Origin of the sequence: Acinetobacter geminorum, from assembly GCF_013009345.1 — a bacterium.
GTDB lineage: Bacteria > Pseudomonadota > Gammaproteobacteria > Pseudomonadales > Moraxellaceae > Acinetobacter > Acinetobacter geminorum.
In genome coordinates this window covers 115,343-173,013 of record NZ_JABELE010000001.1, presented here as the reverse complement: position 1 = coordinate 173,013, position 57,671 = coordinate 115,343, and the positions used below count along the sequence as shown (strand labels likewise).

The following is a 57,671-nucleotide window of genomic DNA, read 5'->3' as shown; positions in this document are numbered from 1 at the left end:
GCACAAGGTCATCAGTCTCTAGTTGTTTCAGATGGTGGAAGACTTGTGTCCCAGCTCGAAGCTGAAGGTTCTACTCACTTAACGCTACCTATTCATAAAAAATCATTGTCGAGCTTGTGGCAAATCCGTCCTTTACGCAAGCTGATTGAACAGCATCAACCCGATATTGTTCATGTGCGCTCACGTGTCCCAGCTTGGCTTACTCACTTTGCCTTAAGAAAAATACCTGCAAACAAACGCCCTCACCTCATTAGCACTGTACATGGTTTCTATTCAGTTAATCGTTATAGTGCGATTATGACTCAAGCTGAAAAAGTGATTGCCGTTTCTGACAGCGTGGTTAAATACATCACTGACCATTATAAAAACTGCCCACCGCAAGATATTGTGCGAATTTATCGAGGCATTGACCCAACTGCTTTTCCACATAATTACCAGCCATCAGCACAGTGGTTTAATCAAGTTTTTAATGACTTTCCTGAGCTTGAAAATAAGTTTTTACTTTGCTTACCTGGTCGTATTACACGCTTAAAAGGTCATGAAAGTTTAATTGAACTGATTCAACAACTTCAGTCGCAATATCCTCAGTTACATGCGGTTGTTGTTGGTGGTGCTGATGCCAAAAAGCAAGCCTACTTAAGTGAATTGCAAAAGACTATTCAAAGCAAAGGGCTCACAGATAAAATTACCTTCGTAGGCCATCGCTCAGATATTCGGGAATGGCTTGCTTTTAGCGATATAGTTCTCTCTTTATCCAACCAAGCAGAAACATTCGGTAGAACAGCCTTAGAAGCGCTTTCAGTCGGTACGCCAGTGATTGGCTGGAACCGTGGAGGTGTTGCCGAGATTTTAACGAATGTATATCCGCAAGGTCTTGTTGAGGCAGAGAATGAAAAAGCTTTAGTAGAGACTGTAAAAAATCATATTGAACAACCTCAAATCGTTGCCCCTGTTACCATGTTTAGTTTGAAAGACATGTGTGACCAAACACTGGATCTATATCAACGCGTCTTAAAATAACCCAATAAAAAAACCCGCGATTTTCGCGGGTTTTTTCGACTAAAAAACCTCTCTCTTATTTAAGAGATGCTTCATAAGCGGCAGCTTTTTCAGAGTCGTATTGTTTTTCCCATTTACTAATTACAAGTACAGCAAGCGCGTTACCAACAACGTTCAACGCAGTACGAGCCATATCCATAATACGGTCAACACCAGCAATAAATGCCAAGCCTTCTACAGGAATACCAACACTACCCAATGTCGCTAATAACACAACAAATGATACGCCAGGAACACCCGCAATACCTTTAGAAGTAATCATTAATGTTACAACCAAAATAACTTGTTGGCTGATTGACATTTCAATACCGTAAAGCTGTGCAATAAAGATTGCCGCGATACTTTGGTAAAGCGTAGAACCATCAAGGTTAAATGAATAACCAGTTGGAATCACAAAGCTGGAAATTGCTTTAGGCGCACCGTAAGCTTCCATTTTTTGCATAATACGCGGTAAAACTGTTTCCGAGCTTGCCGTTGAAAATGCCAAAATCAATTCATCTTTTAAAATCTTAAATAAGATAAAGATATTGATTCCAAACATTTTTGCAGTTAAACCAAGCACAACAAACGCAAAGAAGAAAATTGCGCCGTAAACTAATACAACTAATTTACCCAATGGAATGAGAGAAGCGAAACCGAAGTTTGCAACAGTTACCGCAATTAAACCGAACACACCCACTGGCGCATATTTCATGATGATGTGCGTTACGCGGAACATCGTTTCTGAAACTGCATGAAATACATTTAACAATGGGTCTTTAGTGGTTGCTGGTAAAGAAGATAAACCAATACCGAATAATACAGCAAAGAAAATCACAGGTAACATTTCGCCATGTGCCATTGAACTAATAATGTTCGTTGGGATGAGCGATAATATTGTTTGAATAAGACCATGTGACTGTGACTGAACTTCTTCAGTTGTATGTTTATATTGAGAAATATCTGTTTGAACTAGCTGAGACATATCAATGCCTGAACCAGGATGGAAGATATTTGCCGCAAACAAACCAACTAAAATAGCAATCGTCGTAATAATTTCAAAATAGAGAATGGTTTTAAAACCAAGTCGCCCTAAACTTTTCGTACTGCCAACACCTGCAATACCTAAAATCAAGGTAGAGAAAACGATTGGAATAACAATCATTTTAATCAGGCTAATAAATATCTTACCAAGAGGGGCAAGAACATTATTCACAATACTGTCTCTGATTTCAGGCTGGTTATGTAAAACAGCCCCGACAACTATCCCTAGGATTAAAGCAATTAAAATTTGCCAAGCAAGGCTAAATTTAAAATTCTTCATAAGACAATCCTTATGCACCGCAAAGTATCAAATATGAGAGGGAGAAGACCACTAACTAAGAGTGAAACCTCAATATGTACACTAATTCCCAAACAGAAATTTAAATGCACAAACAAATCACAACCCGCCGATCCGGCGAAGTAAAAAACAATGCCTGTTGACGATCCAACATGTCAACGATCGGCACATTCTATTGAGATTTATTAATTAAACAAGTCGAATTTATCTTTAAATAGATCAAAGCCTATGTTTATTCATTAATATTCTATAAAAACAAAAACTTAATAAAAAAAATTTTTATATTTTTTTTCATTGGAAATTGCTGAGATTTATACAAAAACACATGGATATTTATTGATTATTAAATAGATTTAAACATTAAGATTAGCTTAAAAATATTTATTTTATTTACACAGAATTAAATAAGGGATATAAAAATATCAACCCGAGTTCTGCGTCCTGCAAAACTCGGGTAAATGAGGTTGTGCTTTCAGGTTAATAGTTATTTTTATCGTTTCCGTTCCAACATCTGATCCGTGATGCTATTCCATATCAGCTTTGTGTATCCTTACGTGGGATTATCCATTCCCGGTTCCGTGTGCCGATGAATGTAGAATAAGGTTTTTATAACCCTCTGCCTATTCGCCCTAGACTCAAATCTTTGTACGATATTGCTTACATCATTTTTTATATTCTTTTTTATTTATAAGGCTGTGCAATTTTATCAGTCACTACTTTTTCTTCAGCTTCAGCCTTTGCAATTCCTTCTTGGATGGCTCTTTGCGCCTCTTCTTCATCATCTTGAGTTTGCTCCAGTTCCTCTTGTATATGCTCAAATATACGACCAGTCTGTAAAACCACATAGACAGGAAAATGATCAGATCCAATATGAGGCAAACGTTGCATCTTCACCAAACCGAAATCGGTACTATGAAAAATATGGTCTAAAGACCAGCGCAGCAATGGATAATCTGCATGAAAAGTATTAATGAAATGTCGCCCAACACGCGGATCAAGTAATCCACTAATTCGTTGAAATAAACGCGTAGTACGCGACCATGCTACATCGTTTAAATCTCCCATCACAATACAGCTTTCATCTAGATCTTTAATTTGATCACCAACAATTAAAAGCTCTGCATCGCGTAAAGTCGAATCCTTCGCCTCAGTCGGACTAGGTGGCTTAGGATGCAAACAATAGAGTTGAACAGGCATACCAGATCTCAAAGTAACAGTGGTATGTATAGAGGGAATTTCATCACTGAGAATAAATTTAACTTCAGTATTTGATAAAGGCAGTCGACTATATAAATGCATGCCGTATAGATTATCTAAAGGCACAGGAACACGATAAGGATAGTCACTTTCAATCTCCCTTAACGCATTTTCCCATGTCTTATCACTTTCTAGGGTAAGTAATAAATCAGGTTTTAATGCGCTGATCTGTTCAAGCAATAAATGATATTTATCATTTGGGGTTAGAACATTTGAAACGATTAATGAAATCTGCTTTTGTGGATCTAATTGAGACTGCTTTACCTGTTTAACCTGTTTTTTCCAAAACAAGGTATAAGGCAAAATCATTTTAAGCTGGTAGGCAATGGCAGCGATGAGCACAGCCAGCACTACTTCACGCCAGAGATTCCATTCGGTGGGCCAAAACAACATGCCTACAAAGGCTAACAGACCAACAAATAAAATCTGCAACCGAGGGAAGTCGGCACCACGAAACCACCACTCATCACGAGGAATAAGTGACCAGAAACTCAACCAAATCACCAGACTAGCTAGAACTTCGATATAAATCATTGAATTTTCTCTTTTAAGATGATTTGTTTTTTAAAGTTTTGTCATCTTTATCAATTTTGTATGTAACATAAACAAGATATTCTACTCAATAAAGATGGTGTTTTGTTTCTGTAACGCTTGCAGTTGTGGACACTTTTGATACACTCAACTCCCCCTAACAATTTTAACGCACCGAGGCAAAATGACATGAAAGTAGGTCTGGTCGGTTGGCGCGGGATGGTCGGTTCCGTCCTTATGCAACGTATGGTTGAAGAGAATGATCTTGCTCATATTGAGCCATTTTATTTCTCTACCAGTAATGCAGGTGGTGAAGCTCCTTCATTTGGTGGTAAGACTGCCCCAGCACTTATGGAAGCTACAGACATTAATAGTCTGAAGCAAATGGATGTCATTATTACCTGTCAAGGTGGTGACTATACGTCTGAGGTTTTCCCACAGTTAAAAGCGACTGGTTGGGATGGTTACTGGATTGACGCAGCTTCAACTTTACGTATGTCAGATGATGCAATCATCGTTCTTGACCCAGTAAACCTTAACGTCATCAAAGATGGTTTGGTTAACGGTACCAAAACTTTCGTAGGTGGTAACTGTACAGTATCACTTATGTTGATGGGTGTAGGTTCACTTTTCCAAAATAATTTGGTGGAGTGGATGACTGCTATGACTTATCAAGCAGCATCAGGCGCTGGCGCACAAAACATGCGTGAGCTACTAACTGGTATGGGCTATTTATACAACAATACTAAAACATTGTTGGATGATCCTAAATCTGCAATTTTGGATATTGATCGTCAAGTTGCCGAGTTACAACGTGGTGAAGGTTTCCCATCTGCAAACTTTGGTGTGCCATTAGCTGGTTCATTGATTCCTTATATTGATAAGCAACTTGAAAGCGGTCAGTCAAAAGAAGAGTGGAAAGGTCAAGTTGAAACCAACAAGATCTTGGGTAACTCACAAATTGTTCCTATCGACGGCCATTGTGTCCGTATTGGTGCGATGCGTTGCCATTCTCAAGCACTGACAATCAAGTTGAAAAAAGATGTACCACTTGATGAAATCGAAGATATGATTCGTACTTCAAGTCAATGGGCGAAAGTTGTACCAAACACTCGTGAAGCGTCTATGACTGACCTTACACCTGTTGCTGTAACTGGTACTTTAACTGTGCCTGTAGGTCGTCTACGTAAACTCAACATGGGTAAAGAATATCTAGGTGCATTTACAGTGGGTGACCAGTTACTTTGGGGTGCTGCTGAGCCTTTACGTCGTATGTTACGCATCTTAGTAGAATACAAAAGCTCATAATTTGATTTGAATTATTCAGTCAAAATAAAAAGCCGATCACATTAGATCGGCTTTTTCGTAACTGGTTTGTGAAAATTTTACAATTTATTTACATTTCATTATTGTATAATTTTGAACGACTTTACGACTTATTAGGTCATGGATTGAGATGACTGTTTATAACAAATTAAAAATTGCCATTTTCACCATTATGTCTTCGCCTTCTCTTTATGCGATTACATTAGACCCTATACAAATTCAGTCCGCACCTGGCGATTTGTTATATGCAGAAATGAATTTCCAAAAAGCTGACCCTAACGCAACTTTACAAGTCAGTTTAGCAACTCCTGAAGATTTAAGTACTCTAGGTGTGTCTCATCAGCCTCCAGGAAATCTTAATTTTTATACACGCCAAAACGGTCAAGGTTCAGGGGTTATTGTTATTACCTCATCTCGCCCTATTCTTGATCCTGAACTCAATATTGTGGTGAAAATTAGTGAAGGTTCTGCCACACGTTTGCAGCATATTAAAACTTTAATTAAGCCTTCTTCTATAAAAAAGACTGAAAATAACGAAACTACTTTATCACCTCAGTTTATTGTCAATGAAAAAGACATTGCTCTAAATCTGCCAGAAAGTACTCGATATGCATCACCAACTTCTGCCTTAACTACAAATAATTCGAATAATGAACATAGCCTTAATATTAGTTCTGGAACTGCTCCAGCTATAAATACAAATTCATCTAACACGCTTAGTGAAAACACTTCCACTCAGATTACTCAACAAGTTGCAACAGCTACTGCTCCTAATCAGACAGTAATAGAAAATCAAATTAAATCGACTCCTCCTAAGACAGATACAAATGATTCACCCAAAACTCCTATCAAGAATCTAATATCGCAAAAGAAATCACCATCTAAAAAGACTCTCAACCAAAATCCTGCGAAGAAACAATCGTTAAGTTCCTACAAAGGACCAGCATCATCAGGTAAATATGTGGTACAGCGAAATGAGTCTTTATGGAGCATTGCCAATCGTATTGCAGCAAAAACAAAACAACCTGTTGCGAAAGTCATGCATGATATTCAAACACAAAACCGACATGCTTTTATTCAAGGTGATGTAAACCGTTTACGTCAGGGAGTCGCCCTTAACCTAACTCACTCTCCTACTGCCAAACCTCAGCAAAACAAGTCAAAATCAGATATCGCACATACTGCAAAATCAACTTCTGGCAAAACCAAATACCGTTTACAACAAGCGGAAATGAGTATCGTGGCTGAAAACAGCCAAAATTCTAGCCATGGGAGTGCTAAAAAGAGCACACAACAAAGTCAAAACAATACTGAGTTAGCAGTAAAAGTTATGACAACAAGAGAAAAAACCGTTACATTACAAAGGAATGTAACCAAACTAAATCAAACTTTACGTTTAAAAGACCAACGTATTCAACTTTTGAATGCGCGTTTAGCAGAGTTACAACAGCAGTTACAAGCACAGCAACAGGCTCATAAGCAAAAACATTAAGTTAAAACCAGAGTTAGCTGACTTTAATATTGCAAATATTTATTTTTTTAAGGGGAAAGTAATGTTATATGTGATTCCGTTTATCATATTGCTCGTGGTCGCTGTTGTTTTAAAAAAGCGCGAGAATAATCAAAAACAAGAGGCCACTTCCCCGAAGACGGTAAATAGAAAAAGTAATAAAAAAGCGAATGCTAAATCGAATAAAAACTCGCGTGAAAAGAGTAAAGTAAATGTGGTTGAAGAAGCGGCTCCCGCTCTTCCACAAAGTAATCCTGTACCAGAAGTTTTACGTCAAACCATTCTACAGCTCATTCGAGAAAGACAATTCTCAGCCGCTGAAGCTCAAGTCAATCAAGCGCTGAAAAAAGATAATACCCAACATGAACTGTATTTATTACTTCTTGAGATTCATATTGCTCAAAAAGATGAATTTGCGATTCAGCAACTTGTTAGTCATATTCGCAGCTTGGCATTAAATGAAATAGCTACTCAAGCAGAAGCTAGAAAAAAAGAATATGAGTCATCAAGACAACCCGATGCTATTGATTTTCCTCAAGCTAAAACATATGAAGAACCCAAAGATACTCCAGACACAACTGCTCAGTTTGATCAGTTAACAACAAGTTCTCCTGAAACTTCTTTTGATGACTTGCAGAAAGACTATACACCTGTAAAACAAGAACCTACTGTTGAAGTTGAACCTTTAGAATTTAACTTTTCATTTGAACAAACTGCAGTTACAGAAAATACTAGCCAACCTGTACACGAACCAGAATTATCAACATCGCAAGAAGTACTAGATTTATCGTCATCTCAAGAAAAAAACGATCTAGCTGATTTAGAGTTTTCTTTTGACTTGGCACCTTTATATGAAACTAAGGAAAAAACTCAAGTAGTAGAAGTACCAGCAAATCAAGAGAATAACGCCAATACATTAGATTTTAATCTTGAATTAAATCCGCCAAATACAGAGTCGAAATCTAATGAACAAGTTCCACCATTAGATGGACTTAAATTAGTAGAACAAACTCCATTAGAAACGACACCAATCGCACCTCTAGAGTTCTCATTAGATGAGTCTGCGTTAGTTATAGCACCAGAGATTGAAACTCAAAATCATATAGATTTAGTAAGCAAAGAGTCTGTTCAAGATCAGATAAAAGATCCACTTCTTGAAGCCTTTCCAGAGTTAAAACAGTTAGATGAAAATGAACTCGATTTAAAACTGGCTGAGCAATATATCAAGTTAGGTGCTTACCCATCAGCCCAAGCCTTATTGGCAAGCAATGAGCAAAAATTCAACACAGAACAACAACAACGCGCGAAAAACTTACTTAATCTCATAGCTTCTTAGAACTGTTCGATTTACCATAAGCAGTCAGAGATGACTGCTTTTTTATGCCTGCAAAAAATATGAAAAAAATAGCCTTATTTTATATGGGTGGTACTTTTGGTTGCATTGGTGAACCTCTAGCTCCTATGCCTTATGAGCAATTCTTGCCTCAACTTGAAAAAGTGATTCCCCCACACTTAACAGTTGACTGCTTTGCCGCACCCAATATTGTTGATAGCAGTGCATGTACGGCACCTGACTGGTTACGCCTGATTCAACGCATACAACAACTACAACTTGAAGGTTACCAGCATTTCGTTGTTATTCATGGTACAGACACGCTCAGTTATGCGGCTGCAACCTTAGCTCGCTTTTTAGGCCAAAGCTGTCATATTGTGATTACCGGTAGCCAATATCCGTTACTTAATATTCAAGGTGATAATACCCGTGAATTTACGGATGCAATTGAAAACTTATATCTTGCATTAGAACAAGTGATTGTTCTACCTGTAGGAGCTTATCTCGCATTCCATCATCAAGTATTCCATGCGCAAACTGCATTAAAAACGCATACGACTGAACTCGATGCATTCTCAGGGTTAAGTAGTGAAGCTGAGTTTACACCTCAGCAAAATGAATTGATCGTACAAGATGCTCAAATTGAACGAGCTGCTTCCTTCCAGATTTTAAACTGGATGATGCAACCGATTGCAACACAGCACTTAGTACAGCAATTACGTCACTTACTTCCTGCCCCACCACACTTTTTAGTGTTACAAGGTTTTGGTACTGGCAATATTGCAGTAAACCAAGAATTACTCGCAACATTAGATGAGCTTTACACACGTGGCTGCGTTCCGATTCTTACGACTCAGGTGACATTCGGTGGTATTGATCAACGTTATGCGATTAGTGCCTGGGCTAAAACTGCAAAAATTGTCATTAGTGATGCACATAGTCATGCAGATCTTTATGCAAAAGCACTTCAAATCTATTTAAAATACCCAACCCCAGAACAATGGCTAAGCCATTGGAATGAAAATTTGCATTAAATAGAGGTAAAGCTATGCAACGTTATGCGGTCGGTATTGAATTTAGCGGAGTTCAATACCGAGGTTGGCAAACACAACAGCCAGGCGTTGCCAGCGTTCAAGAAACGATCGAGCGTGTACTGAGTAAAATTGCAGATGAGCCCATTGCACTTCACGGTGCGGGCCGTACTGATGCGGGAGTACACGCAACCAACATGGTGGCACATTTCGATACGAATGCCATTCGTCCAGAAACGGGGTGGTTAAGAGGGGCAAATAGCCAACTACCTAAAGATATTTCCATTCAGTGGATTAAACTGATGGATGAAAGTTTTCATGCCCGCTTTAAAGCGACTGCTCGACGTTACCGCTATATCATCTATAACGCACCTCATCGCCCAGCACTATTACACAAGCAAGTTACGCACATTTACCAAAAGCTAGATGTGCAAAAGATGATTGAAGCTGCCAGTAAATTTGAAGGAACGCATAACTTTGAAACTTTTCGCGCAGCAGCATGTCAGTCCAATAAGCCTGTACGACATGTAACGCATTGCCGTCTATTTGAACATGGTCGCTATTTGGTGTTAGATATTCAAGCAGACGGTTTTTTACACCATATGGTGCGTAATATTGTCGGTTGCTTACTCGAAATTGGTCAAGGTATGTATGAGATTGATCATATCGATGCAATGTTTGCAGCGCAGGATCGTAAGGCAGCTGGGGTAACTGCTCCACCCGATGGCCTTTATTTTATTCAGTGTAATTATCCTGAGCAGTTTGATTTGCCGCAGCCACCACTTGGGCCACATTGGCTAAACTTACCTGAGTAAGCTTAGCCAACTTTACATATACTTATCTAGCGATGCTGTTTACGCTTGCGGTATTCCACAGGTGTTTCATTCGTCCAACGCTTAAATGCACGATAGAACGTACTTGGTTCAGAGAAACCTGTTAAATACACAATACGTTCAACACTCTCATTGGTATTTGCTAGAAGCTTTTTAGCTAAACGACAACGATAGTCAGAAAGTATTTGCTGGAAGCTGGTATTTGCTTCACTTAACTGCGTCCGTAAACGACGCGGTGTAATATTCAACTGGGCAGCAACCGTCTCTAATGTTGTTTCTCCGCTTTCAAGCGTTGAACCAATCGCACGGCGAACTTCACCCACCAGATCATAACGAGCCAATTCCTGCAATTTTTCAATTGCGAGCTGCTCATGCAATTGTAATAACTCAGGCTCTGCCTGCCAAAGCTGGAAATCCAAAATAGCTGGGTCAAAATATAAACGTGTCTCTTTCTGACCTAAGCTAACCGGGCAGCCAAATACACGGAAATATTCATCCTCAGAAGCTCCTTCGCTAAAATTAAAATCGATGAAGATAGGATGAAATTGCCCTTCAGTAATGAACTTAAAAAATCTAAGCACGCCCGAAATTGCACATTCAGAGAAATGGCGATTAACGAGATTGTCAGCACCAATCTGTTCGCCATTGGTTAAATAACAACGACCATCTTCCACTACTAGTTTTGCATCAAATGCATCACTAATGAGACGTTGATAAGCTAAGGCTCGTTTTAAGCCTTCGCCAAAGGTTTCACTACTAATAAATAAATGTTCAATCACCTGCCCTCGATACAAAGGCAAATGTTCACCTAAATGCAGACCGATATCTGGATCTTTACTGACTTCCTGAGCGGCAGTCCAAAAGGCGTACTGTGCACTTAACGGTGTACGTGCATTGGTATCGACCTGATTTAAAGCAACTCCCGCTTTGGTTAATATTTCTTCTGTTGGCAAACCCGCACGACGAATCGCTTGATAGCCAAAGCGTAATACAACTGATGCATCTGTTAGCTGACCCACGCAGTGCCCTTCCATGTAGATACTTCATTGATATTTAGGGTTGTTGACCTTTATGCAATTAACAGTCCCTAATAACTATGATTTTAGATTAGCGTTGATTGACCAAACTGACAACAGAATTACACTTCTTTTGTGAAAAAAATTACATCTTTTTTTATTAGTCATACTTTAACCAGATGCTTTAGCAGAAGTGTGTCTATCTTGTTTTTTTTAAAAAAATTGACTATAATTTGCGCCTTTCCAATTTGATCATCAGGTAGGCTATGGCCAATAAAGAGGAACTCATTGAGTTCGAAGGCGTTGTCACCGAAACGCTTCCTAATACGATGTTCCGTGTACGTCTTGAAAACGGTCACGAAGTTATTGCACACATTTCTGGTAAAATGCGTAAACACTATATTCGTATTCTTACTGGTGACAGTGTAAAAGTCGAAATGACTCCATACGACTTAACTAAAGGTCGTATTACGTACCGTGCTCGCTAATTAGTGAATGCAAAAAAGCCACTTCATGATGTGGCTTTTTTATTGCGTCATTTATTCATTTAAGCGACTGGTTTTACATCCTACCGTTTGGCATTCACGCAATCTTTCTTGCAGCCAATGGTTTCTTTCTTGCGTTGTCTGTAAACGACATTGCACGTCTACACTATTTCTATTTGAATATCTGTACACTCTGCGTCACGTTGACGTATCCATGCAAGCTGAGACTTCTTAAGAATATTTTTCTGCGCTGTGTTTAACTTTACTCGCAGTGCTTGATAGTTCTTATTCAGATCTGCATCAGCACTCGCATAAATTTTATTTGTACAGTAAATATCATCATAAGTGTTTCGGGCACTATCACAGTTATCTGCATACACTGCAGTCATTCCGAAGCTGCATAAAAATGCAAAAAGTATTTTTTTAATCATGTTTTCCTTAAGTTTTTTACAAAATAATTATAAAGCCTTTTGAATATTAGTATGAATCCCTAAATAAACTTATTCTTTCTCCATTTATCTTGATCTTACTTTTTTTCTTTACAAGCTAGTCAATCTAACCTACCGTCCTATAACAATAAATATAATTTTATATAGTGAGAAAAATGAACATATATACCCGCTGCCAAATTGGCTTATTATCTTTCATCATTATTTGTCTTAATGGTTGTGCTAACCACCCACGTCAATCCGTAGATTTACAGGAATATTTAAAAGGCTTTTTAGGTAAATCCTCGGCGACCATTCAACAAGATATCAATCTACGTAGTCTTGGTTTTCAAGTCGCCGATACTCCGCAAAAAACATCCAATCAGCTCATCTATACGATTTTACGGCCATTAAACATTCCAATCCCGATGGTGACTAATGTCGACATGAGAGGTAATTCTGTCGCTATACAATCAGGTAATCTGGGTGGTAATTCTTACGATTTAAATTTCAACTGCAAAGTTATTTTTCAGCTGAAGAATGATATTGCTGAGTCTATTCAATATGAAGGTAAAGCATGCTAAAACATAGGCACAAAAAAACGCAGCATTGAGCTGCGTTTTTTGTAATAAGCTTTTAAGCAAGAGCAGCTACAACAGCCTCACCCATTTCAGCTGTACCTACTTTTGTCATGCCTTCAGACATAATATCTGCTGTACGCAAGCCTTGATCAAGTACTTGACCTACCGCATCTTCAATTGCTTTTGCAGCAGCTTCTTCACGGAAGGTATAACGAAGCATCATTGCAACAGAAAGAATAGTTGCTAATGGGTTAGCCACATTTTGACCCGCAATGTCAGGCGCAGAACCATGACAAGGCTCATACATACCTTTACCATTTTCATCTAACGATGCAGATGGCAACATACCGATTGAACCTGTAAGCATTGCTGCTTCATCAGATAAGATATCGCCAAATAAGTTACCCGTTACGATCACGTCAAACTGTTTAGGTGCACGTACAAGTTGCATTGCAGCATTGTCGACATACATATGTGAAAGCTGAATGTTTGAATAACTTGCTTGCTGTAAATCAGTAACTGTTTGCTTCCAAAGTTCTGTAACTTCTAAAACGTTGGCTTTATCGACCGAACAAACTTTACCACCACGTAAACCTGCAAGTTCAAAAGCCACTTTCGCAATGCGCTTAATTTCGCTTTCAGAGTAAACGTCAGTGTTATACCCTTGTTTTTCACCGTTTTCGAGTTCACGGATACCACGTGGCTGACCGAAATAGATACCGCCAGTCAATTCACGGACAATTAAAATATCTAAGCCAGCAACAATTTCAGGCTTTAAGCTAGAAGCATCTGCTAATTGGGGATATAAAATCGCTGGGCGCAAGTTAGCAAACAAGTTAAGTTCACTACGAATTTTTAAAAGACCACGTTCAGGACGAATAGAGCGCTCAATGGTGTCCCATTTTGGTCCACCAACGGCGCCTAATAAAATGGCATCAGCTTTTTTTGCTTGTTCACTTGTTACAGCTGGATATGGTTCACCATGTGCATCAATTGCCGCGCCGCCTAATAAGCCATGTTCCCAAGTTAATGATAAATTAAATTTTTCATTTACTGTATTTAATACTTTTTCTGCCGCCCCAACAATTTCAGGACCAATACCATCACCAGCTAAAATTAAAATCTGTTTAGACATGAACTTTTTCCATTTTCAAAGACAAGCAGCGTTATAACTACCGTGGGGTTAGTTTTTTCTGTTCGACGAATTCACCTAGCCCTGTTATCACATTAAATGGTCGACAGAAACGGCGAATAACACGCTCATCTTGTTCTAAGTCAACACACAACGGATCTGGTACAGAAACATTCAGCAAACTACCGGAACGGTTAGTTTTGTCTCGGTACATTTTAAATGTATAGCGATGGTTGGCATTAAACTGGTGAATAACATGGATTGTTTCGGCCCGATCTGGAGAAATCGGATAGAAACGGATCACCACTTCATATTGTTTAGCAGGCACAGATAAATATAAGCTGTTAGTTTGGCTAAGCACTGAACCTTGTAATCTCACAATCCCTTGATGAATTGCCTGATTACTAATTCTTCGTGTTTGTGCATCTACCACAGTAATATCATTTAGTCGTTCAAATTCACAACTCTTCGCGCCCGAACAATATATTGTTGCATTCTGCCCCAAATTTTCTTGTTCAGCCTGCTTAATACGGACAGTATCCACTACATTGTAAGTGCTTTGACAAGCACTGAGTGTTATTGCGCACAGGCTCAACAAAAAGCTATGAGTAACGTTCCTCTTCATTGTTCAAGCCCAATCCTCATCTAGTGCATAATTTTAAGGTGTTTTTATGCTTTAGCATGTTAGCAAGAGTTTGAACGCTACGCCATGGCTATGTTTAAAATGTACCAAAAGGTTAATTTAACTCTTGGAATATCCAAGGACGAACTTGTTTAGTTTTTTCTTCATAAGCGCGAATTGCGTCCGCATTTTGAAGCGTTAAACCAATATCATCCAAGCCATTTAACAAGCAGTGCTTACGAAATGGATCTACCTCGAATTTAAATGCTGCACCTGTTGGAGTACGTACTTCTTGAGCGGCTAAATCAATTGTTAATTGATATCCCTCATTAGCAGCACATTCTTTAAATAACTGCTCAACTGTCTCTTCTGGCAAAATGACAGGTAACATGCCGTTTTTAAAACAGTTATTGAAGAAAATATCAGCAAAGCTTGGTGCAATAACCGTACGGAATCCATATTCATTTAATGCCCAAGGTGCATGCTCACGGCTTGAACCACAACCAAAGTTAGTACGAGCAATTAAAACTGTTGCTCCTTGGTAACGTGGTTGGTTTAAAACGAAATCTGGATTTTTTGGACGTACTGAATTGTCTTGCCCAGGATAGCCTTCATCTAAATAACGAAGTTCATCAAATAAGTTGTCGCCAAAACCTGTACGTTTGATTGATTTCAAAAACTGTTTTGGAATAATTAAATCTGTATCAACATTGGCACGATCTAATGGTGCAACGATACCTTGTTCAACTGTATAAGCTTTCATGGTTTGCTCCAGACCGAATTAAAATGAACGAACATCAACAAAGTGACCAGCGATTGCAGCCGCTGCTGCCATTGCCGGGCTCACCAAGTGAGTGCGACCACCATTGCCTTGACGGCCTTCAAAGTTACGGTTTGATGTCGATGCACAGTGTTCACCTGGTTGTAACTTATCTGCATTCATTGCTAAACACATTGAACAACCCGGCTCACGCCATTCAAAGCCTGCTTCCAAGAAGATTTTATCTAAGCCTTCTTTTTCAGCTTGTTGTTTGACTAAACCAGAACCCGGAACAATCATGGCTTGCTTAATGGTAGACGCCACTTTACGGCCCTTAACCACCTCAGCCGCAGCACGGATGTCTTCAATACGAGAGTTCGTACAAGAACCAATAAAGACACGATCAAGCTGAATATCAGCTAATGCTTGACCCGCATTTAAACCCATATATTGATAAGCACGTGTCCAATCATTACGTTGAACGTCATCTTTCGCTTGTTCTAAAGTTGGTACAGCTTCAGTAACTGGAATAACCATTTCTGGTGAAGTTCCCCAAGATACTTGTGGTTCAATTTCTGCGCCATTTAACTCAACTACAGCATCAAACACAGCATCTTCATCTGAATGCAATGTGTTCCAGTAAGCAACTGCTTGTTCCCATTGCTCGCCTTTTGGTGCGTAGCTACGGCCTTTCACGTATTCAATAGTTTTGTCATCAACTGCAACCATACCGACACGAGCACCTGCTTCAATCGCCATGTTACATACCGTCATACGCCCTTCAATCGACATATCACGGAAAACTTGGCCACCGAATTCGATTGCATAGCCCGTACCACCAGCAGTACCAATTTTACCGATAATGGCTAACACAACATCTTTTGGTGTTACGCCTTTACCCAATACGCCATCTACACGAACTAACATGTTTTTAGATTTTTTCTGGATCAAACATTGTGTTGCTAACACATGTTCAACTTCAGATGTTCCAATACCATGCGCCAAGCAACCAAAAGCACCGTGAGTCGCTGTATGTGAATCGCCACATACGACCGTCATGCCCGGTAAAGTTAAGCCCTGTTCAGGCCCAACTACATGCACAATCCCCTGACGAATATCATTAATACTAAACTCAACAATATTAAAGGCTTTACAGTTGTCATCTAAGGTTTGAACTTGAATACGAGATGTATCATCTTCAATACCTGCGATGCCTTGGTCACGTTCCTTTTTAGACGTTGGAACATTGTGGTCTGGTGTAGCAACGTTTGCACTTAAACGCCATGGTTGACGATCCGCAAGTTGCAACCCTTCAAATGCTTGTGGACTAGTCACTTCATGCAATAAATGACGGTCAATGTATAGTAAACATGAGCCATCATCACGCTGTGAAACAACGTGGTCATCCCACAATTTGTCATATAAAGTTTTGCCTGCCATGTCGTCTTGCTCCATTGGACTGGGTAATTCTGATCTTTCTTCGATTATAGCCAGAGTTTCACATAAATCTAATTTATCATTTTTATAAATTAGAAAACTTTTTGGAATAAATTATAATTTCCATAAGGCACATCAAATTTAATAAATCGTTTTTGTTAATGATTATCATTTGCATAATCAATTTTTAATCTTATACTCTAATGCCTATACTAAAAATATCTAAAGTGGCTAAAGAGAATGATCATGGCTAATATCCAAAAATTCGTTATAAATAATCAACGTACCTTAAAGAAAACCTTAAGCTATTACATTATGCATATTACTGTCGCAATGCTAGTCGCATACTTTGTAACAGGTAATATCTGGATGGCTTTAACATTAAGTATGCTTGAACCAACCGTACAAGCTTTTGCTTTTTTCTTCCATGAAAAAGTTTGGGCTGCTAAAGATCGCCGCGTATCAGCCTTAGCTGAAAAAGAAACAACGGCTTAGGCTAAGATTAGTGCGGTAATTCACAACTTTCTCACTCGTTTTGCTGCAAGCATGATACGATTTTGGCTCGGCAACTTTAGCCCCTCGATTTTTCTATTCCAAGTTGAGTTGTATTATGAATCTTGCAGCCTTTGAAGCTTTTGTAAAAGTTATGGAAACAGGGTCTATCTCTGTGGCAGCAGATCAGTTATTTATTACTCAACCTGCTGTTACCAAAAGAATTCACAGCTTAGAAGAATATTTTGGCGTAAAACTATTCGAATCTGCAGGTCGAGGTGTTCAGGCAACTCATGCTGCACATTCCTTACTTCCTAAAGTTAAAAACTGGTTAAATGAGCTAGGTGATATTCACCATACGCTGAGCCATGAACAAACTCAGGTACAAGGCCGCTTAAAAATCGGTACGAGTCACCATATTGGTTTACATCATTTACCCGCACCACTTAAGCATTTTGTTCAGCAATTTCCTCAAGTTACCCTAGATGTGCATTTTGTTGACTCAGAGCAAGCCCATGAACAAGTATTGGCTGGTGATTTAGAACTAGCATTTTTAACGCTTCCTCCTTCAGGAGATGAGCGTCTTAACTACATTACTATTTGGAATGATCCTTTAGTTTTTGTTGCTGCCCCTTTTCATCCGTTGGCGCAAAAAAAGAATCTCACCTTACAAGATTTAATTGAATATCCAAGCTTATTACCTGCTGCACAAACTTATACTGCTCAAATCACTTTAGCTGAGTTTGAAAAACAAGGACTTAAACCAAAAATCACCATGAGTAATAACCCTCTTGAGTCTATTCGTATGTTGGTGTCAATTGGTTTAGGTTGGTCAGTTTTACCAAAAACTCTGTTGAATCAGGATATGCAGCAGCTTGATTTAAATGTTGAGATGAATCGTCAATTAGGTATGGTTTGGCATCCTGCACGTACTCAATCTAGAGCCATGCAGGAGTTAATTAAAATGATGCAGGATGCATAAAAGACTCTCATTTAAGCATCTACTCTAATTTAATTTATCCAAGCTTTAAGAGGCTTCGAATTTGTTGCACCATTTGGTTTTCATCAAGCATATGATGTGGAATCGTCATCGTTAATAGCTGATCTGATCGAAAATGGCGGTCTACTTCAAGCATAACGTGAGTTTGATTAGATTCAGCAACAAAAGATACCTCAACTTCATTAAATCCGCTAAACATATGTGAAGAGACAAATTCAAGCTCTTGGTAACAACCAATCGTTGATCTAAAATTTCGCGCAGTCAGCTGCCCTTTTTCTACATCTACTGTCGATAGAACGAAGCCACATCGCTGCATAGCCTGTAGAAACATTTGCATGGCTAGAGTTGGCAGAACCTTTAGATAATCACGATCAGTCGCATCTAGTCCCCAATCAACATCCATATGGGTTTGAATCCAAACCCGTGCACCATTTCGTCGACAAGCAACCTCTGTAATCGGTGTCTCAAATGGTAGTTGAATACTAAAAGGGAAAGAATGCGCTTGATGGGCTGGCAAGAGGAATCGAGAGTTCACTAACCACTCTTGTAAAACTAAAGGTTGGTTAAACTCATGATCACCAGATTCGACTTCTGCCATCGTCACCAATTGCAAATAAAGACCATTAATCTCTTTATCAGACGATCCACCTTTAAAGCTAATTTCCCCATGCAATGTGCTACCTGCTTGCAAGCTTGGGTTCTGCAAAACAGTTTCTACCGTCACACCTTGAAGACCCAAACCAGACATAATTTTACTAAACATTTTTTCTCTAACCTTTCGAATTATTTCCTGTCATCTGTAGCAGCATGCTTATTATTAAAGTGCATCATCTCCAGCGAGCTGAATCTTACCATCTGCAACTTCATTCATAAATTGGTCATAGTCATTTAGATTACGTTCTGCATATTCTTCTGCATACGTTTGTAATACTTCTACTATCGTATTACCTTCGCCAAGATATCCCATAAGTACATCTGCATTTCCAGATTTAGCGTGGGCATGAGCCAAGGCTAAACCACAACTTTCGGCATACTCATAGAAATACTCATCATCCATGTCACTAAGATCAACCGAAATTTTCATATCGCGTAACTGACGTACATGAAAATGTTGAGTCGATATTGAAGAGAACCCAAGAAATATATCACTTGCGGCCTGCATAAGCTGCTGACCATGCACTACGCGCTCACCTTCATGATTTACCTTGTCTACAAATAAGGGGCTGAGAATTGATGGATTCGCTTCTTTCATTTGTAAAATTAAGGGTTCCCGATCTGCATCCTGAAATAATGCAATCGCTGATCGAGTACCAACACTTCCGACACCCACCACTTTCAAAGCTACATCTGTACGTTGATAACGATCAAAAAGTACTTGGCGATCGTATTTCAAAGAATCACGGTATTGTTGAAAGAATACATCAACATCTTTAGCAAATGGCTCATTTGCACTTGGATGCCATAATAACGGCGCATCATCCACAAAATGACGAAATCCTGTATCTTGATCTTGCTGCGTAAGCTTCGGCAAAACAGAGTACGCCGTTCTTTTCTGTGCTGAATCAAGATGCTTCTCGCGTTTCTTTCTTAGTTTTCGACACTCAGTATTTTCTAATAATGTACTGGCATCAACTTTTTCATACCAAACTTGGAGTGGTGAAAGTTCTGTAATTTCTAATAAGTGCTGACGATAACTATTCAGCATTATTTTAATTGCTTTTAACCCGACTTTCTTTGCAAGATGAATATCACGCGCCGCGATCACAAAACTGGTTGCTAAACGCTTTACATCCCATTCAAACGGGGCAACTAAAGTTTCGTCAAAATCATTAATTCCAAATAACAGGTTACGTTCTGGACTTGCAAAACCACCAAAATTACTTAAATGACAATCACCACAAATCTGTTGAAATAAGCCTGAATTTACCTGTTCCCACGCTTGGTCAAATAGCATCAAAGAAGGCATGCCACGATAAAATGTAAATGGAGAAACACTCATCCGTTTTGCACGAATCGGTTTGAGCTTTTCTAAACGTCCTTGGTTACTCCAATCATAGATCGTTAAGGCAGTTGTACCTTTTGGTCGTTCAGAAAGCTTTGATAGCTGTTCACGCGGTACTTTTTTACGTTGAGACTTACCTAATTTGAAACCTTCGCTTTTATTAAGTAATTTCCCCTGATAGCTATGACGTGTTAAATCAATACTTTCATCATTCCAAAGTTGTTTTGGTAATTTAATTGGTGTTGTTTTTGACATTATGCCCTCATTTTTAAATTAAAGTTTTTATATTCTGAATATCTTTAGCCAGATAAAATTTATTTTCTATTAGACATACCCATGTCTTTTTGGAGCTAAGATTTATAAGGAATATTAAAAATATGATTTTAAATATCTTTAAGAGTTGGAAGACCTCAAAACTTTTTAAACTGTTCTTCCAACTCCATAATCTTAAATCGACCAGTCCTGAATGTCCCAATTGTGTTCTTGAGCCAGCTTTTCAAGACGATCGTCAGGGTTTACTGCAATCGCATGAGTTGCATATTCAAGTAAAAAACGGTCATTAATTGAATCGGAATATGCCCAAGACTCAGACACGTTACGGCCTTCCAACCATGCATCTAGACGTGCAAGTTTGCCCTTTTGATAACACGCTAAACCAGCAACTTTACCCGTATATTTTCCATCAGCCACTTCAGCATTGGTTGCTAAAATTTCGGTAATCCCAAATTCACGGAAAATCGGCGCAGTAATAAAATCACTTGTTGCCGTAATACCCACGATAGTATGGCCTAAATCTTGATGTTTTTTGATTGCATCAAAACCTTTTGGACGCATTTGCGGACGAATGACTTTTTGCATGAACAATTGGTGAAGCTCAGTTAAGTAGTCATTGCCATGTTGAGTTAAAAATCCGAAAACAAATTCATTATAAGCATATGGGTCAAGTTGCCCTGCTTTGTAATCTTCATAAAATTTATCATTCATCTGACGATGATGAACCGGATCAACCAAACCTTCATTGACTAAAAATTCACCCCAAGAATGGTCTGAATCGGTATTTAACAAGGTATGGTCTAAATCAAACAACGCCAGTTTCATGAAAATTCTCGTTTAAACTGAAATTTAAGAAAAAAAATGTAAATCTATCTCCGCTAGTCGATAGAAATTCGTTAAGATCGTAGCAATTTAAACATTTTACTTTGATCTTTTCGAGCTGGACATAAAAAAGTGTTTGTCCCCGCGATTAAAGTCAACGATATAGACAATATTTAGGTAGCCAAATGATCGATTCAGAAGGTTTCCGACCGAATGTCGGGATCATTTTGGCAAACGATGATGGACAGGTTTTATGGGCAAAGCGCATTGGTCACAATGCTTGGCAATTTCCACAAGGAGGCATCCAGTTTGGAGAAACCCCTGAACAGGCACTTTTTCGAGAACTGAGAGAAGAAATCGGCTTATTGCCCGAACATGTCCAGATTATTGCGCAAACCAAAGGATGGCTGCGTTATCGTTTGCCACATCGGTACATTCGGTCAGACTCTGACCCCGTATGTATCGGACAGAAACAAAAATGGTTTTTACTGAAATTAACTGCGCCTGCAAAAAATATTCAGTTAAACCTTTCCGACCCGCCCGAATTCGATGAATGGCAGTGGGTTAGCTATTGGTATCCTCTTGGACAAGTGGTGAACTTCAAGCGTGATGTTTATCGTAAAGCCATGGTGGAGTTGTGTACACAGTTGCCGATGCAACAATTACCCTAAAAATCATTTATCTAGCAAATGATTTTTATTAAAAGTGCTGTTATAAATACATTCATAGTCTAAAAAAATACTGGAGTATACATCCATGTCAAACATGCAACTCGACACTCTACGGCGCATTGTCCAAGAGGTTAATGCGTCCGTCAGTTTGCATGAATCATTAGACATCATGGTTAATCAGGTTGCTGAGGCCATGAAAGTGGATGTTTGTTCTATTTATTTACTCGATGAACGCAATCAGCGCTATGTCTTAATGGCCTCTAAAGGCTTAAATCCAGAATCTGTAGGCCATGTTTCTTTGCAACTCGGTGAAGGCTTGGTCGGTCTGGTTGGGCAGCGTGAAGAAATTGTTAACCTTGACAATGCGCCAAAACATGAGCGGTTCTTGTATTTACCTGAAACAGGCGAAGAAATTTATAACTCTTTCCTCGGCGTACCAGTCATGTATCGTCGTAAGGTTATGGGTGTTTTGGTTGTCCAAAACAAACTTCCTCAAGATTTTAGTGAAGCTGCCGAGTCCTTTTTAGTTACACTATGTGCTCAGCTTTCTGGCGTTATTGCTCATGCTCATGCAGTAGGTAATATTGATGTATTTCGTAAGCCGAGTAATGGACCTGCCTACAAAACCTTTCAAGGCGCTTCAGGTGCAGGTGGTGTTGCTTTAGGTCGTGCTATTATTTTATATCCGCCTGCCGATTTGGGTTCTGTGCCTGATCGTGAAGCAGAAGATATTAGCGATGAACTTCGAATTTTAGATCAAGCCATTTCATCAGTACGTTCAGAGATTCGCTCTCTGGATGAAAAAATGCATGATTCACTCATGGCCGAAGAGCGCGCTTTATTTAGTGTTTTCTTAAGAATGCTAGATGAAAATGCATTACCAGCAGAAATTAAAGAACTGATCCGTGATGGGCATTGGGCACAAGGTGCGGTGCGTCGTGTAATTGAAAAACATACTGCCCTATTTGCACAGATGGAAGATGATTATCTTCGTGAACGAGTTTCCGACCTTAAAGATTTAGGGCGACGTATTTTAGCCTCTTTGCAAGAAGAAGATTCTAGCCATCGTGAACTGAGTCCAGACAGTATTTTAATTGGTGAAGAGATTAGTACTGCGGCACTTGTAGAGTTACCGGTAGACAATATTGCAGCGATTGTGACATCCGAAGGTGCGGCCAACTCTCATATGGTGATTGTGGCTCGTGCATTAGGTATTCCAACCGTAGTTGGTGTAACTGAATTGCCAGTGAACACACTTGATGATGCAGAAATGATTGTGGACGCCTATCAGGGCCGTGTTTTTGTTAATCCGCCACGTCGTTTACGCCAACGCTATAAAGAAATTCAGAAAGAAGATGAGCAAATCGCAAAAGATCTCAAACAATACGAGACCAAAGAAGCGATTACTCCAGATGGTGTGTCTGTTCAGCTCTATGTGAACACAGGTCTCATGATTGACGTAGTACGCGGAGTACAACGCGGTGCTCAAGGTGTTGGTCTATACCGAAGTGAAATTCCCTTCATGCTACGGGAACGTTTCCCGGGTGAAGAAGAACAACGTGCAATCTACCGTCAACAGTTGAGCCATTTCGCCAACAAACCTGTGGTGATGCGAACTCTGGATATTGGTGCCGATAAAGACTTGCCGTATTTCAGTATTGAAGAAGAAAACTCGGCATTAGGCTGGCGTGGTATTCGTTTCACGCTTGATCATCCCGAGATTTTTTCTTCGCAAATTCGCGCCATGCTCAAAGCCAGTATTGGTTTAAATAATTTGCATATTTTATTGCCAATGGTCACTACAGTCAGTGAAGTAGAAGAAGTACTTTATTTACTTGAGCGTGACTGGATTGCAGTGCAAGAAGAAGAGCAAGTTAAAATTACCAAACCAAAAATTGGAATTATGGTTGAGGTGCCGAGCGTACTGCTACAAATTGATGAGTTTGCTGAACTCGTCGATTTCTTCTCGGTCGGTTCAAATGACTTAACCCAGTATTTACTTGCAGTTGACCGTAATAATCCACATGTAGCAAACGTTTACTCACACTTTCACCCATCCATTCTACGTGCGCTAACCCGCTTAGTTAAAGAATGTCATGAATACAAAAAACCTATCAGTATTTGTGGTGAAATGGCAGGTGATCCATTATCAGCAATCCTGCTCATGGCGATGGGCTTCAACACCCTTTCGATGAGTTCGAGTAACATTTTGCGAGTAAGAAAAGCAATTTGTCATGTACCTATGACAGATGCACAAAAATTGCTGGATGATGTCATGAAAATGAATAATCCACTCATCGTGAAAAGCTGGCTTGAGTACTATTTTAAAACTCACGGTTTAGCTGATATGGTTAAATCGAATCGAATCGTAAATGTTTAATATATAAACAATAAAGGAGAGCAATGCTCTCCTTTATTCATTTGAAATCACGTCTACTACAACTAAATATAAAAAATTTCATCTCACTATTGCCGCCATCTTAATCTTTTAAATAAACATATAATCGGTTTTTTAAATTAATATTGACAGTTTAATCCATTTGAAAAATAAAACTTCTACTTTTACTATGTTTATAGAGCGTTATTAAAAGATCTTACGTTGTTCCAACAATTGAAGAGGTAATTCTATGCATCATTATTTACAACCTTCATCTGATTTTCCCTCTTGTTTTTTAACCTTCATACAGTAAATTGGAGGAATAACAATTAAAGGAATCTGATGGATTATTAAATATAAAAAATCATGAGACAACATCTTAGTGAAAAGAATTTTAAAACGGTTTTTCTCACCATTTGTTCACTCATTTCTTTATTTAATAAACATGAGTTTTCCCCCAAAAGTCCAGGAAAATGAGCCCTACTACTTTATCAAGAGCTCAATAATTATTACCCAGAGAGAATATAACCATGTCAGACGAATCAAAATGCCCTTTTTCAGGCCATAAATCAAAACCAGAGGTAACAATCGGTGGTGGCACGCCTAGCTTACATTGGTGGCCAAAACAACTACGCGTTGACTTACTAAACCAACATTCAGAACGCTCTAACCCACTCGGTAAAGAATTTAATTACCGTCAAGAATTTAAAAAACTCGACTATTACGCACTCAAAGCTGATATCAAAAATGTGTTAACAGATTCCCAAGATTGGTGGCCAGCCGATTGGGGAAATTATACAGGCCTATTTATTCGCTTAGCATGGCATGCTGCCGGTACATATCGTATGGGTGATGGTCGTGGCGGTGCTGGTCGTGGTCAACAACGTTTTGCGCCATTAAATAGTTGGCCTGACAATGCAAGCTTAGATAAAGCGCGTCGCTTACTATGGCCAGTTAAGCAAAAATATGGTCAAAAAATATCGTGGGCAGATTTATTTATTCTTGCTGGAAATATCGCACTTGAGTCTTCGGGTTTCCGCACCTTTGGTTTTGGTGCAGGTCGTGAAGATGTTTGGGAACCAGACAACGATGTAAACTGGGGTGATGAAAAAGAATGGTTAGCTCATCGAAACTCTGAAGCACTGGAAGGTAGCAATTTAGCTGCAACCGAAATGGGTTTAATTTATGTAAACCCTGAAGGTCCACAAGCCAGCGGTGACCCTAAATCAGCTGCACCATTTATCCGTGCCACTTTCGGCAACATGGCAATGGACGACGAAGAAATTGTTGCTTTAATTGCCGGTGGCCATACTTTAGGTAAAACCCATGGTGCTGGCTCTGCCGACCATGTTCAAGCTGATCCAGAGGGAGCACCAATTGAACAGATGGGCTTTGGCTGGTCAAATAGTTTTGGCACTGGTGTCGGTAAAGATGCAATCACTTCAGGTTTAGAAGTGATTTGGTCACAAACGCCAACACAATGGAGCAATTACTTCTTTGAAAACCTGTTCAAATACGAGTGGGTACAAGAGCGTTCACCTGCTGGTGCAATTCAATGGGTAGCGGCAGATGCTGAAGCGATCATTCCAGATCCATTCGACCCATCAGTTAAACGCAAGCCAACAATGCTTACTACAGATTTGACCTTACGTTTTGATCCTGAGTTTGAAAAGATCTCTCGTCGTTTCCTTAACGACCCACAAGCATTTGCCAATGCTTTTGCCCGTGCTTGGTTCAAGTTAACTCACCGTGATATGGGGCCAAAAGCACGTTATTTAGGTCCAGAGGTTCCTGCTGAAGATTTAATTTGGCAAGATCCATTACCAGCTGCGAGCGCTATACCATCTGCTGCAAGCGTTGCTGATGCAAAAGCAAAAATCGTTGCACTAGGGCTATCTGCTGGCGAATTGGTTTCGCTTGGTTGGGCTTCCGCGTCAACATTCCGCGGTGGAGATAAACGCGGTGGTGCAAACGGTGCACGTATTGCTTTATCACCACAACGTGGTTGGGAAGTAAATAAAAAAGCTGTTGAGACTTTAACTAAAATTGAAGAACTCAAAGCATCTACTCAATTGTCACTGGCTGACTTAATTGTACTTGCAGGTAACATTGGTGTAGAGCAAGCCGCTCAAGCGGCGGGCTTTAATATTAGTGTTCCATTTGCTCCTGGTCGCGTTGATGCATTACAAAGTCAAACCGATGTCGAATCTTTCCAATTACTTCTCGGCCTTGCAGATGGTTTTAGGAATTGGAAAAAAGAGGGAGTCAGTGCAGCAACCGAGGCGTTATTAATTGATAAAGCACAACAATTGACTTTGACTGCACCAGAATTAACTGCATTGATTGGTGGTTTACGTGTACTAGGCACCAACTGGGATGGTTCGCAACATGGTGTATTTACCCAACAGGTTGGTGTACTCAGTACAGACTTCTTTACGAACTTACTCGACATGTCTACTGTATGGGCACCTGTTGACTCAACAAGCGAAGTCTTTGAAGGCAAAGACCGTAAAACCGGCGCAGTAAAATTTACCGCAACACGTAATGATTTAGTCTTCGGTTCAAACTCAATCTTACGTGCATTAGCAGAGGTTTATGCTCAGGCAGATGGTAAAGAAAAATTTGTTCAAGACTTTGTTGCTGCATGGACTAAAGTCATGAATCTTGATCGTTTTGACTTAGCTTAATTTAAGTCAAAATAGTAAAAAGCCAGTTCAATTTAAACTGGCTTTTTTAATATAAAGTAACCGAGTTTTAGACAGTCAATTTATGCCCTTCTCGAATGCAATAAAAAGGATTAGCAAGCTTTGATGAAGCTTTAATTGCTTGAGCTAACGCATGTTCCGGATCTTCTCGGTCTTCATCAGTCAACTGGAAAGTCCGATAATGAATCGCAATAGAACGATGAGCCTGTAAATCGAAGTGCGCATGTAGCGCATCTTGTGGGTTCATATGAACATAGCTCATCAATTCACGTGGCTCATACGCACCTATTGGAAGTAAAGCAACTCGCGGTGCGCCATAACGAGCATGTATTTGCTTAAAATGACCCGCATAACCGGTATCACCCGCAAAGAAACAATGACCTGTTTTAGCCACAACCGAAAAGCCGCCCCAAAGTGCCTTATTCTGGTCGCGTAAACCACGGCCTGAACCATGCTGTGCAGGTGTATAGATTATTCTTAATTCGTGATAAGGAATTTCTTGCCACCAATCCATTTCAATCACATGAAAATCTTTGGGTAGATAAAAACCATTCCCGAGTCCAGTGTAAATTGGCATTGCGAATTTTTTATGTAGCCATTCAAGTGTTGCCAAGTCCATATGGTCATAATGATTATGGCTAAGCAAAACTCCATGAATCGCCGGTAATTGTTCTAGTGCAAAACCAGCTGGGCATACACGGCGTGGGCCGCGCCCTTGTGAAGGACTTGCATAATCACACCACACTGGGTCAGTAATAAAGTTGTAAGGACCAATCTGAACCAATACCGTTGCATGCCCAACAAACCAGACTTGCCAATCGTCCAGATCTGCTTTAGGTCGATTTTGTGGCAAAGCTACAGCCGTATTTACGCGGGCTTGATATTCATTTTGAATATCCACTTTCCAAGTAAAAGACTCACGTGTAACTAACCAACGCAATAACTCTTTAGTACCACGAGCAGGTGATCTAGGCTGTTGATTATAAAAACGTGTATCCGTTTCATGCCCAGATTCAGGATGACAAAAAGGAGGTTTTATCCATGTATGCGTCCAACAGGACTGAGTCGGCAATTGATATGTTAATGTCGGCTTGTCTTTCATGGGCTTTTCTATGTTTTAGCAGCAGCAGAATGGATGTGTTCAGGTTTCTATCTTAACGATTAAAACAAATTAAGCTATGGTACTTACACTTATTTATCATATAAATATCCCTTTTATCGTAGTCATAGCGAACATAAGTTGAACTAGAGTGCCATAAAAAACACATAGATGTGTTGGGTTTATGCTTCGACAATTACTATTCTTATTAAGATATCTTGTACAACATAACAATATAAATCACCTAAAGTGATCATAGATTTGCTCTGTTTTACTTTCATAGTCCACAATTTTCCAATTTAAAATATTTTGACAACCTATAGCACAAAATATTTAGTAACACTTACAGCCTGTGAAGTTCCAAAGAAATATATTTCATAATTTTAATTTATTATTCTTTATTTTTGCATAATATGAGAATTAATTGTATGAATATTTAAAACGTTTAATTTTTTCTTTGATTAAGTAAAAAAATTGTATTCATGGTCGAATAATTAATATAATTTATGAATTATTTAAACTTATATTCCTATATTAATTATCTAATGAAAATTAAAATTCCATTTATTTTATAAATACCTAAATCACCTTCACGCTATATCTATTTATGCTTTATACTTCACTTAAATCATAGTAAGACATTTTTTGGATTAGTCTTATGGAACTACGCCATCTCCGATATTTCATTACCGTTGCTGAAGAATTAAATTTTAGTAAAGCCGCTCTTAAACTTTTTACAGCACAACCCTCCCTTAGCCAGCAAATTAAAGACCTAGAAGAAGACGTCGGCGTACGACTTTTAAACCGCACAAAACGTAAAGTTGAGTTAACAGAAGAAGGGGAAGTATTTTTAGAACATGCTCGACTCACCCTTGCTCAAGCTGAAAAAGCGGTTGCCATGGCACGGCAGGTTTCGAAGGCTAAACAGCAACTCTTACGTATCGGATTCGTCCCCATCGCAGAAATGAAGATTTTTCCTTACGTTCTTCCCAATCTGCGAATACAACATCCCGACCTCACCATTGAGTTATCTAATCTGAATAATACCGAACAGCTTAAAGCCTTAAAAAAAGGAGAGCTGGACATTACATTTACCCGTGAAAATACAAATAATGATGAAATTCAAAGTCAATTTGTTTTGACTGAACCCTTGATTTTCCTACTTCCTAAGAACCACCCACTTGCTCAGTATGATCGAATTCCTGTTCATGCCTTACAAGGAATTGATTTCATTATTCCAGCTGCTGAGCAATCACAAATATTACATAATACTATTTTAGACTTCGCTAGAACTCATAATATCGAACTCAATATTGTTCAAAAAGCAGACAGTATACTGTTTAATATTAACTCTCTTGGCTCTGGTTTAGGATGTACAATTTTACCTGCCTACGTGGCTCCATTAGGAATCAAAAATACAATTGTTCGCCCACTTGATGTCGAATTACCAACGATTGATTTATTCGTAAATTACCGTAAAAACTCACAGTCCTTAGGTGTCCAAAAATTCATTGACCAGCTCACCAAAGTATTTCATTTAGACAAAAACTTAAGCCACGCTTAATTATCAAAAATGATTTTATTATTAAACACATGATTAATAAGATTATCTATATAAAAAAGTATAAATAAATATTCTTTATATTTATTTATACTTTTCATAACTAGTTTAATTCACAATATTGTTCTATGTTCCCTAGTAGGCACTTTAAATATCTCATGGATATAAATAAAAAAAACCGCAATAAAATTCATATAAAACCAGATATTATTTTCACCATTTAATAAAAAACAATATATTTACCCCGTAATAAAGGAGACTAGAAAAATGATTGGATTATTTCAACACCTTGGACGTAGTGTACTAAACCGTCCTCATTTCTTTATCGCCTTATTTATAGGAATTATCACCGCTATTATTTTGACATGGTTAACTTCATGGAAATGGTCAACTATATTATTAGTCAGTTGGAATGCTTCGGTTAGCATATATTTACTCCATGTTTGGCAACTCATGAAAAGTGCCGATCATTCACAAATGCACCAGCAAGCTAAAAAACAAGATGAAAGCAAATGGGTCATTATGCTGATTGTTTTACTAGCCTTAACCATGTCTCTGGTTGCTATTCTGATTCAACTTTCACAGCTTCCTTCAGAAAGTTCTGCTAAGTTAGGCCATGTAGCCTTAGCTTTACTGACGATTGTTTCTGCATGGCTTTTTATGCATACCGTTTTTGCTCTACATTATGCCCACGATTTTTATATGGCCTTATCTAGAAATGAGGAAAATGGAGGATTAGATTTCCCAGGGACAAAACAACCAACTTATCCTGACTTTCTATATTTTAGTTATATTATTGGGACTTCTGCGCAAACTGCCGATGTGTCAATTACCACCAAGCATATGCGCCTTTTAAACTTATTTCACGCAGTGTTGTCTTTTGGGTTTAATACCACCATTTTAGCGATCTGTATTAACGTTGCTGCTGGCTTTCTTACCAACTAAAGCGACGTATTTAGAAAATAAAAAAAGCCACCCATTTGGATGACTTTTAAGAATATTCAGTTTACAACAGTTGTCCCATCGTGCTTTGTTTTAAGCCTTCGCGCTGTTTAATCGCATCAACATAACGTTCAATGGCTGGGTGTGATTCAATTGTTTTCATTTTTAATTGCCATAAAAGCATTGCTCCAACACTTACATCAGCTGCAGTAAATTGCTCACCACATACATACGGATTTGCTTCACTCAATCCTTGAACTAAAGCTTGATAAGCATCATCGTAATCGCCATAGCCAACAAACATCTTTTGCTCAGGTGATACTTCTATTCCTAAAGCTTTATCAACACCTGCAGCCTCCCAAGGACCCGCCATCACAAATAACCAACGATAGTACAAACCACGTTTCGGATCATCTAAAGCAGGAGCCAAACCTTTCTCAAAAAACTTATCAGCCAAATAAGCACAGATTGCACCCAACTCATAAATCACGACATCGCCATCTACCAATACCGGCACTTTTCCAAAAGGATTAATTTTTAAATATTCAGGTGATTTCATTTCGGTCTTATATGCGACTTCAATTCGTTCACATTCAACACCTAACTCGACCAAAAGCCAGTCAATAACTACACCACGCGATTCCTTGTTAGTATAAAGTTTAAGGCTCATTCTTATTGCTCCTTGTTTATCGTAGTTCCTAGTGTACAAATAACTTTTGTCAGTTTTTGTCAGTAGCCTTTTGCATTTCCTGTTTCCACCACTTTTGGAACAGAAGCTTTTTAAATTCGGGATATATATCTTGGCTAATATGAAGCTGATGGATACGATCTATTCGAAAGTGGCGAAATGCCTGACGCAATTCACACCAAGCAGCCAGTACTACTTTGTCGTTTAAATATCCTAAAGCAAAAGGCCAAAGTGAACGTTCACTTAACCGTTTTTGTTCATCGCAATAATCTATTTTTATTTTTACTTGATTACGAATGGCTATACGCACCTGCTCCACCAGAGCCGCATCAACTGGATGCCAATAATGTGCGACACCTAAGGTCATATCATCGAGTAGATATTTTCGATGTTTAGGTAAAACCGCATAAAGTTTTGAATAAATTGAAACTGCAGCAGATTTTAATGACTGATCAGGAACATCTTTCAACCATTCTAAAGCTAAAAATAAAGCTTCAGCTTCGTCTTCATTGAATGTCACTGGGGGTAATAAAATATCCTCTTTGAGCTGAAAACCCAAACCTGCTGAGGCATCGATTCTTACACCTTGCTCACGTAAGCTATCAATATCCCGATAGATACTTCGAACACTAATTCCCATGCGTTCAGCTAAGACTTGTGCAGTAACTGGATAACGAGCTTCACGGAGTTGTTGTAAAAGATTTAATAGGCGAATTGAACGGCTCATTTTTCTCTTCTTATTGTTTTGTTATTTAATTTAAAGAAAGAGGGAATAAATCCCTCTTCTTCTATCATTCTAAACTACGCTACATCGACAGTAGGTAATTGAGCGTATCCTCTCAAAAAGCTGTGAAGCTCTTGTACATCTTTAGCAATCGCTAAAGGTTGGAACTTTTGCAGAACTTCAACCGAATGTACGCCATAGCCTACTCCAATACGCGGCATCCCTAAACGCTGTGCCATCTCAAGGTCATAGCTACTATCACCAATCATGACTGCTTGCTCAACATTCACCCCAGTGACTGTTAATATCTCTTGCAACATGAGCGGGTCTGGTTTTGAACGCGTCTCGTTGGCAGCTCGAGTTACATCAAAAAGATGGGTACTCTGTGTTTTTGCGATTACACGGTCTAACCCACGACGGTTTTTACCCGTCGCTACAGCAAGTTTTAAACCTTGGGCTTTTAAATCATGGAGGAGTTCAGAAATACCCTCAAACCATGCATCATTTGTCGAGTTCGCGATATAGTGATCGCCATATGCTTTTAAGATCGAGTCATGCAATTCTGGCGCTTCTGGAAATAAGGTCTGCATAACCTCAGGCAAGCCTAACCCAATAATACTTTTTGCGGCTTCATCGCTTAGAGGCAATTCATGTTGCTCTGCTGCATGTTGTAAGCTCGCAACAATCTGACCAACAGAGTTATATAAAGTTCCATCCCAGTCAAAAATTACTAATTCGGTTTTCAGACTCATTTTGCTACTCTCAAAGCCTTTAATAACTGCGTCATGTCTTCTGGTAACGGCGCTTCAATCGGTGGATAACCCGGAATATCTAAACGCATCGCGTGTAAACATAAACGTCGTGCCTGCGGACCTGCGTACTCAGTAGTGTGTCCATATTTATCATCACCTATCAACGGATGTCCAATACTTAAACCATGGACACGGATCTGATGAGTACGACCTGATAACGGCGATGCATGAACTAAAGTTGCATTTTTAAAACGCTCTGCAACCACCCATTCGGTTTTACTTGGCTTACCTTCTTTAGATACACGTACACGACGCTCGCCATTGGCTAACTCGTAACGAAATAACGGAGCATCAATGAGTTGTTTATCGAGACTCACCTGACCTTTTACAATTGCCGCATAAGTCTTACGAATTTTGTGCTCACGCAACATATCTTGTAGCAGCTTTAAAGTACTACGTTTCTTGCTAATCATGACCAGACCAGAAGTGTCACGGTCAATGCGGTGAATTAGTTCTAAATATTTTTTACCTGTCGCGGCGCGTAAAGCCTCAATCAAACCATAGGCCACACCACTACCACCATGTACAGCAATACCTGATGGTTTATTTATAACTAACAGGCCTTCATCTTCATAGACCACACGGCTGAGTAGGCTTTGTGCTACACTATCACTCACAGGAGCAGCGGTTTCATCCTTTTGTTCATAGCGAATAGGTGCAACACGAATCTGATCTCCAATCTCTAATTTGGTCTCAGCTTTAATACGTTTTTTGTTTACTCGAACCTGACCTTCACGAATCAAACGATAAATACGACTCTTAGGTACACCCTTTAAACGCGAAAACAGGAAATTATCAATTCGCTGTCCTGCTTGATGTTCATCCACCTCAAACCAAGTGACACTTTGCCATTGCTGTGTAGAATTCATACTAATATTTAAACCTGAAATTTTGCTAAATTTGATTAATAAATGACCGATTAGCTTAGTTTTTTCACAAGAAATCTAAGCTTAGCCCATAGGCAGATGCTGCAAGGTTTGATATAGTCAGCGCACGGATACCGCCGTAAGTGAACATCTAATAGGGAATTTCCCTGATTGAAACCTCAATCAAAATGATGCTTTCATCACCAGCTCGGATTGGTCCTAAAGAATTATGCCGACGCCGAAGGCTTATTATATCGGCAAAATGACAAACTGTTGCGTTTAATTCAGTTTGTTCAAAAAAATATGTTACCAACTCTAGTTGGTTATGGAACGTAAACTGATACACATCAGACAAATCGCTCCTTAATGTTGCCTTCAGGCTAAAGCGTTGATGCATTGGAACTGCCGAAAGCACCGATACGATGAGCATTCCGTATCAAACTTCCAAAAAGAAGTCACTTCGCGCCCAATGACAGTGAAAGTCATTAACCAATGCACCGCTCACCCGCCAGTGAAGCACTAAGGAAGTCCGATTTAAAGGTTGAAGCAGTATTGCCTACATCACAGACGAGAATCGAAGCTAAGGCTAAATGTAGCCGGTAACAGATGACTCAGACCACAAATATTTTGAGATCTGGGAAATGATCCGTCATGTTCGATGTTCGTTCAGAACCTTTAAGTTTGTGCGATATGTTTGTGTGGGTCACTATTAGGTGTCACACCCATGAAACGTATGTTGATTAATGCAACTCACGCAGAAGAAGTCCGCGTTGCACTTATCACTGGTAATCGTCTTTACGATTTTGATTTAGAGAATCGTACCCGAGAACAGAAAAAATCCAATATCTATAAAGGCCATGTAACCCGCGTAGAACCTTCTTTAGAAGCTGTGTTTGTTGAATATGGCGCAGGTCGTCAAGGCTTCTTGTCTATGCGTGAAATTGCGAACAGCTATTTCCAAGCAGACCCGCGACAAACTTCAAACATTCGTGAACTTATCACTGAAGGTACTGAATTACTTGTTCAAGTCGAAAAAGAAGAACGTGGCAATAAAGGTGCAGCTCTTTCTACCTTTATTTCACTTGCAGGACGTTATTTGGTTCTTATGCCAAACAACCCGAAAGGTGGCGGTATTAGTCGTCAAATTTCAGGTTCTGTACGTGAAGAATTAAAAGAAATTTTAGCTTCTTTAAATTTACCACGTGGTATGAGCGTTATTGTACGTACCGCTGGTATTGGCCGTACCCAAGAAGAATTACAGTTAGACTTACAGCATTTGCTTGATCTTTGGGCACAAATCCAAGGTACAGCGAGCTCTGGTCCTTCTCCAATGCTAGTTCATCAAGAAGCTGGTGTTGTTACTCGTGCTATCCGCGATTATTTACGTGATGATGTTGCAGAAATTTTAATTGATAGCGAACAGGCTTATAACGAAGCTTATAACTTTGTTAAAGCAGTAATGCCACGTCAATTAGACAAACTCAAAACTTATACTTTAAACGAGCCATTGTTTGCTCATTTTGGTATTGAAAGCCAAATTCAAACTGCTTATGAACGTGAAGTAAAACTTCCTTCTGGCGGTTCAATCGTAATTGACCAGACTGAAGCTTTAGTTTCAATCGATATTAACTCTGCGAAATCGACTCGTGGACATGATGTTGAAGAAACTGCGCTTAATACAAACCTAGAAGCAGCAGAAGAAATTGCTCGCCAACTTCGTCTTCGTGACATTGGCGGTTTAGTTGTGATCGACTTTATTGACATGACTAAAGAACGCAACCAACGCATGGTTGAAGCAAAACTTCGTGAAGCAACACAAAGCGACCGTGCACGTATCCAGTTTGGCCAATTATCTCGTTTTGGCTTAATGGAAATGAGCCGTCAACGTCTACGCCCATCTCTTGAAGAAGCAACTGGATATGTTTGCCCACGCTGTCATGGCACAGGTATGGTCCGTGACCTACGCTCACTTTCGCTTTCAATTATGCGTAAAGTAGAAGAAATTGCACTTCGTGAACGTCACGGTGAAGTACAAGTAGAAGTTCCTGTTGAAATTGCAGCGTTCTTACTCAATGAAAAACGTCATAGTCTTGTTTACTTAGAACAAACTTCTGGTGTTCGTGTGACTGTTTTACCTCACCCACACTTAGAAACACCTCACTACGAAATTCAGTACAATCCAGATGGTTTTGCACCTTCTAGCTATGAACGTACTGAAGCAACTCGTTCAAGTGAAAAAGAGTTAGGTTATGAATCTTCTGAATGGCATTTAGAAGAAGCTGATCATGGCCATACGCATGCTGCCCCTGCTGCCAACAGCGCAGCTAATCAAAAGAAAGCAAATCAAGCAGTTCAACCTGCTGCTCAGGCAAGCGTTCAAAAAGCAGCGAGTCCTTGTGCATGGTTAGAAAACCTGTTTGTTCAAAAACAAGCTCAAACAGTTGATCAATCTCGCTCAGCACAAAATGCTGCTGCCGCAATTGAACAAATGGTGAATACAGGCGCTGTTAGCCGTGGGCAGTTTGGACAAGTTGTAGCACCAGCAGTTGCTGAAGTTACTTCAGCTCCATCTAACAATGCTTATATTTCTCAATCTCCTGTTAAACAGGAAGCACGTGAGAATGTTGAAAAAGACGATAAAGTACAACAGCAACGTCCAAACAACAAAAAACGTAAGCACAAAGAGCAACGTGAACAACATCAACATCACCACAATCAAGAATCACAGCAACAACAGGTTCATGAAGAGGTTGTACAGTTATCACGCCAAGAGCAGCGTGAATTAAAACGTCAACAAAAGCGTCAGCAACAAGATCAGCCGCATGCGCAACATCAAAATGATGGGCAACAAGCTGAACATGCTGTACCACGTCGTGATCGTAATAATCAACAACGTCCAAACCGCCCGAATCGCCACCGCGATCCAAGCGTATTAAATGAAAATCAAAATACGCCGGCACCAGCAGTTGTTGATGAAAAACAAATTAAGGTTGATTTGATTGATGCTCCACAGCATGAAGTCATGAATACAGCCTTAGTCATCAATGTTGATCAAGCACAAAGCGAAATTATTGCTTTAACGCCTGAGCAACCTGTTGAACGTACTGAAAAAGCACCTGTTGTTGAAGCTACTCAAGAACCAGCTCCAGCACCAGTTGTGGCAGTGGAAGAGACAGTAACTGCTGAAGCAGAAGCTCCTCAACCAAAGGCTGAAAAAACTCAACCGCAAATTCAGCGTGCAAGTAATGATCCTCGTATGCGTCGCCGTGAACAACGCAATGCAAAACGTGCTAAAGCTGCTGCACCATCAATTGCCCCATCGCAAATTCCAACGTTGGCGCAATATACAATTGGTAGCTTGATTCGTCATGTTTACGGTGAAGACTGCACAGTATTGATTGAACAGTTTGGTTTAGTTCCAACATTCAATCGTGCATTGCAGAAATTTGCAGAGCAATATGCAAGTACTCTAGTAACTGAAGTTCCAGCGGAAGCTGAAGACAAAAAGCCTGTTACTCGTGATGCTGAGCTTCCAAGCAACAAGCCTTCACAAGAAGCAGAACCTGCACCAGTACTTGCGTTGACGCCACCAAAAGAAGCGACACCACGTGTTGCTAATGATCCACGTGAACGTCGTCGTCTAGCGAAACTTGCTGCTGAACAAGCTTTTGAGCAAGTCAAACAACAACATTCTGCAACAGAAGAAGCTGCACCTGTAGCTGAGTCTGTAGAACAAACTGTTGTTGTTTCTACTGCTGAAGCACAAGTACCTGCTGAATCAAAACAGCAACCGCTTGAGCTTGATCAGGAAACTGAAGTAGCAGCTAGCGTAGAAACACCAACTGAAACTGTAGTTGAAGCTCCAGTTGCAAAACAGCCTAAAGCAGCTGCAAAAACCAAAGCAGCTACAGAACAAGCTGTAGAGCCAACTGAAGCTCCTGCCGAGAGTGAATCAGAAGATTCTAAAGCTGATAAGGACAAACCAAGTCGTCCTCGTCGCCCTCGCGGTCGTCCACCAAAGAAAGCAAATCCTGTAGCTGAGTAAATCATTTGCTCAATTGCAGCTAATTTAAACAAACCTAGTCATTTCGATGACTAGGTTTTTTTTGTTATTTTTAGCCAATTAGGTTGATTGCACTAGAAGAAAAGTTTTAAAAGCATGGTGAACCATGAAAATACTGTACTTTTGCCAACACAACCTTTTTGGATTGATCGAAAAATAAATAGGATTGATATGAGCCAGACAACACAGACCGATATCATTACGCTTGGGGATGTTGCCACCAGACTTCCTAGCTTCATTCCCAAAGTGCCCCATATCCTGAATGGTCTTAAACAGGCTTATTTAAGAACAGCAAATACACCAACTGGATTAGGTGTAGCTTTTGAGAAAGCTGTTAAGCGGAATCCGAAAGGTATTGCTTTATTATTTGAAGATCAAAGTTACTCATACGAAGCTTTAAATGAATGGGCTAACCAGATTTCTCACTATTATTTATCTCTCGGCGCACGTAAAGGTGATGTGATTGCCGTAATGGTTGAGAACCGTTCTGAGCTTATTGCCACTATTGTAGGCTTAGCTAAAATTGGGGTAACTATTGCGCTTGTGAATACATCTCAAGTCGGTAAAGTTCTCGCTCATAGTATCAACCTTGTAAAACCAATTGCAGTCATTGCGGGCGAAGAAGTCCGTGCTGCAATCGATGAAATTCGTCAAGACTTAGATGTTCCTAAAGACCGTTTCCACTGGTTTGCAGATCAGACTACTCGTCAAGATGCCGGAACAGCACCTCAAGGTTATGCCAATCTTGCAATAGAAATTGATCAATTCCCGAAATTCAATCCATCGACCACACACTCTGTTCATGGTAATGATGGTCTGTTTTATATTTATACTTCGGGAACAACAGGATTACCAAAAGCAGTTATTTTTAAACATAGTCGCTGGACACTCGCATATGGCACTTATGGCCACATTTTAAACCTTGGTCCAAATGATGTGATGTATGTAACTTTGCCGCTGTATCATGCAACAGGCGTGGTTGTTTGCTGGTGTGGTGTGATTGCAGGAAGCTCTACCCTTGCCATTCGACGTAAATATTCAACCAGTGCTTTCTGGAAAGATGTACAGAAGTTTAATGCCTCTGCAATCGGTTATGTAGGTGAACTTTGCCGCTACTTGATGGATGCTCCTACTACAGAGCTTGACCGTGCTCACCGTGTAACCAAAATGATTGGTAACGGCATGCGTCCAAACATCTGGGATAAATTCAAACAACGTTTTGGCGTTCAAGAAGTTCTTGAGCTTTATGCCTCAAGTGAAGGTAACGTTGGCTTTAGTAATATTTTCAACTTTGACAATACGGTAGGCTTCTCCCCTATGCCGTATGCAGTCATTCAATTTGATAAAGAAAAGAATGAGCCTGTACGCGATAAAAATGGCTGGTGTAAAAAAGTTAAAGCAGGTGAAGTCGGCTTATTGGTAGGCAAAATTACCAGTCGCTCTCCATTTGATGGCTATACCGACCCAGAAAAGAATAAATCTGTGATTATGCAAGATGTCTTCAAAAAAGGTGACTCATATTTCAACACAGGTGATCTTGTCCGCAATATTGGTTTCCGTCATGCCCAGTTTGTTGACCGCTTAGGCGATACCTTCCGCTGGAAAGGCGAAAATGTATCTACCACCGAAGTTGAAAACATGGTGTGTGAATATGACAAGATCGCTGAAGCTGTGGTTTATGGTGTAGAAATTCCAAATACCAATGGTCGTGCAGGTATGGCAGCAATCACACTTGCTGATGGTGCCGAGTTAAATGACGCTGATTTAACAGAAATGGTGACTGTATTTAAAAAATGCTTACCTGCTTATGCGGTACCAGTGTTTTTACGTATACAAGCTAAAGTTGAAACTACAGGTACTTTTAAGTACCAAAAGAATAAATTGAAGGAAGATGCGTTTAATCCAAGCAAAACTTCTGAACGTTTACTCGCTTTATTGCCTGGTGCAAGCAGTTACTGTGATATCACAACTGAAATTTTTGACAACATTCAGGCCTATAAATACCGTTTTTAGTTCATTTTTTAGCTAAACAAGAGGAAATCGTGCTTTTTATAGGCAATCATGCAAATGTTTTTAAATTTCCTCTTGTGTTAGTTGAATAACTTGCTAAAATACGCGACATCAAAACAAAGGTGGTGTTAGAAAACTTTTAGTTATCTTGCACTTCACATTTAAATGATATTTGAATGTTTGTTCAGGGTCGTTAGCTCAGTTGGTAGAGCAGCGGACTTTTAATCCGTTGGTCCCGCGTTCGAGTCGCGGACGACCCACCACTTATCTGTTTTGAACCTATTTGGGTCGTTAGCTCAGTTGGTAGAGCAGCGGACTTTTAATCCGTTGGTCCCGCGTTCGAGTCGCGGACGACCCACCAAATTCTAAAAAAGCCTCTCAGTTCGAGAGGCTTTTTTTATTGTTAATGTATTTTAGTTTTATGACTAAAAGATGACGATGCACTTCTTATATAGAACATCCCTAGTCCATTCCATAAAGATTTCTAAACGTTTAGGAATATAACTTCTATTCGGATATAAAATATTAAGTGGAAGTGATTGAGCGGTATAGGCACTTAGTACTTCAACTAAAGTTCCCTGCTCAATTTTATCCTGAACATCGTAGTATGGAAGTTGAATAATTCCCAAACCTGCAATAGCCGCTGCAATATAGGCTTCCGTATTATTTACGCTTAAAGCACTATCCATCATCACAGCTCCATCTTGATATAAGAATACGCCCTGTTTTTCTCCTACTGCTCCCGCATAGTTAATGAGTTTGTGTTGAGATAGATCTTCTAATTGTTCAGGAATACCGTACTGTTCTAAATAGTCAGGACTTGCGCAGTTCACCATAATCAAGTTCCCAACGAACTTCGCGATCAAACTACTATTATCTAACTGCCCCACCCGAACAACACAATCGATTCCTTTCTCGATTAAGTCAGTAATGTCATCAGAGCTATGAAGTTGTAAATGGATATCTGGATAACGCCTATAGAAATCGGGAAGTTCAGGAATAATCACTTGATGTACGATTCGGCTGGGCATTGAAATTTTTAGCGTGCCACGATAATGCTGTTTTTGTGCCTGTATAAGCTGTTCGAGCTGTTCATAATCAAATAATAGATTTTGACATTCGGGTAATATTCGTTGTCCATCCTGAGTGAGGCTTACTTTGCGTGTAGTTCGATGCAATAAGCGTACTCCATAGTGAGTTTCCAGCTGTTGAATTGCACTCGTCACTGTAGAGCGAGGTAAATCAAGCTGATTTGCCACTTCACTAAAGCTTTGTCGTTTAGCAACTTCTGTAAAAATAAAAAACTGCTGCAACCGATCCATTTAATTGTTCGTATTTTCTGAATAGTTAAACCAAACTAGCATAATTGATCAAAAATTACCGCCAATCTAGACTAAAAATACATTAGAACAAGTCATCATAGGAACAACCATCATGGCAACTCATACTCTTAAAGATAAAGTTGTATTGATTACAGGCGGAGCAAAAAACTTAGGTGGACTCATTAGCCGTAAATTTGCAGAACAAGGCGCAAAAATCGCGATTCACTACAATAGTTCGGAAACTCAGGCAGATGCAGAGCAGACGCTCGCAGATGTAACAGCTTTAGGCGTAGATGCCGTTTTAATTCAGGCAGACTTAACGGATATTGATAATATCGAAAAGCTCTTCTTAGACACCAAACAGCATTTTGGTGGAATTGATATTGCTATTAATACCGTTGGAAAGGTTTTAAAGAAATCTTTTTTAGATACCACAGAACAAGAGTTTGATAGCATGAGCGATATCAACTCAAAAATTGCCTATTTCTTTATTCAATCGGCTGGTCGTCATTTAAATGACGGCGGCAAGATCTGTTCAATCGTGACTTCGCTTCTTGCAGCCTATACTGGACTCTATTCAACCTATGAAGGTTTAAAAGCACCTGTTGAGCATTACACACGTGCTGCATCAAAAGAATTTGGTGATCGCCAGATTTCCGTGACTGCGGTTGCACCAGGCCCAATGGATACACCTTTCTTTTATGGTCAGGAATCTGCCGAAGCAGTCGCTTACCATAAGTCAGCTTCAGCTTTAGGTGGACTCACCAAAATTGAAGATATCGAACCTTTAGTTCGCTTTCTGGTAACCGATGGTTGGTGGATTACCGGCCAAACAATTTTTGCAAATGGCGGCTATACCACTCGCTAAAATCAAAAAAGCCGCATCTCAATGTGCGGCTTTTTAATTTGCTTCTTTACAAGAACTCTTCTAGTACCGAATTTAAGAAAATATGCCCCTGCTCAGTACAAGCCAAACGACAATGCTCATCTACCAATAGCTTTCTAGCTCGTAGTGAAGTGAGTACTTCATTTAAGTGATCTAGGCTTAAACCTGTGCGCTGCTCATATAGCTCAGCTTCTACACCATCATTTAAACGTAAAGCATTCATCATAAACTCAAAAGGTAGCTCTTCTGCCTCAATCTTTTTCATTTGCAAATGTTCGGCTGGAACCTTAGCCAAATAGTCTTTCGGTAAGCGAGTTTTTTGGAAACGGTACACACCATCTGGTTGTGTAACTTTGCCATGTGCCCCTGCACCAATCGCAAGGTAATCACCAAATTCCCAATAATTTAAATTATGCGCTGAAGGCTGCTCTTTACGCCAAGCCGACACTTCATAATTTATAAAACCATTGGCTTTTAGATAAGCCTCTCCCTGCTCTTGAATATCTTCTAGCACTTCATCTTGAGGTAAAACGGGTTGAGTACGGAAGAATACGGTGTTTGGCTCAATAGTCAGTTGATACCAACTGATATGTGTCGCGCCATGCTCTACAGCAACCTTTAAATCATACAGCGCTTGTTCTAGCGTTTGCTCAGGTAGGCCATGCATTAAATCGACATTAACACGCTTAAAGCCTGCTTGTCGTGCCTGCTCAATTGCATCCATAGCATTGTTGGCTGAATGAATACGCCCAAGCTTTTGCAAGTGCTCTGTATTAAAAGTCTGCACACCAATCGATAAACGATTAATACCTGCGTCTAAATAGCCTGCAAACGGGTCATGTTCTAGTGTTCCGGGATTTGCCTCTAGGGTGATTTCACAGCCATCTTCAAATTTGAGCAATGACTTAAGCTGTTCAAACAGCCATGCATAGCCTTTAGCAGAAATAAGTGAAGGCGTTCCACCACCAATAAATACACTATGAATTGAACGTCCCTGAGCCATCTCAACTTGAGTTTCAAAGTCGGCCACCAATGCTTTTAAATAGGTTTGCTCGAGTTCTGCCGAAAACGCTCCATCTGGTACGGCATGCGAGTTAAAGTCACAATATGGACATTTACGCACGCACCAAGGCATATGAATATATAAAGATAAAGGAACAGAAGCAGGGTTTAATACGGCCAAGGAGCAGGTCCAATTTACACAATATTTCTATTTTAACATGACTGCATCAATGGGCTTATGAAAACATACCTTAATTGCTTTAGACTGTTTTTAAACATACTTAAATATTGATAAAAATGATGAAATTCTCTAGTCAACTTTTCCTGATCTTACCTCTAGCTATGGGAATCGGTGTTGCCATGGCTTTTCAGACTGCAATCAATGCTCAACTGCGCGAGCAACTACACTCACCCTTGCAGGCAGCTTTATTATCATTTTTCATAGGTACTATTGTTTTAGCAGTTATGGTTTTCTTCCAAAGTGCCGAAAAGCCCTCTTTAAGTGAAATAACAAATATTCCATGGCTTCTTTGGACAGGAGGATTCCTTGGGGTTTATGCAATTAGCATGAGCATTTATACTGCACCTAAACTTGGTTTTTTAACCTTTACAGGTCTAGTCGTTTTTGGGCAATTGGTCATTTCTATGTTGCTTGACCATTTTGGTTGGTTAGGTACAGAAAAGACACCTGTTACATGGCAACGGTTTCTTGGTGGCGTGATCATCTTTGTCGGTGTGTTACTCACTTTGCAACGTTAGCTTCATTTTTATATTTAAAAAGAGTACCTTTTGTGTCGAATGTCACATCTTTTCGGTCTGAATTAAAACAACTCTTCCACTTAATGCTACCGATTTTAATTACCCAGTTTGCTCAAGCGGGATTTGGGTTAATTGACACTATTATGGCTGGGCATTTATCTGCAACCGATTTAGCAGCAATTGCGGTAGGGGTCGGTTTATGGATCCCAGTCATGCTTCTGTTCAGTGGCATTATGATTGCAACTACGCCTTTGGTCGCTGAAGCAAAGGGCGCAAGAAATACAGAACAAATTCCTGTCATTGTCCGTCAATCCTTATGGGTCGCCATCATTTTAGGCGTAATGGCTATGCTCATTTTGCAGCTTATGCCGTTTTTCTTGCATGTGTTTGGCGTACCAGAGAGCCTACAGCCTAAAGCAAGTTTGTTTTTACATGCGATTGGTTTAGGTATGCCAGCTGTGACCATGTACGCAGCCCTACGCGGTTATTCTGAGGCTTTAGGCCATCCACGTCCTGTAACGGTCATTAGCTTACTGGCGTTAGTGGTTTTAATCCCTCTAAACATGATCTTTATGTATGGCTTAGGACCAATTCCTGCCTTGGGTAGCGCAGGCTGTGGCTTTGCAACCTCCATTTTACAGTGGCTCATGCTAATTACATTAGCTGGCTATATTTACAAAGCTTCGGCTTATCGAAACACGTCTATTTTTAGCAGATTCGATAAAATTAACCTGACTTGGGTAAAAAGAATTTTACAGCTTGGCCTACCCATCGGTTTAGCTGTGTTCTTTGAAGTCAGTATTTTTAGTACTGGCGCATTAGTGCTTAGCCCGCTTGGTGAAGTGTTTATTGCAGCGCATCAAGTCGCAATTTCAGTCACCTCAGTGCTGTTTATGATTCCGCTTTCACTTGCGATTGCCTTAACCATTCGTGTGGGAACCTATTATGGTGAAAAGAACTGGGCTTCGATGTACCAAGTCCAAAAAATTGGTCTGAGCACAGCAATATTTTTTGCCTTATTGACCATGTCTTTTATTGCTCTAGGTCGTGAACAAATTGTATCGGTTTATACTCAAGACATAGACGTTGTTCCTGTTGCCATGTATTTACTCTGGTTTGCAATGGGTTATCAATTGATGGATGCATTGCAAGTGAGTGCCGCAGGCTGTTTAAGAGGGATGCAAGATACGCAAGCACCGATGTGGATTACGCTTATGGCATATTGGGTGATCGCGTTCCCTATCGGGCTTTATTTAGCACGTTATACCCATTGGGGCGTGGCTGGTGTGTGGCTAGGTTTGATTATTGGTTTAAGCATTGCTTGTGTTTTATTACTCTCACGGCTTTATTTAAATACCAAACGTTTAAGCCAGACCTAACAAAAAAGCCGATGAAACATCGGCTTTTTTATTTTATGCAGACTTGGCTCGCGGGCTTGCCCCAATTTGCCAGACAAAAGGTAAATCGGTACGGTTTACTTCCCAATCTCCAATCACCTTTTCTTTATAAATAAGTGGATTATGCGAAGATACCGTGCGTGCGTTACGCCAGAAACGGTCGAGTTGTTTGACCTGACTACTTGCCGATGCACCTAAAGCATTAAATAATTGGCTGGTTAAATCGAGTACTAAATTAGAAATCACCACCTGTCCTTGCGCCGACTCAAGCTCTGCATCTACGTTAAACTGATGTTCTTTCACCTCTAACTCACTAAAGTGGCTTTCATAAGCCTTTTGTAATGCTTCAGCTGTTTTAATCGTAATTGCTAGACTTCCATAAGCTTGAGCAGAGGCTTTACCCACCACCTGTAAAACTTGTGGATCGTGACGAACAAGGTCACCATTACCATGACTAAAAATACGCTTTCGCGCCCTTATTTCTTGACTAAAAGTTTCGACCGCGGCATGCGCGATCCCTGTTAGGGTTGCAAGGTGGACAACCTGATAAAAAGCAGTTTGATATTTAAAACGTTGGTCAAATGGAATAAGGTGCGAGGCTGGCAAATGCACCTGATGTACTTTTAAAGTACCGCTGCCCGTTGTCTTTTGACCAAAGCCATCCCAATCATCAATCACACTTACCCCAGCTTCATGGCGATAAATAGCAGCGATCACATGACGGTCATTCACTTCATCGTAAGCAAATAAATCGATCCAGTCTGCAAAGATACTTCCGGTTGAATAGTATTTTTCTCCATTTACCACCAAGTTACCCGAAGCATCTTTGGTTACTCGTGTAACGACATCACCGATTTGCACATTTCCAACTTCGGTCCATGCATTCCCAACTAAATCACCCTGTACAAAACGCTGAAACCAAACCTCCTGCGAATGCTCTTTATGCGCAACTAAACGGTCTTCAACAAAAGCAAAGTGCCCACGCAAAGCTTGCACAATATTCGAGTCCGCTTGCGCCAGTTCTGCTAAAAGCTGGAAAAGTTGTGGCAATGACACCCCATCTCCACCATATTTAACAGGTACACGTACCGCACCTAACTTGAGTTCTTTTAACCACTGAATCGGTTCAAAAGGCAAGATTCGTTCTTTTTCTCGTTGAATTGCACCTTGGGCAATTTTTTCAAAAACTGGGCGAAATCTACTTGCGACCTTTTCATAATCGGCGCCGACAGACAATTCTTCTAATTCAATTTGCGTAATCGTCATCTTTATTCTCCTAATCTTATTTTTTCTGCACTTTAGCTCCATGCATGACGCGGTGGATGGATGCCATTGAGGTAGTAATTACCGACAATGTGATATTTCCAACGCACTGGATCATGCAAGGTGTGAGTGCGAGCATTACGCCAATGACGGTCAAGATTAAGCTCCGACAAGGTCGATCGTGTTCCAGACAACTCAAAAAGCTTATTCGCTGCTAAAATCGCAACTTCTGTAGTGAGTACTTTTGCTTCAGCAACTAATAATGTCGCTTGGTTTACATGCTCTTCTGTCGTGTCGGCAATCGCTTGATCAATCGCATCTCCTGCTAAATCTAATACTGCTTCTGCTGCACGAAGTTTTATTTTTAAATCACCAATGTTTGCAATCGTATAGGGATCATCGCTCGCTTTTTCCAAACCTGAATCGACCCATGCACGGCTATGATTTTTGACATAGTGGATTGTTTCTTCAATTGCGCCACGTGCAATACCAGCATCAACAGCAGCTTGAATAACTTGTGAAATTGCACCTGCTGGAGTAGGACGTTTGAAAGCCTGATAAATCGGGATTAGATATTCTTCACGTACTGGAACTTGATTAAGTTCAACGGTTCCACTGGCCGTAGTTCGTTGCCCAAAACCAGACCAATCATTAATAATATTAACTCCTGAAGTTTCCCGAGGAACTAGCGCTGCGTAAGGCTGTCCCTGTTCATTTACAGCGACAATCGGAATCCAATGTGCTAGTAAGGCACCAGTTGCAAAGAACTTCTTGCCATTAATTTCATAACCGTGCTCGGTCTTTCGTAATGTTGTAGTGAGGTCTGCAACCGTTTTACTATGTTTTTCCGAAAAAGCATTTCCAAAACGAATACCTCTCAACACTAAATTAAAGAAAAACTGTTGTTGTTCTGGGTCTGCATCAAGACGTAAATGTTCAATAAAAGCCAAATGATTTTGAGGAAGCTGCGCAAGGGATGGATCAACACTCGCAATTGTTTTGATGACCTCAGCCAAGGTTCGATATTTGACTTGTGCACCACCAAACTGCTTAGGAACTGTAATGGCCCATAAGCCACTTTGTGAGAACTGTTGAATTTCATTTAAAGGTAAACGGCACTCTCTGTCTCGCTCTGATGCCTCTTGTGCAAACTCTTGGGCAAGTTGTTTGGCAATCTGGATTGCCTCTTCATCGGAGCGAATAATATGCGCATCTTTTGACTGCTCAAACACAGATAAAGGAACCGCCTGAGACCGCCCATGGGCCGAACTTAAACTTGTCATAACTTTTGTTATCTCTATTTTTATTTAACCTGTCATTCACATTACCACCAAAAAAACAGGCACTTTATAGATATTAAAGCTTTGTTTATGAAATGGATTTTCACAAGCTTTTCATATTTTTTACTATAAAAATAACATTCTGTTTTTCGAAAATTTTCTTACATGAGATAAACAATTTCATATAGGCTTTTTAAGGTTTGTCACCTATGATCAAAACTAGGCAATATTATGTTGTAGTCAATGAGGTATCGAAGATATGGCAAAGAATGCAAGTTCACCAGGCAAACGTTTTATGAAACTTGCAGGAATGACCGCGAGCATTGCAACGAAAACCGTTTCTAACTCGATTCGAAACTTGACAGCAGATGAAGAGCAAAAGCTGGCTTCAAAAACCAAATTATTTCAGGATATTGGTTTGCAAATTGCCGACACCTTAGGAGAAATGAAAGGTGCCGTCATGAAAGTCGGGCAAATTGCTTCGCAATATAAAGATATCTTCCCACCAGAAGTCGCTAAAGCAATTTCAAAGCTACAACGCCAAGCGCCAGCCATGCCTTTTGCTGCGATTCAACAGCAAATTGAACGAGAACTTGGGAAACCGCTTAATGTGGCTTTTAAATCTTTTGATAGTGAACCTTTTGCTGCTGCATCGATTGGACAAGTTCACAAAGCTACTTTGCCTAGTGGCGAACAAGTCGTGGTTAAAGTGCAATATCCGGGTGTTGATGAAGCCTGTGAAAGTGACTTAAAACAAGTACGTTTAGCCCTTCGCTTAATGGGCGTACTTAAAATTGATAAAAAGTTGCAGGATCAGCTTTTTGCAGAAATTCAGGATAGCCTTTCAGCAGAACTCAATTATGAAATTGAAGCTCAAAATCTTGAGGTTTTCAAAACATTCCATAGCCAATTAGATGACAAAATTATCATCCCGACCGTTTATAAAGATTACTCTTCAAGACGTATTTTAACCTTGAGTCTCGAACAAGGTGACAGCATTGAAACTGCCAGCGCTTGGCCAATCGAAATTCGAAATACCATTGGACGTCGCTTGATTCGTGCTTTAGGTCAGGAAATGTTCTTTTTAAAACGCTTTCACTGTGATCCTCATCCGGGTAACTTTGCTTTCCGCCAAGATGGCAGTGTCATTATTTATGACTATGGCAGTGTTAAAACGCTTTCAAATGAAATCGTGCAGCACTTTAAACGCTTAGTAAATGCAGCTCGCCATGAAAATATCGATTTGATCGAAACAGAATTATTTGAACTACATTCATTGGCTGAAAAAGGCAAATTCCCGAGTGATCTATATAAACTCTGGATTGAAGTATTATTACGCCCGCTTACCACCACTTATGATTTTGCAGAAAACTCATCACATCATGATGGCATGTTACTTGTGAAAAAATCTTTGAAGTATTGGGATGTCTTTAAACCATCACCAGATACTTTAATGGTCAACAGAACCATTTCAGGACATTACTGGAACCTAATTCACTTAAAAGTTCATGACAATCTAAACGATCTATTTGAAGAACTTGTACCGCCTTCTAACTAACTTAATTTACTGATCAATGTAGCCTTTTAGAGGTTACATTGACTTTATAAACGTTATGTTATAACATTTCTTTAATCAAAAATAATTTAGGACAATCTCTCATGCGTAAAGATATTCATCCTGCTTATCAACAAGTGTTATTTCATGACACCAATGCAGACGTGTACTTCTTAATTGGTAGTACTCTTCAGTCTAAACAAACCAAAGAATATCAAGGGAAAGTTTATCCTTATGTGACTCTTGATATTTCAAGTGCCTCACACCCTTTCTACACAGGTGAAGTACGTCAAGCAAGTAACGAAGGCCGTGTAGCAAGCTTCAATAAACGCTTCGCTCGCTTTAATCGTAAGAGTTAATCTTACGTTAAGATTCGACCAATACACTTAAATCATTCGAAGCCTAAGACTATCTCCTCCACTTAGGCTTCTTTTTTTATGTGTATTTTTTCGATCATTTCTAAACTGTGTATAAAAGAAAACTTATCCACAAGTTGTCTAAAAACTCTTCTGATTTTTTCAATAACTCCTCGATTTTTATAATTGCCAAGCTTTCAAAGCATGTATTCAATGCTATGCTTAAGCCCCATTTGATAGGAAGTTTAAGATTATGGCACAAGAGTTACTTGCCCAATTACAAGCAGGCACAGCAAAATTTTCAGACGTTTTAGCTCATATTGAAGCACGTTACCAACATACTCCAACGGCTTTTCAAAATGGTGCACAGCATAACGCTGCTACTGAAAATCAAGGCAGTGCAAAAGTTTTCTCTTTTGCCAAGTTACAAGGTTTAGACCAAGCACAAACTTTAAGTTTATTTGCAGAACACTACGCATCTGTATTGGCTACACCAGAAGGAACTGATCATCAAAATATTCGTCAGTTTATGCAAAATGGTTGGGATGGTGTGAAGTTTGAAGGTCAGGCTTTAACTGAAAAGTAATAGATTTAAATAAATAATAGAAACGACTTAATTTTTATTATGAGCACTGCCTTAAATGGAAGTGATATCCAAATGATGGATTGTATAGGCTAAGCTTACTTTTCAAGGATGAAAAGTAACAAAAATCCTTTGTTGCGCTGATGCTACATCCATGTAGCACAGCGAAACGACGGCATCCATGCCGTCTGTCACGATAGTAAATGCCTTATTTTTCTTAATTATTTTACTAGCCTCTTACATTCGATACGCGATAACGTCATTCGCAGCCTGCGTGGTTTCAATAAAAGATCGTTTTTGCAAAGCATAAGATAAATGGATTCAGTGAACAGGTTCTGCGAATGACAGATGCCTTTGGTTACTTTGGGCACAACCAAAGTAACTTAATTAGCTGCTTCCATTAGATAACTCAACGATAAGACTCCGTCGTGAAAATTCTACCCAACACTCAACTTCGATGAGCTCTCACAACTTAAAATCATGGTCAATTCTTAAATATAAAAACTCAATGCCCCGCTACCCAATGATAAGCCGCCAACCCCAAACACGTAAAAATTAACGATCCAATTAAATGAATGGAGATCCCCAACATCGCCATTCCTAACTTACCACTTTGTAATAAAGTGACGATTTCAATCGAGAACGTTGAAAATGTGGTTAAAGCACCACAAAAACCAGTAATTACAAAAAGCTTATAGTTAGGACTTAAATCACTTTGAGCAAAATAGGCAATTGCAAAACCAATAATAAAACCACCGACCAAATTAACAGTGACAGTACCGAGTGGAATTTGCGGGTAAATCGGGTTAAGTTTTAAACCTAAAAACCAACGTAGCCATGCCCCTAGAACTGAGCCTAAAGCAATTGAAAGTAAAGGATAATACATAGGACCACCCCTTTAGATAGACGCTAAAAGAGCAAAAAATAATGAAGGGAAATATGACACAGCGTACTCCAAAAATAAACAAGGTACGCAATAACCTACGTACCCAGCGATATAAATACATGAGGGTAACGTAGGCATCATTAGCCAATACGGCGGTTTTTCAAGGGAGGAATGCCATCTCCCTGTTTAAAGTATATTAGATCATTTTGAATTTGATTTAAACATACTTTTTAAAATCATGGGCGTTCAGCAAATTGTGGTAAATCATCCTGAATACATTCCCATTCTGCCTTAGAAGCAGCAAAAATATGCATTGTCGGCTTTTGGTCTAGTGGCGTATCAAGTGTCCCAATTCTTAAGCGGTATAATTCAGGCTGAGCATCACGCGAGCTAATTAAAGGTGAACCACATTCGCTACAAAACCAGCGATACACCCCGTTCACAGCAAATTTTTTGACGAGATCTTCACCTTGGGTAATTTTAAAATCTGTACTTTTAACAGGAGCATTCGTGGCAAATGCTGTTCCATTGGATTTTCTGCAGCGTTGACAATGGCATTGAATAATATCTCCGATATCGCCCTTAATTTCATAGCGAATACCCTGACATAAACAACTTCCTTGATAAACTTGTGATGCTTGAGACATGTTCTCGTAAATCCTATTATTATTGATCGCTCAAAAATAACACTTTTCACATATCAAACATAGCACCAAATTATTCTGTTATTTTTCTAAAAATGAATGCACACCTTCACCAGCCGCGCGCCCTGTAGCAAAGCATGCAGTAAGCAAATATCCACCTGTAGGAGCATCCCAGTCCAGCATTTCACCACAGCAAAAAACACCTGAGTTTTGTCTAAGCTCTAGGCTTTCAGTTAATGCACCTTGCTTAACACCACCAGCACAGCTAATTGCTTCCTCAATAGGTCTAAAGCCATCTAGCTTAATTTGAAGTGCTTTAATTTGCTGAGCCATAGCCTCTGGTTGACTCCATAGTGCTTTATCAACCACTTCTCGAATTAAGTTAATTTTAGCTGTGTCTAAGCCTGCTTTACGCCAGATATTGGTGAGCGATTGTTTTTTGCTAGCCTGTAATTTTTTAACTAACTGTGATAACTCTACATCAGGCAATAAATCCAAAAATAGATTTAAACTTTTTCCTTGTTTTTGATGCTCTCGTAAAGCACGTCCTAGTTTATAAATGACACCACTTTCTAAACCATAGTGAGTAATCACAATATCACCATGTGTAATCTGGCTAGGTTCAACCCATGCATTGATACGCTTTAAAGGTTCACCAAAACAGCCTTCCATAAAAGCTGACCAAGTGTGCAACACCCCTGCATTACTTGCTTGAAAAGGTTCAATACTGGATTGATCCATCCATTGCTGCCATGCACCATCACTACCTAATTGTGACCACGACACAGCTCCACAAGCCAATACAACCGCATCGTATTGCTGGGTAAAAGTTTCAGTGCTTTGATTATTTTGGTTTTCTAAAGTCACCGTTGTATCTTGTAAATTAATACAACGATGTCGATAAAAGAATTTAACTTGCTGTTCTGCCAAACGTTTTAGCCAAGCACGTAATAGAGGTGCTGCTTTCATTTCGACAGGGAAAATACGCCCTGAAGTACCAACGTAAGACTCAATTCCCAGACTTTTCATCCAATTTTGAATCCAGCCCGCATCCCATTTTTCAACCCACGGTTTGAGCCATTCTGCATGATCATAACGTTCAATGAATTGTGCTAAAGGTTCGGCGTGCGAGATGTTTAACCCAGTTTTACCTGCCATCAGAAACTTACGTGCCGCTGAAGGCTTTTGCTCGTATACATCAATCTCATAAGCATATTGGCTCAGTACCTCAGCTGCCATTAAACCAGCCGGCCCCGCACCAATAATGGCAACCCGCTTATTCGCCATGTTCTTGACCTTGTAATGGGGCAAACTCATCAAAACGTGTGCTGTAACCTTCAGGTTTAGTAATCACAAGCTGTTGGCAAAGTTCTCCACGTTCTAAATACTTAATTTCAAAATGAGTACGTGCAGATGTTTGAGCAATTTTTTCTTTTTGGTAAGGCAGCTTCCAGACATTAATTAATTGTTGTTCAGCTTCTTCAATATATTCAGGAATATTACTTGCCAAAGTAATGGTTCCACCTGTTTGCAGGCGAGAAATTAAGAACTCAAAAAATGGCATATTCAACCAGCGCTGTGCTGGATTATGGGGTTCTGGGTTTGGATAGAGAATAAAGAAATGTTCAACTTGAGCAGGATGTAATGCATGTACCACCCAAGGCAAAGCATCTGCATGTACAGGGATTAAATTATCTCTTGGTTCCAGACCATGCTGTTTTTGCATTGCCAAGAATTTTTCTCGGGTTCGTTCAATTGCATACAATGTGTGCTGCGGCTGTTGCCCGCTAAAAAGCAAAGCATGTTTACCCTTGCCCGCTCCAATTTCTACACAAATTGGGGTATTTTCAATTGGGGTAAAATCGCGAGGCGCTTGCATACGTTGTGCTTGAAATTGACGAATCTGCATAATCACATCAAACTAAATAAAAATCGGCATAAGTCTAACAAGTCACCTGACTTTTGCCTAATCTATTTCTCTTCACTTTGAGGATATCGCTTTATGCCACGTACATTCCCCTGCCCACGTTGTGGTGAACCAAGTGTTTGGGAAGGTAATGAATTTCGTCCGTTTTGTTCAGAGCGCTGTAAATTAATCGATTTAGGCGCTTGGGCGAATGATGAATATAAACTGCCTACCCAAGATGCGCCTCAGCATGACAAGGGTAGTCAAAATGAAGATGATTACGAGGATTAACCCGCTTTACCTGCAACAAAAGGGTTAAATTGTTTTTCATAGCCAATGGTACTCATCGGACCATGTCCAGAAATAAACTGAGTATCATCTGGCAGACTAAAACATTCTCGTTTAATCGATTCAATCAACTGATCGTGATTACCACGCGGGAAATCTGTTCTGCCAATTGAGCCTTTAAACAAGACATCACCTGTCCACAGCAATCCATGGTTTTTATTATAAAAAATAACATGTCCTGGCGTATGACCGGGAGCAAAACGTACCTCAAACTCATCTTCGCCAAGTTTTAGCACTTCGCCACCTTCAAGCCATTGATCGACTTTTACAGGCTGTGGAATTGGAAAACCATAACGTGCTGAAACTTCCTGAATCATATCTAGCCAAAACTGATCTTCTTTATGTGGCCCAATAACTGGAACGTTCCATTCTTTGGCAAGCTCACCCACCGCTCCTGCATGATCCAAATGCCCATGAGTGAGCCAAAGAGCCTTCACCTTTAAACCCAACGCTTCAACTTCATTTTTTAAAACAGCAGCATCACCACCAGCATCAATCAAAACTGCTTCTTTTGTTTCACTGTCCCAAAGAAGAGAGCAATTTTGGGCAAATGCAGTAACTGGAACAATTTTGACTTGCAGCATAAGAACCTCTGGCTAAAACACAATTAACGGTGGGCTAAGGTATAGGTAAGGGCATCAAGATTAGCCTGAACTAATCCTGCAAGCAAATCAATATGAGCTTGATCGCTATTTAAAGCAGGAATGTAAGCATAGCTACCACCGCCCGCCTCTTGAAATAACTCAGCGTTTTGAATAGCTAACTCTTCAAGAGTTTCCAAGCAATCAGCAGAAAAAGCTGGGCTTAATACCTGTACTGACTTAACGCCTTGCTTCGCCCAATCTTGTAAAAGCTGGTCTGTATAAGGTTTAACCCATTCTTGTTTTCCAAAACGTGACTGGAAGCTAATTGCCCATTCAACATCTTTTAAATGTAAAGCTTCAGCGACTAACTTTGCTGTAATACGACAACGATCTGCATAAGGGTCGCCTTTATCTGCATACGGCTGTGGAATCCCATGAAAAGACATCAATAGTTTTTCAGGTTTACCATGCTGCTCTTGGTAGGCTAAAACACTTTCTGCTAATGCCTGAATAAACATTGGATGTTGATAATAATCTTTAATAATCGTTAAACCCGGCAAGTTCCGCTGAGCTGGAATCCACTTGGCAAATGCATCATATAACGGCGCTGTAGACGTTGCGGAATATTGAGGAAATAAAGGCAATAAAATGACATGCTCTTGCGGGTTAGTCGCCAATTTTTCTAAAACTGCATCAATACCCGGATTACCATAGGTCATCGCCGGTATCACGGTTAAATCAAACTGATTATTTTCTCGCTGCAAATAAGCCTGAATACGTTGAGTTTGCTCAAACACAATTTCACGCATTGGTGAATCTGTTGACCATACCGAAGCATAGGCATGTGCTACCCTCTTTGGGCGAAAAGGTAACACAAACAGATTTAAAATAATCCACCAAATAAATTTCGGTATTTCAATCACGCGTGAATCAGATAAAAACTGCTTTAAAAAACGGCGTACCGCCGGAACAGTGGCTTCATCCGGTGTGCCTAAATTCGCTAAAATGACTGTGACTTTCGGTTTTTGTTCAAACGACATGTGTAAATGCCTTTCAATTCATCTTATATCACTAATGTAACAGCTTTTATTGTCATATATAAATTGAATCGCCCTAAGCTTTTAATCGAATACCCCGATGATTCCATTTATAACTAAGCAATATTTTTTGAGCTTTAGTCGTCAACTTCCATAAGCTATATGATTTTTCAGTTTGGGTTGGAACAATCCAGCCCTGTGACTGCATTTGTTTTTTAATCCGAAATAGCGCTTTATGGTTAATCTGAGCGCAGGCAACAGCATGAGCGCGAGGTAACTCCTGACGAGCATCTTCTAGACCAGCCTGATTTAAATATTCATTTAAGCATATCCCAAAATTCTCTTCTGGCATTGCTGTTTCAAAACGCTTTGCCAATATGCTTAACAACTGCGACCAAGTCATTTGTCTTTGTCGTTTAAGCTCTTTAAAGTTGCCATCTTGAAAAGCTTGAATCTGATATTCAAATGCAAAAATATCTTGTGGAGCAACCTCTTTTTCCTGCGGTGATGATTCTGCTAACTGCTGTTCTAACTGGGAAATTTTACTTCTTAATAGTCTAATTTCATCTTCTAACTGATGAGTTTGATGAGCAGGAATCCAGCCTTGGCCCATATGTTGCTCAATCATTAAAGGCATATTTAAACGGACAGCCAACTCTAGTTCACGTGGAGTTTTAAAGTAAAAAATATGATTCACATCAAGTAATAACTTTTTTCTAAATGCGAAAAATTTATCTTTCAACTGTGGATGTGTTTCTTGTAAATGTATTTCACGGTTTTCGGGCTGCTCATGCATGAACACAATAATGGGTTTAGCCTGACTTAATGCATATTCATATTCTAAAGATAAATAACTCACACCAGAAATTGACTGCTCTCCATACTGACTACCTAGCAGCAAAACGACATAATCACATTCATCAATCTGTCGACGTGCAAGTGTAGTTGTTAGGGGGGTTCGATGTTCTAATCCCCAAGCAAAAAAACCCATACTGACTAAAGTTTGAGAGAGAACTATACGTTCAGGTTGCATCTCTCGACCTGACGTTGAAATAAAGATCTGATAGCGTGTATCGAGCATAACAATACCCTTTCGCTCCATGATCTATCCCTGACTTAATATCAGCCAAGATCATGAACCGCCCCAAATAAAATAATAAATCTAAAAAACACTGCTTTCTAAATGATGCTAAAAGATCAGTTCAGATTATGAAGTGTCCAAGTTAACTCTTGTGGAATCATATGTTGTAAAACAGGTTGCAGTGCCTCAGCATTATTACCGCTGACATAACATTCAATACGTGCAACATTCTGACCTATTTGGTCACATAATAACTCATTTTTTATCAAAATACGGGCTGTTTGTCGGGCAACTGCCAATCCAGAATCAACCAGTGTGAATTGGTTATCAAAAAGATGATGAATTGCTTGATTTAAGAAAGGATAATGCGTGCAACCGAGCACTAAATAGTCGGCACCTTGCTCAACGGCGGGCTGTAAAACTTCTTTTAATGCCTTTAAACATGCCTCACCCATTTGCTGACCTGCCTCTACACAGGGAACAAGTTCAAGGCTAGTTAAAGTCATCACCTTAACGCCTGCTGGAACAGCAAACTTCGCGACTACATCTTTAATAAGCTGGCCGCGAAAAGTAGCAGGCGTTGCCAAGACAGCAACCACTTTAGAACGTGTCTGTAATACGGCAGGTTTTAATGCTGGAACCAATCCAACAATTGGAAAGTGTTCACCATAATGCTCACGTAAATGATCGAGACTAAATGCTGAGGCAGTATTACATGCGACGACTGCAATTTTACAACCTTGACGATATAGCCAATCAACAGCACGCGCAGTCAGCTCCCTAATTTCTTCATCAGAACGCGGACCATAAGGAACGTAGGCAGTATCGGCATAATACACAATACGTTCATTGGGCAAATATTTGGCAATTTCTGCTGCAACTGACATTCCTCCAATTCCCGAATCAAAAATACCAATTGGGGCATCTGCTGATGCTTTAGGCATAGGTTCTAGTTCAGAAAATAAAGGTTGTATGGCGGTCATAGCTGTACTGAAATGTCAGAAAATTTCACT

General features: G+C 39.7%; 51 protein-coding genes, 2 tRNA genes, 1 pseudogene and 1 riboswitch (1 of these 55 cut by a window edge). Of the genes and pseudogenes, 26 read left to right on the top strand and 28 right to left on the bottom strand.

Translation table 11 applies throughout. The features are described 5' to 3' along the window. Positions 1 to 1,020, top strand: partial view of a glycosyltransferase family 4 protein gene (locus HJG58_RS00795; RefSeq protein WP_170247615.1) — the 3' portion only. 81 nt of this gene lie to the left of the window's left edge; the window shows 1,020 of its 1,101 coding nt (coding positions 82-1,101); its start codon lies off the left edge, out of view; its stop codon occupies positions 1,018 to 1,020. Positions 1,021 to 1,075: 55 nt separating this feature from the next. Here HJG58_RS00795 and gltP read toward each other — a convergent pair whose 3' ends face one another. Together gltP and HJG58_RS00785 are read right to left on the bottom strand one after the other, a co-directional pair. Next, positions 1,076 to 2,362, bottom strand: coding sequence for a glutamate/aspartate:proton symporter GltP (gltP, locus tag HJG58_RS00790; RefSeq protein ID WP_086265061.1), 1,287 nt, complete (start codon positions 2,360 to 2,362; stop codon positions 1,076 to 1,078). 699 nt (positions 2,363 to 3,061) lie between these two features. Next, positions 3,062 to 4,171 (bottom strand): endonuclease/exonuclease/phosphatase family protein, encoded by a 1,110-nt coding sequence (locus tag HJG58_RS00785; RefSeq protein WP_170247614.1) that lies wholly within the window; start codon positions 4,169 to 4,171, stop codon positions 3,062 to 3,064. Positions 4,172 to 4,357: 186 nt separating this feature from the next. On the opposite strand from HJG58_RS00785, the gene asd reads away from it, so the two are divergent. From asd to truA, 5 genes are all read left to right on the top strand, one after another. Beyond that, positions 4,358 to 5,476 (top strand): aspartate-semialdehyde dehydrogenase, encoded by a 1,119-nt coding sequence (gene asd / locus HJG58_RS00780; RefSeq protein WP_170247613.1) that lies wholly within the window; start codon positions 4,358 to 4,360, stop codon positions 5,474 to 5,476. Between the two features lie 148 nt (positions 5,477 to 5,624). Continuing rightward, complete coding sequence (locus HJG58_RS00775; RefSeq protein WP_170247612.1) at positions 5,625 to 6,986, top strand: type IV pilus assembly protein FimV; 1,362 nt, start codon at positions 5,625 to 5,627, stop codon at positions 6,984 to 6,986. Positions 6,987 to 7,047: 61 nt separating this feature from the next. After that, positions 7,048 to 8,340 (top strand): hypothetical protein, encoded by a 1,293-nt coding sequence (locus tag HJG58_RS00770; RefSeq protein WP_171545188.1) that lies wholly within the window; start codon positions 7,048 to 7,050, stop codon positions 8,338 to 8,340. Positions 8,341 to 8,399: 59 nt separating this feature from the next. Further along, complete coding sequence (locus HJG58_RS00765; RefSeq protein ID WP_170247611.1) at positions 8,400 to 9,371, top strand: asparaginase; 972 nt, start codon at positions 8,400 to 8,402, stop codon at positions 9,369 to 9,371. A 14-nt stretch (positions 9,372 to 9,385) separates the two neighbouring features. Next, positions 9,386 to 10,183, top strand: a complete 798-nt coding sequence (gene truA / locus HJG58_RS00760) for a tRNA pseudouridine(38-40) synthase TruA (protein WP_170247610.1) — start codon at positions 9,386 to 9,388, stop codon at positions 10,181 to 10,183. Between the two features lie 26 nt (positions 10,184 to 10,209). On the opposite strand, the gene HJG58_RS00755 is transcribed toward truA, so the two are convergent. Then, on the bottom strand, positions 10,210 to 11,220 hold the full coding sequence (locus tag HJG58_RS00755) for an AraC family transcriptional regulator (RefSeq protein ID WP_170247700.1): 1,011 nt from the start codon (positions 11,218 to 11,220) through the stop codon (positions 10,210 to 10,212). Positions 11,221 to 11,483: 263 nt separating this feature from the next. Here HJG58_RS00755 and infA point away from each other — a divergent pair, with 263 nt between their 5' ends. Next, positions 11,484 to 11,705, top strand: a complete 222-nt coding sequence (infA, locus tag HJG58_RS00750) for a translation initiation factor IF-1 (protein ID WP_001284370.1) — start codon at positions 11,484 to 11,486, stop codon at positions 11,703 to 11,705. 51 nt (positions 11,706 to 11,756) lie between these two features. On the opposite strand, the pseudogene HJG58_RS00745 reads toward infA, so the two are convergent. Beyond that, positions 11,757 to 12,133: pseudogene (locus HJG58_RS00745) on the bottom strand (lysozyme inhibitor LprI family protein). 173 nt (positions 12,134 to 12,306) lie between these two features. Here HJG58_RS00745 and HJG58_RS00740 point away from each other — a divergent pair. Continuing rightward, positions 12,307 to 12,714, top strand: a complete 408-nt coding sequence (locus tag HJG58_RS00740; protein WP_170247609.1) for a hypothetical protein — start codon at positions 12,307 to 12,309, stop codon at positions 12,712 to 12,714. Between the two features lie 52 nt (positions 12,715 to 12,766). On the opposite strand, the gene leuB is transcribed toward HJG58_RS00740, so the two are convergent. The 4 genes from leuB to leuC all read right to left on the bottom strand — a co-directional run bounded on the left by leuB (position 12,767) and on the right by leuC (position 16,665). Continuing rightward, positions 12,767 to 13,846, bottom strand: coding sequence for a 3-isopropylmalate dehydrogenase (gene leuB / locus HJG58_RS00735; RefSeq protein ID WP_151964032.1), 1,080 nt, complete (start codon positions 13,844 to 13,846; stop codon positions 12,767 to 12,769). Positions 13,847 to 13,883: 37 nt separating this feature from the next. After that, a complete protein-coding gene (locus HJG58_RS00730) occupies positions 13,884 to 14,468 on the bottom strand; it encodes a hypothetical protein (protein WP_046811456.1) in 585 nt (194 codons plus the stop codon). Positions 14,469 to 14,580: 112 nt separating this feature from the next. Next, positions 14,581 to 15,228: a 3-isopropylmalate dehydratase small subunit gene (leuD, locus tag HJG58_RS00725; RefSeq protein ID WP_170247608.1), complete on the bottom strand. Its 648-nt coding sequence runs from the start codon at positions 15,226 to 15,228 to the stop codon at positions 14,581 to 14,583. An 18-nt stretch (positions 15,229 to 15,246) separates the two neighbouring features. Beyond that, entirely contained in the window at positions 15,247 to 16,665 is a 1,419-nt protein-coding gene (gene leuC, locus HJG58_RS00720; RefSeq protein WP_002115007.1) for a 3-isopropylmalate dehydratase large subunit, read from the bottom strand. 237 nt (positions 16,666 to 16,902) lie between these two features. Here leuC and HJG58_RS00715 point away from each other — a divergent pair, with 237 nt between their 5' ends. Together HJG58_RS00715 and HJG58_RS00710 are read left to right on the top strand one after the other, a co-directional pair. Further along, positions 16,903 to 17,157, top strand: coding sequence for a DUF2061 domain-containing protein (locus tag HJG58_RS00715; RefSeq protein ID WP_017482004.1), 255 nt, complete (start codon positions 16,903 to 16,905; stop codon positions 17,155 to 17,157). 115 nt (positions 17,158 to 17,272) lie between these two features. Continuing rightward, complete coding sequence (locus tag HJG58_RS00710; RefSeq protein ID WP_017482003.1) at positions 17,273 to 18,136, top strand: LysR family transcriptional regulator; 864 nt, start codon at positions 17,273 to 17,275, stop codon at positions 18,134 to 18,136. Positions 18,137 to 18,170: 34 nt separating this feature from the next. On the opposite strand, the gene HJG58_RS00705 is transcribed toward HJG58_RS00710, so the two are convergent. From HJG58_RS00705 to HJG58_RS00695, 3 genes are all read right to left on the bottom strand, one after another. After that, positions 18,171 to 18,917, bottom strand: coding sequence for a sporulation protein (locus HJG58_RS00705; protein WP_170247607.1), 747 nt, complete (start codon positions 18,915 to 18,917; stop codon positions 18,171 to 18,173). Between the two features lie 54 nt (positions 18,918 to 18,971). Beyond that, the gene (locus HJG58_RS00700) at positions 18,972 to 20,411 is read right to left on the bottom strand and encodes a DUF2252 domain-containing protein (RefSeq protein WP_170247606.1); all 1,440 of its coding nucleotides are present in this window, start codon (positions 20,409 to 20,411) and stop codon (positions 18,972 to 18,974) included. Positions 20,412 to 20,603: 192 nt separating this feature from the next. Beyond that, positions 20,604 to 21,254, bottom strand: coding sequence for an HAD family hydrolase (locus HJG58_RS00695; RefSeq protein ID WP_170247605.1), 651 nt, complete (start codon positions 21,252 to 21,254; stop codon positions 20,604 to 20,606). Between the two features lie 182 nt (positions 21,255 to 21,436). On the opposite strand from HJG58_RS00695, the gene HJG58_RS00690 reads away from it, so the two are divergent. From HJG58_RS00690 to katG, 3 genes are all read left to right on the top strand, one after another. Then, positions 21,437 to 21,922, top strand: coding sequence for an RNA pyrophosphohydrolase (locus tag HJG58_RS00690; RefSeq protein ID WP_000567255.1), 486 nt, complete (start codon positions 21,437 to 21,439; stop codon positions 21,920 to 21,922). 85 nt (positions 21,923 to 22,007) lie between these two features. Next, the gene (gene ptsP / locus HJG58_RS00685; protein ID WP_046811459.1) at positions 22,008 to 24,302 is read left to right on the top strand and encodes a phosphoenolpyruvate--protein phosphotransferase; all 2,295 of its coding nucleotides are present in this window, start codon (positions 22,008 to 22,010) and stop codon (positions 24,300 to 24,302) included. Positions 24,303 to 24,829: 527 nt separating this feature from the next. Continuing rightward, positions 24,830 to 26,986, top strand: coding sequence for a catalase/peroxidase HPI (gene katG / locus HJG58_RS00680; RefSeq protein WP_170247604.1), 2,157 nt, complete (start codon positions 24,830 to 24,832; stop codon positions 26,984 to 26,986). Between the two features lie 67 nt (positions 26,987 to 27,053). Here the strand turns inward: katG and HJG58_RS00675 are convergent, their stop codons facing one another. Then, positions 27,054 to 28,106, bottom strand: coding sequence for an MBL fold metallo-hydrolase (locus HJG58_RS00675; protein WP_170247603.1), 1,053 nt, complete (start codon positions 28,104 to 28,106; stop codon positions 27,054 to 27,056). Between the two features lie 655 nt (positions 28,107 to 28,761). Here HJG58_RS00675 and hcaR point away from each other — a divergent pair. Both hcaR and HJG58_RS00665 read left to right on the top strand, forming a co-directional pair. Beyond that, positions 28,762 to 29,667 (top strand): DNA-binding transcriptional regulator HcaR, encoded by a 906-nt coding sequence (gene hcaR, locus HJG58_RS00670; protein WP_170247602.1) that lies wholly within the window; start codon positions 28,762 to 28,764, stop codon positions 29,665 to 29,667. A 264-nt stretch (positions 29,668 to 29,931) separates the two neighbouring features. Next, entirely contained in the window at positions 29,932 to 30,609 is a 678-nt protein-coding gene (locus HJG58_RS00665; protein WP_170247601.1) for a DUF1345 domain-containing protein, read from the top strand. Positions 30,610 to 30,670: 61 nt separating this feature from the next. Here HJG58_RS00665 and HJG58_RS00660 read toward each other — a convergent pair whose 3' ends face one another. The 4 genes from HJG58_RS00660 to HJG58_RS00645 all read right to left on the bottom strand — a co-directional run bounded on the left by HJG58_RS00660 (position 30,671) and on the right by HJG58_RS00645 (position 33,699). Continuing rightward, positions 30,671 to 31,276: a glutathione S-transferase family protein gene (locus HJG58_RS00660; RefSeq protein ID WP_170247600.1), complete on the bottom strand. Its 606-nt coding sequence runs from the start codon at positions 31,274 to 31,276 to the stop codon at positions 30,671 to 30,673. 49 nt (positions 31,277 to 31,325) lie between these two features. Continuing rightward, on the bottom strand, positions 31,326 to 32,021 hold the full coding sequence (locus HJG58_RS00655) for a helix-turn-helix transcriptional regulator (RefSeq protein WP_170247599.1): 696 nt from the start codon (positions 32,019 to 32,021) through the stop codon (positions 31,326 to 31,328). Between the two features lie 74 nt (positions 32,022 to 32,095). Beyond that, complete coding sequence (locus HJG58_RS00650) at positions 32,096 to 32,770, bottom strand: HAD-IA family hydrolase (RefSeq protein WP_170247598.1); 675 nt, start codon at positions 32,768 to 32,770, stop codon at positions 32,096 to 32,098. Then, positions 32,767 to 33,699: an RluA family pseudouridine synthase gene (locus tag HJG58_RS00645; protein WP_170247597.1), complete on the bottom strand. Its 933-nt coding sequence runs from the start codon at positions 33,697 to 33,699 to the stop codon at positions 32,767 to 32,769. Before HJG58_RS00645 ends, HJG58_RS00650 begins: the two co-directional genes overlap by 4 nt. Before the next feature lie 721 nt (positions 33,700 to 34,420). Between HJG58_RS00645 and HJG58_RS00640 the strand changes: the two genes are divergently transcribed. From HJG58_RS00640 to HJG58_RS00625, 4 genes are all read left to right on the top strand, one after another. Then, entirely contained in the window at positions 34,421 to 37,741 is a 3,321-nt protein-coding gene (locus HJG58_RS00640) for an Rne/Rng family ribonuclease (protein WP_170247596.1), read from the top strand. Between the two features lie 189 nt (positions 37,742 to 37,930). Then, positions 37,931 to 39,772, top strand: a complete 1,842-nt coding sequence (locus tag HJG58_RS00635; RefSeq protein ID WP_170247595.1) for a long-chain-acyl-CoA synthetase — start codon at positions 37,931 to 37,933, stop codon at positions 39,770 to 39,772. Positions 39,773 to 39,956: 184 nt separating this feature from the next. Beyond that, positions 39,957 to 40,032: transfer RNA gene (locus HJG58_RS00630), tRNA-Lys, on the top strand. Between the two features lie 22 nt (positions 40,033 to 40,054). Beyond that, positions 40,055 to 40,130, top strand: a tRNA-Lys gene (locus tag HJG58_RS00625). A 64-nt stretch (positions 40,131 to 40,194) separates the two neighbouring features. Here HJG58_RS00625 and HJG58_RS00620 read toward each other — a convergent pair. Beyond that, positions 40,195 to 41,091, bottom strand: a complete 897-nt coding sequence (locus HJG58_RS00620; RefSeq protein WP_170247594.1) for a LysR family transcriptional regulator — start codon at positions 41,089 to 41,091, stop codon at positions 40,195 to 40,197. 112 nt (positions 41,092 to 41,203) lie between these two features. On the opposite strand from HJG58_RS00620, the gene HJG58_RS00615 reads away from it, so the two are divergent. Next, positions 41,204 to 41,959 carry an SDR family oxidoreductase gene (locus HJG58_RS00615; RefSeq protein ID WP_170247593.1) on the top strand — a complete coding sequence of 252 codons (756 nt, stop codon included), beginning with the start codon at positions 41,204 to 41,206 and terminating at the stop codon, positions 41,957 to 41,959. A gap of 46 nt (positions 41,960 to 42,005) precedes the next feature. Here HJG58_RS00615 and hemW read toward each other — a convergent pair whose 3' ends face one another. Continuing rightward, positions 42,006 to 43,160, bottom strand: a complete 1,155-nt coding sequence (gene hemW, locus HJG58_RS00610) for a radical SAM family heme chaperone HemW (RefSeq protein ID WP_170247592.1) — start codon at positions 43,158 to 43,160, stop codon at positions 42,006 to 42,008. Positions 43,161 to 43,276: 116 nt separating this feature from the next. Between hemW and HJG58_RS00605 the strand changes: the two genes are divergently transcribed. Both HJG58_RS00605 and abeM read left to right on the top strand, forming a co-directional pair. Beyond that, entirely contained in the window at positions 43,277 to 43,738 is a 462-nt protein-coding gene (locus tag HJG58_RS00605; protein WP_199977357.1) for a DMT family transporter, read from the top strand. Positions 43,739 to 43,770: 32 nt separating this feature from the next. Continuing rightward, positions 43,771 to 45,117 (top strand): multidrug efflux MATE transporter AbeM, encoded by a 1,347-nt coding sequence (abeM, locus tag HJG58_RS00600; RefSeq protein WP_060465223.1) that lies wholly within the window; start codon positions 43,771 to 43,773, stop codon positions 45,115 to 45,117. 33 nt (positions 45,118 to 45,150) lie between these two features. Here abeM and HJG58_RS00595 read toward each other — a convergent pair whose 3' ends face one another. Both HJG58_RS00595 and HJG58_RS00590 read right to left on the bottom strand, forming a co-directional pair. Further along, on the bottom strand, positions 45,151 to 46,401 hold the full coding sequence (locus HJG58_RS00595) for an acyl-CoA dehydrogenase family protein (protein WP_170247591.1): 1,251 nt from the start codon (positions 46,399 to 46,401) through the stop codon (positions 45,151 to 45,153). Between the two features lie 32 nt (positions 46,402 to 46,433). Next, a complete protein-coding gene (locus HJG58_RS00590) occupies positions 46,434 to 47,681 on the bottom strand; it encodes an SfnB family sulfur acquisition oxidoreductase (protein WP_170247590.1) in 1,248 nt (415 codons plus the stop codon). A gap of 256 nt (positions 47,682 to 47,937) precedes the next feature. On the opposite strand from HJG58_RS00590, the gene HJG58_RS00585 reads away from it, so the two are divergent. From HJG58_RS00585 to HJG58_RS00575, 3 genes are all read left to right on the top strand, one after another. Then, positions 47,938 to 49,236, top strand: coding sequence for an ABC1 kinase family protein (locus HJG58_RS00585; RefSeq protein ID WP_170247589.1), 1,299 nt, complete (start codon positions 47,938 to 47,940; stop codon positions 49,234 to 49,236). Positions 49,237 to 49,337: 101 nt separating this feature from the next. Beyond that, on the top strand, positions 49,338 to 49,592 hold the full coding sequence (locus HJG58_RS00580) for a type B 50S ribosomal protein L31 (RefSeq protein ID WP_002114896.1): 255 nt from the start codon (positions 49,338 to 49,340) through the stop codon (positions 49,590 to 49,592). 250 nt (positions 49,593 to 49,842) lie between these two features. Then, entirely contained in the window at positions 49,843 to 50,175 is a 333-nt protein-coding gene (locus tag HJG58_RS00575) for a HopJ type III effector protein (RefSeq protein WP_002114866.1), read from the top strand. Between the two features lie 502 nt (positions 50,176 to 50,677). On the opposite strand, the gene crcB is transcribed toward HJG58_RS00575, so the two are convergent. The 4 genes from crcB to HJG58_RS00555 form a co-directional block, all read right to left on the bottom strand. Continuing rightward, positions 50,678 to 51,058 (bottom strand): fluoride efflux transporter CrcB, encoded by a 381-nt coding sequence (gene crcB / locus HJG58_RS00570; RefSeq protein WP_170247588.1) that lies wholly within the window; start codon positions 51,056 to 51,058, stop codon positions 50,678 to 50,680. A 124-nt stretch (positions 51,059 to 51,182) separates the two neighbouring features. Next, positions 51,183 to 51,249: riboswitch (Fluoride riboswitch) on the bottom strand. Between the two features lie 45 nt (positions 51,250 to 51,294). Beyond that, positions 51,295 to 51,705: a GFA family protein gene (locus HJG58_RS00565; protein ID WP_068930417.1), complete on the bottom strand. Its 411-nt coding sequence runs from the start codon at positions 51,703 to 51,705 to the stop codon at positions 51,295 to 51,297. A gap of 78 nt (positions 51,706 to 51,783) precedes the next feature. Then, a complete protein-coding gene (locus HJG58_RS00560; protein ID WP_170247587.1) occupies positions 51,784 to 52,989 on the bottom strand; it encodes a TIGR03862 family flavoprotein in 1,206 nt (401 codons plus the stop codon). Beyond that, on the bottom strand, positions 52,979 to 53,617 hold the full coding sequence (locus tag HJG58_RS00555) for a class I SAM-dependent methyltransferase (RefSeq protein WP_170247586.1): 639 nt from the start codon (positions 53,615 to 53,617) through the stop codon (positions 52,979 to 52,981). Before HJG58_RS00555 ends, HJG58_RS00560 begins: the two co-directional genes overlap by 11 nt. Before the next feature lie 87 nt (positions 53,618 to 53,704). Between HJG58_RS00555 and HJG58_RS00550 the strand changes: the two genes are divergently transcribed. Then, entirely contained in the window at positions 53,705 to 53,899 is a 195-nt protein-coding gene (locus HJG58_RS00550) for a DNA gyrase inhibitor YacG (protein ID WP_016144208.1), read from the top strand. Here HJG58_RS00550 and HJG58_RS00545 read toward each other — a convergent pair. The 4 genes from HJG58_RS00545 to murI all read right to left on the bottom strand — a co-directional run bounded on the left by HJG58_RS00545 (position 53,896) and on the right by murI (position 57,641). Further along, positions 53,896 to 54,540 (bottom strand): MBL fold metallo-hydrolase, encoded by a 645-nt coding sequence (locus tag HJG58_RS00545; protein WP_170247585.1) that lies wholly within the window; start codon positions 54,538 to 54,540, stop codon positions 53,896 to 53,898. The two genes, HJG58_RS00550 and HJG58_RS00545, sit on opposite strands and share 4 nt — an antisense overlap. Positions 54,541 to 54,563: 23 nt before the next feature. Continuing rightward, positions 54,564 to 55,580 (bottom strand): ferrochelatase, encoded by a 1,017-nt coding sequence (gene hemH / locus HJG58_RS00540; protein ID WP_063098029.1) that lies wholly within the window; start codon positions 55,578 to 55,580, stop codon positions 54,564 to 54,566. A 73-nt stretch (positions 55,581 to 55,653) separates the two neighbouring features. After that, on the bottom strand, positions 55,654 to 56,658 hold the full coding sequence (locus tag HJG58_RS00535) for a DUF4062 domain-containing protein (protein ID WP_170247698.1): 1,005 nt from the start codon (positions 56,656 to 56,658) through the stop codon (positions 55,654 to 55,656). 116 nt (positions 56,659 to 56,774) lie between these two features. Further along, complete coding sequence (gene murI / locus HJG58_RS00530; RefSeq protein WP_170247584.1) at positions 56,775 to 57,641, bottom strand: glutamate racemase; 867 nt, start codon at positions 57,639 to 57,641, stop codon at positions 56,775 to 56,777. Positions 57,642 to 57,671: the final 30 nt, after the last annotated feature.

Coding starts and splice junctions, on each gene's coding strand:
- gltP (WP_086265061.1), bottom strand. CDS start 2,362: ATGAAGAATTTTAAATTTAGCCTTGCTTGGCAAATTTTAATTGCTTTA.
- HJG58_RS00785 (WP_170247614.1), bottom strand. CDS start 4,171: ATGATTTATATCGAAGTTCTAGCTAGTCTGGTGATTTGGTTGAGTTTC.
- asd (WP_170247613.1), top strand. CDS start 4,358: ATGAAAGTAGGTCTGGTCGGTTGGCGCGGGATGGTCGGTTCCGTCCTT.
- HJG58_RS00775 (WP_170247612.1), top strand. CDS start 5,625: ATGACTGTTTATAACAAATTAAAAATTGCCATTTTCACCATTATGTCT.
- HJG58_RS00770 (WP_171545188.1), top strand. CDS start 7,048: ATGTTATATGTGATTCCGTTTATCATATTGCTCGTGGTCGCTGTTGTT.
- HJG58_RS00765 (WP_170247611.1), top strand. CDS start 8,400: ATGAAAAAAATAGCCTTATTTTATATGGGTGGTACTTTTGGTTGCATT.
- truA (WP_170247610.1), top strand. CDS start 9,386: ATGCAACGTTATGCGGTCGGTATTGAATTTAGCGGAGTTCAATACCGA.
- infA (WP_001284370.1), top strand. CDS start 11,484: ATGGCCAATAAAGAGGAACTCATTGAGTTCGAAGGCGTTGTCACCGAA.
- HJG58_RS00740 (WP_170247609.1), top strand. CDS start 12,307: ATGAACATATATACCCGCTGCCAAATTGGCTTATTATCTTTCATCATT.
- leuB (WP_151964032.1), bottom strand. CDS start 13,846: ATGTCTAAACAGATTTTAATTTTAGCTGGTGATGGTATTGGTCCTGAA.
- HJG58_RS00730 (WP_046811456.1), bottom strand. CDS start 14,468: ATGAAGAGGAACGTTACTCATAGCTTTTTGTTGAGCCTGTGCGCAATA.
- leuD (WP_170247608.1), bottom strand. CDS start 15,228: ATGAAAGCTTATACAGTTGAACAAGGTATCGTTGCACCATTAGATCGT.
- leuC (WP_002115007.1), bottom strand. CDS start 16,665: ATGGCAGGCAAAACTTTATATGACAAATTGTGGGATGACCACGTTGTT.
- HJG58_RS00715 (WP_017482004.1), top strand. CDS start 16,903: ATGATCATGGCTAATATCCAAAAATTCGTTATAAATAATCAACGTACC.
- HJG58_RS00710 (WP_017482003.1), top strand. CDS start 17,273: ATGAATCTTGCAGCCTTTGAAGCTTTTGTAAAAGTTATGGAAACAGGG.
- HJG58_RS00705 (WP_170247607.1), bottom strand. CDS start 18,917: ATGTTTAGTAAAATTATGTCTGGTTTGGGTCTTCAAGGTGTGACGGTA.
- HJG58_RS00700 (WP_170247606.1), bottom strand. CDS start 20,411: ATGTCAAAAACAACACCAATTAAATTACCAAAACAACTTTGGAATGAT.
- HJG58_RS00695 (WP_170247605.1), bottom strand. CDS start 21,254: ATGAAACTGGCGTTGTTTGATTTAGACCATACCTTGTTAAATACCGAT.
- HJG58_RS00690 (WP_000567255.1), top strand. CDS start 21,437: ATGATCGATTCAGAAGGTTTCCGACCGAATGTCGGGATCATTTTGGCA.
- ptsP (WP_046811459.1), top strand. CDS start 22,008: ATGTCAAACATGCAACTCGACACTCTACGGCGCATTGTCCAAGAGGTT.
- katG (WP_170247604.1), top strand. CDS start 24,830: ATGTCAGACGAATCAAAATGCCCTTTTTCAGGCCATAAATCAAAACCA.
- HJG58_RS00675 (WP_170247603.1), bottom strand. CDS start 28,106: ATGAAAGACAAGCCGACATTAACATATCAATTGCCGACTCAGTCCTGT.
- hcaR (WP_170247602.1), top strand. CDS start 28,762: ATGGAACTACGCCATCTCCGATATTTCATTACCGTTGCTGAAGAATTA.
- HJG58_RS00665 (WP_170247601.1), top strand. CDS start 29,932: ATGATTGGATTATTTCAACACCTTGGACGTAGTGTACTAAACCGTCCT.
- HJG58_RS00660 (WP_170247600.1), bottom strand. CDS start 31,276: ATGAGCCTTAAACTTTATACTAACAAGGAATCGCGTGGTGTAGTTATT.
- HJG58_RS00655 (WP_170247599.1), bottom strand. CDS start 32,021: ATGAGCCGTTCAATTCGCCTATTAAATCTTTTACAACAACTCCGTGAA.
- HJG58_RS00650 (WP_170247598.1), bottom strand. CDS start 32,770: ATGAGTCTGAAAACCGAATTAGTAATTTTTGACTGGGATGGAACTTTA.
- HJG58_RS00645 (WP_170247597.1), bottom strand. CDS start 33,699: ATGAATTCTACACAGCAATGGCAAAGTGTCACTTGGTTTGAGGTGGAT.
- HJG58_RS00640 (WP_170247596.1), top strand. CDS start 34,421: ATGAAACGTATGTTGATTAATGCAACTCACGCAGAAGAAGTCCGCGTT.
- HJG58_RS00635 (WP_170247595.1), top strand. CDS start 37,931: ATGAGCCAGACAACACAGACCGATATCATTACGCTTGGGGATGTTGCC.
- HJG58_RS00620 (WP_170247594.1), bottom strand. CDS start 41,091: ATGGATCGGTTGCAGCAGTTTTTTATTTTTACAGAAGTTGCTAAACGA.
- HJG58_RS00615 (WP_170247593.1), top strand. CDS start 41,204: ATGGCAACTCATACTCTTAAAGATAAAGTTGTATTGATTACAGGCGGA.
- HJG58_RS00605 (WP_199977357.1), top strand. CDS start 43,277: ATGATGAAATTCTCTAGTCAACTTTTCCTGATCTTACCTCTAGCTATG.
- HJG58_RS00595 (WP_170247591.1), bottom strand. CDS start 46,401: ATGACGATTACGCAAATTGAATTAGAAGAATTGTCTGTCGGCGCCGAT.
- HJG58_RS00590 (WP_170247590.1), bottom strand. CDS start 47,681: ATGACAAGTTTAAGTTCGGCCCATGGGCGGTCTCAGGCGGTTCCTTTA.
- HJG58_RS00585 (WP_170247589.1), top strand. CDS start 47,938: ATGGCAAAGAATGCAAGTTCACCAGGCAAACGTTTTATGAAACTTGCA.
- HJG58_RS00580 (WP_002114896.1), top strand. CDS start 49,338: ATGCGTAAAGATATTCATCCTGCTTATCAACAAGTGTTATTTCATGAC.
- HJG58_RS00575 (WP_002114866.1), top strand. CDS start 49,843: ATGGCACAAGAGTTACTTGCCCAATTACAAGCAGGCACAGCAAAATTT.
- crcB (WP_170247588.1), bottom strand. CDS start 51,058: ATGTATTATCCTTTACTTTCAATTGCTTTAGGCTCAGTTCTAGGGGCA.
- HJG58_RS00565 (WP_068930417.1), bottom strand. CDS start 51,705: ATGTCTCAAGCATCACAAGTTTATCAAGGAAGTTGTTTATGTCAGGGT.
- HJG58_RS00560 (WP_170247587.1), bottom strand. CDS start 52,989: ATGGCGAATAAGCGGGTTGCCATTATTGGTGCGGGGCCGGCTGGTTTA.
- HJG58_RS00550 (WP_016144208.1), top strand. CDS start 53,705: ATGCCACGTACATTCCCCTGCCCACGTTGTGGTGAACCAAGTGTTTGG.
- HJG58_RS00545 (WP_170247585.1), bottom strand. CDS start 54,540: ATGCTGCAAGTCAAAATTGTTCCAGTTACTGCATTTGCCCAAAATTGC.
- hemH (WP_063098029.1), bottom strand. CDS start 55,580: ATGTCGTTTGAACAAAAACCGAAAGTCACAGTCATTTTAGCGAATTTA.
- HJG58_RS00535 (WP_170247698.1), bottom strand. CDS start 56,658: ATGCTCGATACACGCTATCAGATCTTTATTTCAACGTCAGGTCGAGAG.
- murI (WP_170247584.1), bottom strand. CDS start 57,641: ATGACCGCCATACAACCTTTATTTTCTGAACTAGAACCTATGCCTAAA.